Annotated in this window: 51 protein-coding genes and 1 pseudogene (2 of these 52 only partly in view); 29 read left to right on the top strand and 23 right to left on the bottom strand. The window is 70.6% G+C overall.

Translation table 11 applies throughout. The features are described from left to right. Both ABZX10_RS10700 and ABZX10_RS10695 read right to left on the bottom strand, forming a co-directional pair. On the bottom strand, positions 1-15 hold the 5' portion of the coding sequence (locus tag ABZX10_RS10700) for a hypothetical protein (protein ID WP_355538546.1). 231 nt of this gene lie to the left of the window's left edge; 15 of the gene's 246 nt are visible here — the first part of the coding sequence; the start codon lies at positions 13-15; its stop codon lies beyond the left edge, outside the window. After that, on the bottom strand, positions 12-443 hold the full coding sequence (locus ABZX10_RS10695) for a hypothetical protein (RefSeq protein WP_355538543.1): 432 nt from the start codon (positions 441-443) through the stop codon (positions 12-14). Before ABZX10_RS10695 ends, ABZX10_RS10700 begins: the two co-directional genes overlap by 4 nt. Positions 444-655: 212 nt before the next feature. Between ABZX10_RS10695 and ABZX10_RS10690 the strand changes: the two genes are divergently transcribed. Further along, positions 656-847 (top strand): hypothetical protein, encoded by a 192-nt coding sequence (locus tag ABZX10_RS10690; RefSeq protein WP_355538540.1) that lies wholly within the window; start codon positions 656-658, stop codon positions 845-847. A 345-nt stretch (positions 848-1,192) separates the two neighbouring features. On the opposite strand, the gene ABZX10_RS10685 is transcribed toward ABZX10_RS10690, so the two are convergent. Further along, complete coding sequence (locus ABZX10_RS10685) at positions 1,193-2,389, bottom strand: TetR/AcrR family transcriptional regulator (RefSeq protein WP_355538537.1); 1,197 nt, start codon at positions 2,387-2,389, stop codon at positions 1,193-1,195. A gap of 156 nt (positions 2,390-2,545) precedes the next feature. Here ABZX10_RS10685 and ABZX10_RS10680 point away from each other — a divergent pair, with 156 nt between their 5' ends. Both ABZX10_RS10680 and ABZX10_RS10675 read left to right on the top strand, forming a co-directional pair. Next, the gene (locus ABZX10_RS10680; RefSeq protein ID WP_355538534.1) at positions 2,546-3,757 is read left to right on the top strand and encodes an acetyl-CoA C-acetyltransferase; all 1,212 of its coding nucleotides are present in this window, start codon (positions 2,546-2,548) and stop codon (positions 3,755-3,757) included. A gap of 34 nt (positions 3,758-3,791) precedes the next feature. Next, complete coding sequence (locus ABZX10_RS10675; protein WP_355538531.1) at positions 3,792-5,984, top strand: 3-hydroxyacyl-CoA dehydrogenase NAD-binding domain-containing protein; 2,193 nt, start codon at positions 3,792-3,794, stop codon at positions 5,982-5,984. Between the two features lie 353 nt (positions 5,985-6,337). Here the strand turns inward: ABZX10_RS10675 and ABZX10_RS10670 are convergent, their stop codons facing one another. Next, complete coding sequence (locus tag ABZX10_RS10670) at positions 6,338-7,102, bottom strand: GAF and ANTAR domain-containing protein (protein WP_355538528.1); 765 nt, start codon at positions 7,100-7,102, stop codon at positions 6,338-6,340. A 98-nt stretch (positions 7,103-7,200) separates the two neighbouring features. Further along, entirely contained in the window at positions 7,201-9,234 is a 2,034-nt protein-coding gene (locus ABZX10_RS10665) for a M13-type metalloendopeptidase (RefSeq protein ID WP_355538525.1), read from the bottom strand. Between the two features lie 158 nt (positions 9,235-9,392). Between ABZX10_RS10665 and ABZX10_RS10660 the strand changes: the two genes are divergently transcribed. Continuing rightward, a complete protein-coding gene (locus ABZX10_RS10660) occupies positions 9,393-11,465 on the top strand; it encodes a CocE/NonD family hydrolase (protein WP_355538522.1) in 2,073 nt (690 codons plus the stop codon). 46 nt (positions 11,466-11,511) lie between these two features. Here the strand turns inward: ABZX10_RS10660 and ABZX10_RS10655 are convergent, their stop codons facing one another. Further along, positions 11,512-12,234, bottom strand: a complete 723-nt coding sequence (locus tag ABZX10_RS10655; RefSeq protein WP_355538519.1) for a pirin family protein — start codon at positions 12,232-12,234, stop codon at positions 11,512-11,514. A 79-nt stretch (positions 12,235-12,313) separates the two neighbouring features. Here ABZX10_RS10655 and ABZX10_RS10650 point away from each other — a divergent pair, with 79 nt between their 5' ends. Then, positions 12,314-13,945 (top strand): NTF2-like N-terminal transpeptidase domain-containing protein, encoded by a 1,632-nt coding sequence (locus ABZX10_RS10650; protein ID WP_355538516.1) that lies wholly within the window; start codon positions 12,314-12,316, stop codon positions 13,943-13,945. Position 13,946: 1 nt separating this feature from the next. Here ABZX10_RS10650 and ABZX10_RS10645 read toward each other — a convergent pair whose 3' ends face one another. The 4 genes from ABZX10_RS10645 to ABZX10_RS10630 form a co-directional block, all read right to left on the bottom strand. Then, entirely contained in the window at positions 13,947-14,270 is a 324-nt protein-coding gene (locus tag ABZX10_RS10645) for a helix-turn-helix domain-containing protein (RefSeq protein WP_355538513.1), read from the bottom strand. Further along, a complete protein-coding gene (locus tag ABZX10_RS10640) occupies positions 14,267-14,677 on the bottom strand; it encodes a type II toxin-antitoxin system RelE/ParE family toxin (protein WP_355538510.1) in 411 nt (136 codons plus the stop codon). Before ABZX10_RS10640 ends, ABZX10_RS10645 begins: the two co-directional genes overlap by 4 nt. Before the next feature lie 57 nt (positions 14,678-14,734). Further along, complete coding sequence (locus ABZX10_RS10635; RefSeq protein WP_355538507.1) at positions 14,735-15,139, bottom strand: DUF3054 domain-containing protein; 405 nt, start codon at positions 15,137-15,139, stop codon at positions 14,735-14,737. A gap of 192 nt (positions 15,140-15,331) precedes the next feature. Then, the gene (locus ABZX10_RS10630; RefSeq protein ID WP_355538504.1) at positions 15,332-16,594 is read right to left on the bottom strand and encodes a YbhN family protein; all 1,263 of its coding nucleotides are present in this window, start codon (positions 16,592-16,594) and stop codon (positions 15,332-15,334) included. A 34-nt stretch (positions 16,595-16,628) separates the two neighbouring features. Here ABZX10_RS10630 and ABZX10_RS10625 point away from each other — a divergent pair, with 34 nt between their 5' ends. Then, complete coding sequence (locus ABZX10_RS10625) at positions 16,629-17,831, top strand: DUF5931 domain-containing protein (RefSeq protein ID WP_355538501.1); 1,203 nt, start codon at positions 16,629-16,631, stop codon at positions 17,829-17,831. Continuing rightward, positions 17,804-18,478: a response regulator transcription factor gene (locus tag ABZX10_RS10620; RefSeq protein WP_355538498.1), complete on the top strand. Its 675-nt coding sequence runs from the start codon at positions 17,804-17,806 to the stop codon at positions 18,476-18,478. The genes ABZX10_RS10625 and ABZX10_RS10620 overlap by 28 nt, the downstream gene beginning before the upstream one ends. A 183-nt stretch (positions 18,479-18,661) precedes the next feature. On the opposite strand, the pseudogene ABZX10_RS10615 reads toward ABZX10_RS10620, so the two are convergent. The 4 genes and pseudogenes from ABZX10_RS10615 to ABZX10_RS10600 form a co-directional block, all read right to left on the bottom strand. Beyond that, positions 18,662-20,097 (bottom strand): annotated as a pseudogene (locus ABZX10_RS10615) (aspartate ammonia-lyase). Positions 20,098-20,150: 53 nt separating this feature from the next. Next, positions 20,151-20,429, bottom strand: a complete 279-nt coding sequence (locus tag ABZX10_RS10610; protein ID WP_355538495.1) for a barstar family protein — start codon at positions 20,427-20,429, stop codon at positions 20,151-20,153. Between the two features lie 2 nt (positions 20,430-20,431). Beyond that, entirely contained in the window at positions 20,432-20,812 is a 381-nt protein-coding gene (locus ABZX10_RS10605; RefSeq protein ID WP_355538492.1) for a ribonuclease domain-containing protein, read from the bottom strand. Between the two features lie 71 nt (positions 20,813-20,883). Further along, a complete protein-coding gene (locus ABZX10_RS10600; protein WP_355538489.1) occupies positions 20,884-21,543 on the bottom strand; it encodes a TetR family transcriptional regulator in 660 nt (219 codons plus the stop codon). 141 nt (positions 21,544-21,684) lie between these two features. Here ABZX10_RS10600 and ABZX10_RS10595 point away from each other — a divergent pair, with 141 nt between their 5' ends. The 8 genes from ABZX10_RS10595 to ABZX10_RS10560 all read left to right on the top strand — a co-directional run bounded on the left by ABZX10_RS10595 (position 21,685) and on the right by ABZX10_RS10560 (position 30,292). Continuing rightward, positions 21,685-22,746, top strand: a complete 1,062-nt coding sequence (locus ABZX10_RS10595) for a flavin reductase family protein (RefSeq protein ID WP_355538486.1) — start codon at positions 21,685-21,687, stop codon at positions 22,744-22,746. Between the two features lie 27 nt (positions 22,747-22,773). Then, positions 22,774-23,946 (top strand): acyl-CoA desaturase, encoded by a 1,173-nt coding sequence (locus ABZX10_RS10590; RefSeq protein WP_355538483.1) that lies wholly within the window; start codon positions 22,774-22,776, stop codon positions 23,944-23,946. Positions 23,947-23,980: 34 nt separating this feature from the next. After that, positions 23,981-24,256 (top strand): hypothetical protein, encoded by a 276-nt coding sequence (locus ABZX10_RS10585; RefSeq protein ID WP_355538480.1) that lies wholly within the window; start codon positions 23,981-23,983, stop codon positions 24,254-24,256. Positions 24,257-24,291: 35 nt separating this feature from the next. Continuing rightward, positions 24,292-25,278, top strand: a complete 987-nt coding sequence (locus ABZX10_RS10580) for an AsnC family transcriptional regulator (RefSeq protein ID WP_355538477.1) — start codon at positions 24,292-24,294, stop codon at positions 25,276-25,278. A gap of 158 nt (positions 25,279-25,436) precedes the next feature. Further along, a complete protein-coding gene (locus ABZX10_RS10575; RefSeq protein ID WP_355538474.1) occupies positions 25,437-26,405 on the top strand; it encodes an MBL fold metallo-hydrolase in 969 nt (322 codons plus the stop codon). Beyond that, on the top strand, positions 26,402-27,976 hold the full coding sequence (locus tag ABZX10_RS10570) for an AMP-binding protein (protein WP_355538471.1): 1,575 nt from the start codon (positions 26,402-26,404) through the stop codon (positions 27,974-27,976). The genes ABZX10_RS10575 and ABZX10_RS10570 overlap by 4 nt, the downstream gene beginning before the upstream one ends. A 91-nt stretch (positions 27,977-28,067) precedes the next feature. Continuing rightward, a complete protein-coding gene (locus ABZX10_RS10565; RefSeq protein WP_355538468.1) occupies positions 28,068-29,369 on the top strand; it encodes an MFS transporter in 1,302 nt (433 codons plus the stop codon). After that, positions 29,366-30,292, top strand: coding sequence for a fumarylacetoacetate hydrolase family protein (locus ABZX10_RS10560; protein ID WP_355538465.1), 927 nt, complete (start codon positions 29,366-29,368; stop codon positions 30,290-30,292). Before ABZX10_RS10565 ends, ABZX10_RS10560 begins: the two co-directional genes overlap by 4 nt. A gap of 43 nt (positions 30,293-30,335) precedes the next feature. Here the strand turns inward: ABZX10_RS10560 and ABZX10_RS10555 are convergent, their stop codons facing one another. From ABZX10_RS10555 to trmB, 4 genes are all read right to left on the bottom strand, one after another. Beyond that, positions 30,336-31,874: a protein kinase gene (locus tag ABZX10_RS10555; protein WP_355538462.1), complete on the bottom strand. Its 1,539-nt coding sequence runs from the start codon at positions 31,872-31,874 to the stop codon at positions 30,336-30,338. 124 nt (positions 31,875-31,998) lie between these two features. Beyond that, the gene (locus ABZX10_RS10550) at positions 31,999-34,950 is read right to left on the bottom strand and encodes an MMPL family transporter (RefSeq protein WP_355538459.1); all 2,952 of its coding nucleotides are present in this window, start codon (positions 34,948-34,950) and stop codon (positions 31,999-32,001) included. Positions 34,951-34,983: 33 nt separating this feature from the next. Continuing rightward, the gene (locus ABZX10_RS10545; RefSeq protein WP_068573768.1) at positions 34,984-35,670 is read right to left on the bottom strand and encodes an NYN domain-containing protein; all 687 of its coding nucleotides are present in this window, start codon (positions 35,668-35,670) and stop codon (positions 34,984-34,986) included. Further along, positions 35,667-36,479, bottom strand: a complete 813-nt coding sequence (gene trmB, locus ABZX10_RS10540; RefSeq protein ID WP_355538455.1) for a tRNA (guanosine(46)-N7)-methyltransferase TrmB — start codon at positions 36,477-36,479, stop codon at positions 35,667-35,669. Before trmB ends, ABZX10_RS10545 begins: the two co-directional genes overlap by 4 nt. 37 nt (positions 36,480-36,516) lie before the next feature. On the opposite strand from trmB, the gene ABZX10_RS10535 reads away from it, so the two are divergent. The 6 genes from ABZX10_RS10535 to ABZX10_RS10510 all read left to right on the top strand — a co-directional run bounded on the left by ABZX10_RS10535 (position 36,517) and on the right by ABZX10_RS10510 (position 42,996). Then, positions 36,517-37,245 (top strand): LppX_LprAFG lipoprotein, encoded by a 729-nt coding sequence (locus ABZX10_RS10535; protein WP_355538452.1) that lies wholly within the window; start codon positions 36,517-36,519, stop codon positions 37,243-37,245. Then, a complete protein-coding gene (locus ABZX10_RS10530; RefSeq protein WP_355538449.1) occupies positions 37,242-38,822 on the top strand; it encodes an MFS transporter in 1,581 nt (526 codons plus the stop codon). Before ABZX10_RS10535 ends, ABZX10_RS10530 begins: the two co-directional genes overlap by 4 nt. Positions 38,823-38,861: 39 nt before the next feature. Then, positions 38,862-39,605 (top strand): hypothetical protein, encoded by a 744-nt coding sequence (locus tag ABZX10_RS10525; protein ID WP_355538446.1) that lies wholly within the window; start codon positions 38,862-38,864, stop codon positions 39,603-39,605. Next, a complete protein-coding gene (locus ABZX10_RS10520) occupies positions 39,602-40,693 on the top strand; it encodes a hypothetical protein (protein WP_355538443.1) in 1,092 nt (363 codons plus the stop codon). The genes ABZX10_RS10525 and ABZX10_RS10520 overlap by 4 nt, the downstream gene beginning before the upstream one ends. Beyond that, positions 40,683-41,018 carry a DUF6802 family protein gene (locus ABZX10_RS10515; RefSeq protein ID WP_355538440.1) on the top strand — a complete coding sequence of 112 codons (336 nt, stop codon included), beginning with the start codon at positions 40,683-40,685 and terminating at the stop codon, positions 41,016-41,018. The genes ABZX10_RS10520 and ABZX10_RS10515 overlap by 11 nt, the downstream gene beginning before the upstream one ends. 136 nt (positions 41,019-41,154) lie before the next feature. Next, complete coding sequence (locus tag ABZX10_RS10510; protein ID WP_355538437.1) at positions 41,155-42,996, top strand: phosphoenolpyruvate carboxykinase (GTP); 1,842 nt, start codon at positions 41,155-41,157, stop codon at positions 42,994-42,996. Between the two features lie 79 nt (positions 42,997-43,075). Here the strand turns inward: ABZX10_RS10510 and ABZX10_RS10505 are convergent, their stop codons facing one another. Continuing rightward, the gene (locus tag ABZX10_RS10505) at positions 43,076-44,608 is read right to left on the bottom strand and encodes a long-chain-fatty-acid--CoA ligase (RefSeq protein WP_355538434.1); all 1,533 of its coding nucleotides are present in this window, start codon (positions 44,606-44,608) and stop codon (positions 43,076-43,078) included. Between the two features lie 119 nt (positions 44,609-44,727). Between ABZX10_RS10505 and ABZX10_RS10500 the strand changes: the two genes are divergently transcribed. Both ABZX10_RS10500 and ABZX10_RS10495 read left to right on the top strand, forming a co-directional pair. Further along, entirely contained in the window at positions 44,728-45,909 is a 1,182-nt protein-coding gene (locus tag ABZX10_RS10500) for a lipid-transfer protein (RefSeq protein ID WP_355538431.1), read from the top strand. Next, the gene (locus ABZX10_RS10495; RefSeq protein WP_355538428.1) at positions 45,906-46,364 is read left to right on the top strand and encodes a MaoC family dehydratase N-terminal domain-containing protein; all 459 of its coding nucleotides are present in this window, start codon (positions 45,906-45,908) and stop codon (positions 46,362-46,364) included. Before ABZX10_RS10500 ends, ABZX10_RS10495 begins: the two co-directional genes overlap by 4 nt. 17 nt (positions 46,365-46,381) lie before the next feature. On the opposite strand, the gene ABZX10_RS10490 is transcribed toward ABZX10_RS10495, so the two are convergent. Next, entirely contained in the window at positions 46,382-47,581 is a 1,200-nt protein-coding gene (locus ABZX10_RS10490; protein WP_355538425.1) for an IS110 family transposase, read from the bottom strand. A 236-nt stretch (positions 47,582-47,817) separates the two neighbouring features. On the opposite strand from ABZX10_RS10490, the gene ABZX10_RS10485 reads away from it, so the two are divergent. The 4 genes from ABZX10_RS10485 (at position 47,818) to ABZX10_RS10470 (ending at position 51,767) form a co-directional block, all read left to right on the top strand. Then, positions 47,818-48,216, top strand: a complete 399-nt coding sequence (locus ABZX10_RS10485; protein WP_355538422.1) for a MaoC/PaaZ C-terminal domain-containing protein — start codon at positions 47,818-47,820, stop codon at positions 48,214-48,216. 25 nt (positions 48,217-48,241) lie between these two features. Then, positions 48,242-49,072 (top strand): SDR family oxidoreductase, encoded by an 831-nt coding sequence (locus tag ABZX10_RS10480; RefSeq protein WP_355538419.1) that lies wholly within the window; start codon positions 48,242-48,244, stop codon positions 49,070-49,072. Between the two features lie 20 nt (positions 49,073-49,092). Then, the gene (locus ABZX10_RS10475) at positions 49,093-50,250 is read left to right on the top strand and encodes a TetR/AcrR family transcriptional regulator (protein WP_355538416.1); all 1,158 of its coding nucleotides are present in this window, start codon (positions 49,093-49,095) and stop codon (positions 50,248-50,250) included. A 506-nt stretch (positions 50,251-50,756) separates the two neighbouring features. Continuing rightward, a complete protein-coding gene (locus tag ABZX10_RS10470; protein ID WP_355538413.1) occupies positions 50,757-51,767 on the top strand; it encodes a hypothetical protein in 1,011 nt (336 codons plus the stop codon). Positions 51,768-51,789: 22 nt separating this feature from the next. On the opposite strand, the gene ABZX10_RS10465 is transcribed toward ABZX10_RS10470, so the two are convergent. After that, positions 51,790-52,713: a LysR family transcriptional regulator gene (locus tag ABZX10_RS10465; RefSeq protein ID WP_355538410.1), complete on the bottom strand. Its 924-nt coding sequence runs from the start codon at positions 52,711-52,713 to the stop codon at positions 51,790-51,792. 73 nt (positions 52,714-52,786) lie between these two features. On the opposite strand from ABZX10_RS10465, the gene tdh reads away from it, so the two are divergent. Together tdh and ABZX10_RS10455 are read left to right on the top strand one after the other, a co-directional pair. Further along, positions 52,787-53,833, top strand: a complete 1,047-nt coding sequence (gene tdh / locus ABZX10_RS10460) for an L-threonine 3-dehydrogenase (RefSeq protein ID WP_355538407.1) — start codon at positions 52,787-52,789, stop codon at positions 53,831-53,833. A 74-nt stretch (positions 53,834-53,907) separates the two neighbouring features. Then, a complete protein-coding gene (locus tag ABZX10_RS10455) occupies positions 53,908-55,098 on the top strand; it encodes a glycine C-acetyltransferase (RefSeq protein WP_355538404.1) in 1,191 nt (396 codons plus the stop codon). 12 nt (positions 55,099-55,110) lie between these two features. Here the strand turns inward: ABZX10_RS10455 and ABZX10_RS10450 are convergent, their stop codons facing one another. Further along, complete coding sequence (locus ABZX10_RS10450; protein WP_355538401.1) at positions 55,111-56,112, bottom strand: phosphatidylglycerol lysyltransferase domain-containing protein; 1,002 nt, start codon at positions 56,110-56,112, stop codon at positions 55,111-55,113. Between the two features lie 88 nt (positions 56,113-56,200). After that, positions 56,201-57,198: the 3' portion of an FAD-dependent monooxygenase gene (locus ABZX10_RS10445; protein WP_355538398.1), read on the bottom strand. 154 nt of this gene lie beyond the right edge of the window; 998 of the gene's 1,152 nt are visible here — the last part of the coding sequence; the start codon falls outside the window, past its right edge; the stop codon is at positions 56,201-56,203.

The raw sequence follows: 57,198 nt of genomic DNA, 5'->3' as shown, positions 1-57,198 counted from the left end.
ATCGTCGTCGGTCACTCGAACCATCCGCCGACCATCTTGCCCAAGCTCTTACCCACTTCGCTACCGATCACCGCGCCGATCCCTGCGCCGACCGCCGTGCCCACGGGGCCGGCGAAGGAGCCGACCGCGGCGCCAGCGAGTGCGCCCCCGGCGATACCGCCACCCAGCGAGCCCACAGTTTGGGTAATCGCTTGCGACCCAGAGGTTTTGCCGTTCTGGTAGTCGTTGACCCCGCCGTACACCGTTGCCGCGGCACCGGTCACGAAATTCGCCCGGGCGAGGAATTTTCCCGCGGCGGCCACGCTCGGGGCCGACGCTCCGCCCAAGGGGATGCCGTGCCGGCCTGGGGTCGCATGCTCGACGATCTTCGTCGCACCTGCTTCGCCGCCCCCGGTCGCCGCCGTCACCGCGGCGCTCGCCCAGTCGTAGGGCGTCTCCGGCACGGTGGTCGTGCCTGGGGGGACGCTCGTGCGGCCCGGCGCAGGTGTGCGGATCGCGCCGGGCGGGATCGGGCCGACGAACCACGAGGGGTAGACCTGGAGTCCGCCCGGTTGGGATTGGAGGGCGAGGAGTTGCGCGACGGCGTTGCGTGCCTGTTCGATGGGCCAGCCCTGCGGCGCCGTAGAGCCCCATGTAGTCGTCCTCGACGAGGGTCATGGCGGTGCCGTTGAAGAGTTCGACCGCGGAGGTGACGGCGTTGCGGGCGAGGACCGTCAGCGTCGCCGACTTCCCGACGGTGACCGCCATCGCCTGCGTCGCGGCGTCGTGCGTGGTCTTGATCGCGTCGTTGACGACCTTGGTCTCGCCGTACGCGGGGATGCCCAGATTCCCGTTGGGGATGGCGTAGGGCGTCTCGGCCGCCTGGGCAGTGCCGGCGTACCGCGTCCGAGGGTCGCCCGCAGTCCGCTGAACACGCCGCTGATGTAGTCGCGCGCGCCGCGTTCCACCCAGGCCCGGGAAGCTGGGGGCGACCTCGGGCTCGAGCAGTACCAAACCGCCCATACGCCCTACCTTTGCCCGTCGTCGTCGCGGCACGCCCGCCGCCACGCGAACCGCGGCCTTCCGTGTGTCTCCACGGAAGGCGCGAAACTCGGACAAATCGTATCAGGCGTCGACTGATCGACCGTGCGATGACCGGAACCTCGGCGCTCGTCGTCGGTTCGCCGACAGGGTGAACCGGACGGGTGGCCGATCAGAGGCCGAGGGCTGCGTCGACGAGGAAGACCAGCTCGTCGTAGAACCTCGGTCGGCGGCGCAGACGGCGGGTGCGGGCGAAGTCGTTGGCGATGGTCATCGCGGCGCCCACGGCGATCCGAGCCCCCGCCGCGTCGAGCGCACCGTCGGTCCCTGCGGGCCGGTCGCGGTCCGCCGCGGCCGCGAGGAGCGCCACCCAGCGCGCCACGTACGCCTTCTGCGCGGCGAGCAGCGCCTCGCCGCCCGACTCGATGACCACCTCGCGCCCGACGGTGAACGCGACGGCGAGGTCGGTGGAGGTCACGAGGTTCGCGGCGTACGACCGGACCAGCGAGCGCAACTCGACGGCGGGGTCACCGTCGGACACCCCGGCTGCACCGATGACGCCGATCTCGAGCGCGGCGCGTGCGCGGCCGACGACGCCCACCAGGATGGACCCCTTCGAGGGGAAGTGACCGTACACGCTGGGACCCGAAATGCCCACGGCCGCACCGATGTCGTCCATGCTCACCGTGCTGTATCCGCGGGAGAAGAAGAGCTCGGACGCGGCGTCGAGGATCTCGTCGCTGCGCAGTACGGGGGCGCGACGCGCGGGCGGAGCGGGCAGGACCGGGGCCTTCGACGGTGCCGCGCGCAGCACCCGCTGTGCGATCGTCTCGAGATCGGCGCGGTAGCGGCGGATGCCGATGCGGCCCCGGCTCGGCGGCACGGATCCGCCGACGGCGAGGACGGCCCAGGTCAGGACGCGGGCGTCGTCGTCGGTGATCTCGGGATGGTCGCGGCGCAATACCTCGGTCCAGGAACCGAGGACGGACTCGCTCGCGGCGATCATCTCCCCCGCCTGCTCCGCGGTGAGGTGGCGCCGGTTCCAGCGCCACAGGGCGAGTGGCCCCGGGGTCGAGACGGCCATGGCGAAGACCGCCGAGGAGAGGTCGTCGAACGTGGCGCCGGGCCGGGCCAGGACCCGCTCGGTGGTGGCCGACATCTCGTCCACCGCCGAGCGCATGGCGGCGGCGAGGATCGACTCCTTGTCCGGGAAGTGCCGGTACACGCTGGGGCCGCTGATCCCCGCGGCGCGCGCGATGTCCGACACCGACACGTTCCCGTACCCGCGGTCGAGGAACAGGCCGGTGGCGACGTCGACGAGTTGTCGACGCCGCTCGGCGGGACGCAGGCGCGTGGTCGGAGTAGCCATGGTTAACGTCACGATAGCCCACGATCCTGGTGTGATGTAGCCATCTACATGCATCTCTTTCCAATTAAGCTACAGACGGTTAGCCTGTAGGGGTGACGGGCTCCGTGGTATCCACGGGGGCCGGGAACACCTTCTTCGAAAGGACGGGAAGACCAAGTGTCTGACGCATTCATCTACGAGGCGATCCGCACGCCCCGTGGCAAGCTCAAGAACGGCTCGCTGACCGCGATCAAGCCCACCGACCTGGTGGTCGGCCTGATCGACGAGATCAAGAACCGCAACGAGAACCTGGACCCGGCGTCGATCGACGACATCGTGCTCGGCGTGGTCTCGCCCGTGGGCGAGCAGGGCGCCGACATCGCCCGCACCGCCTCCATCGTGGCCGGCCTGCCGGACACCGTCGCGGGCGTGCAGATCAACCGCTTCTGCGCCTCGGGCCTCGAGGCCACGAACATGGCGGCGCAGAAGGTCGGCTCGGCCCTCGGTGACGACCTCGTCCTCGCCGGCGGCGTGGAGTCGATGTCGCGCGTCCCCATGGGCTCCGACTTCGGCGCGCTGTTCTACGACCCGCAGTACAGCTACGACAACTACATCGCGCCCCAGGGCATCGGTGCCGACCTGATCGCCACCATCGAGGGCTTCTCCCGCGAGGACGTCGACCAGTACTCCGCGCAGTCGCAGGACCTCGCCGCCAAGGCGTGGGACGAGGGCCGCTTCGCCAAGTCCGTCGTGCCGGTCAAGGATCAGAACGGCCTCGTCGTGCTCGACAACGACGAGCACCGTCGCCCCGGCACCACCGCGGCCGACCTGGGCAAGCTGCGCCCCGCGTTCACCGTGATCGGCGAGATGGGCGGCTTCGACGCCGTCGCGCTGCAGAAGTACAACACGGTCGAGAAGATCAACCACGTCCACACCGGTGGCAACAGCTCGGGCATCGTCGACGGTGCCGCGCTGGTCCTGGTGGGCAACGAGGCCGGCGGCAAGAAGGCGGGCCTGACCCCGCGCGGCCGCATCGTCGCCACCGCGTCGACGGGCGCCGACCCCACGATCATGCTGACCGGCCCCACGCCGGCCACCGAAAAGGTGCTCGCCAAGGCCGGCCTGACCCCCGGCGACATCGACGTCTGGGAGCTCAACGAGGCCTTCGCGTCGGTCGTGCTCAAGTGGATGAAGGACTTCAAGCTCGATCGCGAGCAGGTCAACGTCAACGGCGGCGCCATCGCGCTGGGCCACCCCCTCGGCGCCACCGGCGCCATGCTGGTGGGCACCGTGCTCGACGAGCTGGAGCGCACCGGGGGCCGCTACGGCCTCATCACGCTGTGCATCGCCGGCGGCATGGGCTCGGCCACCATCATCGAGCGCGTCTGATCGCCCGCCGGAACAACAGGAGACTGAAGAAAACATGTCTGACAACATGATCCGCTGGGAGCAGGACGCCGACGGCATCGTCACGCTGACGATGGACGACCCGACCAGCTCCGCGAACACCATGAACGAGCTGTACGGCACGTCCATGCGCGCCACCGTCGACCGCCTCGAGGCCGAGGTCGAGTCCATCACCGGTGTCGTCATCACCTCCGCGAAGAAGACCTTCTTCGCCGGCGGCAACCTGACCGAGATCCGCAAGGCCACCAAGGCCGACGCGCAGCAGGTCTTCGACGAGGTGCAGGGCGTCAAGCGCGACCTGCGCCGCCTGGAGAAGCTGCCCAAGCCCGTCGTGGCCGCCATCAACGGCGCCGCGCTCGGCGGCGGCCTCGAGATCGCCCTCGCCACCAACCACCGCATCGCGGCGGACGTGCGCGGCAGCAAGATCGGCCTCCCCGAGGTCAGCCTCGGCCTCCTCCCCGGCGGCGGCGGCGTGACCCGCACCGTCCGGATGCTGGGCCTGCAGGGTGCCCTGATGGGCGTGCTGCTCCAGGGCCAGCAGATGGCTCCGGCCAAGGCACAGGCCGCCGGCCTCGTGAACGACCTGGTCGGCACCGTCGACGAACTGATCCCGGCCGCGAAGGCGTGGATCAAGGCCAATCCCGAGGCCTCGGCGCAGCCGTGGGACGTCAAGGGGCACCGCATCCCCGGCGGCTCGCCGATCGACAAGACGCTGGCCCCGAACGCCCCGGCGTTCCCGGCCAACCTGCGCAAGCAGCTCAAGGGTGCGCCCATGCCGGCGCCGGAGGCCATCATGGCCGCCGCGTTCGAGGGCACCTACGTCGACTTCGACACCGCCCTCGAGATCGAGTCGCGCTACTTCACCAAGCTGGCCACCGGCAGCGTCTCGAAGAACATGATCAAGGCGTTCTTCTTCGACCTGCAGCACATCAACGGCGGCGGCTCGCGTCCCGACGGCTTCGAGAAGTACCAGGCCAAGAAGGTCGGCGTCATCGGCGCCGGCATGATGGGCGCGGCCATCGCGTACGTCTCGGCGAAGGCCGGCATCGAGGTCGTCCTCAAGGACATCGACCTCGACGCCGCCAAGCGGGGCAAGGCGTACTCGGAGCAGCTCGAGGCGAAGGCGCTGGCCAAGGGCCGCACCACGCAGGAGAAGTCCGACGAGCTGCTCGGCCGCATCACGCCGACCATCGACCCGCAGGACTTCGCGGGCGTCGACCTCGTCATCGAGGCCGCGTTCGAGTCCGTCGAGGTGAAGAACAAGGTCTTCCAGGAGATCGAGGACATCGTCGAGCCCGACGCCATCCTCGGCTCCAACACGTCGACCCTGCCGATCACCATCCTCGCCGAGGGCGTCAAGCGGTCCGAGGACTTCATCGGCATCCACTTCTTCAGCCCCGTCGACAAGATGCCGCTGGTGGAGATCATCAAGGGCGAGGAGACCTCCGACGCCGTGCTGGCGAAGGTGATCGACTACACCCTGCAGATCAAGAAGACCCCGATCGTCGTCCACGACAGTCGCGGCTTCTTCACCTCCCGCGTCATCGGCACGTTCATCAACGAGGCCCTCGCGGCCATCGGTGAGGGCGTCGACCCGGTGTATCTGGAGCAGGCGGGCCAGCAGGCCGGCTACCCGGCCGCGCCGCTGCAGCTGACGGACGAGCTCACGCTCACCCTGATGCAGAAGATCCGCCTCGCCACCGAGACCGCGCTCAAGGCGGAGGGCAAGGACGTGCCGCAGCACGGCGCCTTCGCCGTGGTCGACTGGATGGTCGAGAACGGCCGCACCTCCAAGAAGGACGGCGCGGGCTTCTACGACTACGCCGACGGCAAGCGCACCGGCCTGTGGCCGGGCTTCCAGGAGCACTTCAAGTCGGGCTCCGTGAAGCCGGACTTCGCCGAGCTCCAGGAGCGCATGCTCTTCATCGAGTCGATCGAGACCGTGCGCTGCTTCGACGAGGGCGTGCTCACGTCCGTCGCCGACGCCAACATCGGCTCGATCTTCGGCATCGGCTTCCCGGCCTGGACCGGCGGCGTGCTGCAGTACATCAACACTTACGAGGGCCGGCCGGGCACGCCCGCCGAGGGCCTCGCGGGTCCGAAGGCGTTCATCGCGCAGGCGAACTTCCTTGCCGGCAAGTACGGCGAGCAGTTCACCCCGCCCGCCTCGCTGGTCGCCAAGGCCGAGGCCGGCGAGACCTACGAGTAGGTCAGCGTCGAGCACTCGCTCCGGCTGAGAGGTCCGGCATCACCCACGGGGCGGTGCCGGACCTTTCGTTTCCGGGTCCGACGGTGCGCCAACCCGTTCCGTTTCGGTACGCGATCCGTGGTGGTCGGGGAACGGTGGTGTCGTTCGCGGGGGCCATACAGAAACTGAATTTGCCCGGTGGCCGCTCCGGGCGGCCATCCTGCGTCGGCGCTGTCCGTTGGCGTTGAGTGGGGGACCGGCCGTCGCGCGGGGGACAACCGAGCCCCCGTCGGTGGAACGGCGTCTGGTCGGGGAGCGACTGCCGGGTAGGGGATTCGGTGCCGCGCCCGCGCCCGCGGGCACCGTCGGGCCCGCTACTCCGGACCGGCCTCGATGACCTGCTCCGCGACCTCCGCGAGCCGGACGTTGCTGTCCTGCGAGAGCCGGGCCAACAACCTGAAGGCGGCGTCGGAGTCGAGCTTGTAGCGTTCCATGATCATGCCCTTGGCCTGGCCGATCACGTCGCGAGTGGTGAGGGCGGCGCGGATCTGCTCCTTCTCGCGCACGGCGGAGAAGGCGACCGCCGCGTGCACCGCGAACAGGGAACCGATGGACACGGACTCGGCGTCGAACGCGTGCGGCTCGCGCGCCATCAGATCGAGCGTGCCGTAGGCGTCGTTCTGGACGTACAGGCAGAAGGAGAGGATCGAGCCCACACCCGCGGCCTGCGCCGCGAGTGCGAACCGGGGCCAGCGGTCCTCGGCTGAGGTGTCCTCGATGAGGATCGTCGTCGATTCGAAGGTGGCCCCCACGCTGGGCCCCTCCTGCAGGTCGCGCTGGACATCGGCGACCCGGTGCGCCTCGTCGCCGATCACCACCGGATGGGAGATCCCGCCCTTGGGGTCGACGAGGGTCACGCTCGCGAAATCCGCTCCCGGCACCTGCTCCACGGCGAACTGGGTGGCCGCGGTGAGAAGGGACTCCGAATCACCGGACTGTTCGCGCAGCAGCCTCGCGATCTCGCCCATCCGCTCGCTGAGGCTCAGTTCCTCGAGGACCACCTCCTCGGCCGGGGGCGTCTCGTGCACGATGCCGAGGATCGAGGGGAGCTGTTCAGTGGTCTGTTTGCGTGAAGGCACGGCCACCCGTTCTCCGCGCCGGTGCGGCACGGGATTCACAACGTGGGTATCCGCCGGTTGCTGGACGGGACAACGGTAGGACTATTACTGATCGACAGTTACCATATCGAGACCCGGCGCTCGGGGTCCAGAAACAGGCGATCCCCGGCGGAAACGCCGAACGCCGTGTAGAAGTCGTCGAGGTTGGACACGATGGCATTGCAACGGAATTCGGGCGGCGAGTGCGGGTCGATGGCCAGCCGCCGGACGGCCTCCTCGGGCCGGGACTTGCCCCGCCAGATCTCGCCCCAGCTGTAGAAGACGCGCTGCAGACCGTTCAGTCCGTCAATCTCCGTACCGGCGTCGTCGACGGTGCCGCCGGCCCGTTCCCGAGCGATCCGGTATGCGACGAGCGCGATGCCCAGCCCGCCGAGATCGCCGATGTTCTCGCCGACCGTGAAGCCGCCGTTGACGTGATGCTCGGATCCGTCCGGTTCGCCGGCCAGTTCCCTCGGCACCAGAGAGTCGTACTGCTCGATCAGCGCCCTCGTGCGCTTGCCGAACTCCTCGCGGTCGGAGTCGGTCCACCAGTCCTCGAGGTTGCCGTCACCGTCGTACTTGGCCCCCTGATCGTCGAAGCCGTGGCCGATCTCGTGCCCGATCACCGCGCCGATGCCGCCGTAGTTGACGGCGTCGTCGGCGTCCGGGGCGAAGAACGGCGGCTGCAGAATCGCTGCCGGGAAGACGATCTCGTTCATGCCGGGGTTGTAGTAGGCGTTCACCGTCTGCGGGGTCATGAACCACTCGTCGCGATCCACGGGCGCGCCGATCTTCGCGAACTCCCGGTCGTGCTCGAAGGCCTCGCCGCGGCACAGGTTGCCGATGAGGTCGTCGCGGCGGATCTCCAGGGCCGCGTAGTCGCGCGGCGCGTCCGGGTAGCCGATCTTCGGGGTGAACTTGCCCAGCTTCTCCAGGGCCCGCTCGCGCGTGGCGGGAGTCATCCACGGCAGCTCGGAGATCCGGCGACGGTACGCCTCGACCAGGTCCGCCACGAGCGCCTGCATCCGCTCCTTGGAATCTGCGGGGAAGTGCTGCGCGGTGTACAGCTCGCCGACCGCGAAGCCCAGGTACTGCTCGACCAGCGTGACGCCGCGCTTCCAGCGCTCGCGGATCTCGGGCGTGCCGGTGAGCGCGGTGCCGTAGAAGGCGAAGTGTTCGTCGACCAGGTCGTCCGTGAGGAACGGGCTGCGCGCGTGCAGCAGGCTCCACGCCAGCCAGACGCGCCACTGCTCGATGGGCCGGTCGGTGATCAGGTCGGCCACGTGCGCGGCGTACGAGGGCTGGCGCACGTTCACCTCCGCGAACACCGAGGCGGAGGAATCGGCGGAGCCCGTGACCGCGCCGGCCCAGTCCGTGAGACGCAGGCCGGGCGCCTCGGCGTCCAGCTCGGCGAAGGTCCGCAGGTTGTAGCCCTTGTCGGCGTCCCGGCGGTCCACGACGTTCCGGTGGCCGGCGGCGATCGCGGTCTCCAGGTCGAGCACCTGCGCCGCGGCCGCTTCCTCCTCGCCCGCGGTGACGACGCCGTCCAGCGCGCCCGCCGCCAGCCGGAAGGTCGCGGCGACGTGGGCGACGAACTTCTCCCGCACCGGCGCGTACTGCTCCTCGCGGTAGTACGCCTCGTCGGGCAGCGAGATGCCGGACTGCACCAGGTTGACCAGGTAGCGATCGGAGCGCTTGGCATCGGTGTCCACGTAGTAGCCGAGCACGCCGCGCAGGCCGGTGCGTTGGAGGCGCCCGAGCACCGTGACCAGGTCCTTTCGCGACTGCACCCAGCGGATCTCGGTCAGCTCGTCGGTCAGCGGCGTCAGCCCGGCCGCGGCGATGGCGGCGGTGTCCATGAAGCTCGAGTAGAGGTCGCCGATCTTGCGGGCGTCGCCGCCCGCGTCGGCCGGGTGGGCGGCGCATTCCTCGACGATGTCGCGCACGTGCTGCTCCGCGGCGTCGCGGAGGGCGTAGAAGGCACCGTCGGTCGAGCGGTCCGCGGGGATCTCGTGGCTGTCCAGCCACGTGCCGTTGACGTGGCCGAACAGATCGTCCTGCACGCGGACGGCGGGGTCGACGTGGCTGAGGTCCAGAGCGGGAGTAGAGGTCACCTTCCCATCCTGCCAGCTCCCCTTTAGCGATCTCACATGATGGGAGAACTTACTCGTCAGTATTCCATGTGACGCCGCACGGCGATAGCGTGCCGTGTGATGCATACCGCAAATGGGGTTGGCCTGTGCGGTGGAGCTAAGTTCAAGGAGATTCTCGTATGAGGCTGACGCGTCCGCGCCTGCGGCTGGTCCTCGCCGCCCTTCTCACCGCGTTCGTCCTCGTGGCGACCGTGGTGACCGTCCCCGGGTTGACCGCGAAGGCGAGTGCGGAGCCGTGGAAGCCCGGCCCGGGCGTCGCCGGGATGATCAATCCCGAGTGGATCGCCGACCACGACGGCCCCACGAAGTACCCGAAGATGGCCATCGAGTGGGACGTGCCGGTCACGATGTCCGACGGAACGGTGCTCAAGGCGAACGTCTTCCGCCCCGCCGACGCCTCGGGTCGGGCGATCGACACGAAGACGCCGACGATCGTCAACATGACGCCCTACACCAAGTTCGTCAGCGCCATCGCGACGCTCGCGATGAACGTCCCGGTGCTCTCTCCCGCGCTGATCCAGCTGCTGAACCTGTTCAACTTCGCCGGCACCCCGATCGCCGGCGTCAACGACCTGCGCGACGTGCTCAACGGCGGCATGGTCAGCTCCTTCACCGGCTTGGACCCCAAGTTGGTGCAGAACGGCTACACCCAGGTGGTCGTCGACGTGCGCGGCACCGGCAACTCCCAGGGCGTGTGGCAGGTGTTCGCCGAGCGCGAGCAGCAGGACACCGTCGAGGTCCTGGACTGGGTGCGGAACCAGAAGTGGGCGAACGGCCGGATGGGGATGACCGGCGTGTCCTACTCGGGTATCAATCAGCTCCAGGTCGCCTCGAAGAACCCCAAGGGCCTGCAGGCGCTCTTCCCGGTGGTCCCGGGCGCGGACCTGACCGCCGACATCATCGCGCCGGGCGGTGGCCTGGGCGTGGGCTTCCTCGGCCCCTGGCTCGCGCTGGTCAACATCCTCAAGTTCATCCCCGACATCCGCTCGCTGCTCAACGGCACGTTCGACTGGAAGTGGCTGCAGCAGCGCATCGAGAACCCCGCGGTGTTCGTGCCGCAGCTGCTCTCGGGCGTCTTCTCGCCGACCGCCGAGGGACTCGACCCGAAGACCAAGGAGCTGATCGACCAGAACTCGCCGCTGCGGCAGGCGTTCCGGACGCCGCTGAACAAGATCACCACGCCCACCTTCGCGTTCGGCGGCTGGCACGACCTGTTCACCAACACCGAATGGCGCCTGCCGTCCGAGCTCAGCAGCCTGCCGCTGTCGAAGAAGAAGGTGATCATCGGCGACGCTTACCACGTCACCGTCACCCACGACCTGGGTGGCGTGAACCAGCCGACCCGTGCGGACGTCCTGCAGAAGGCGTGGTTCGACAAGTGGCTCAAGGACGCCGACAACGGCATCGACAACTACGCGCCGGTCACCGTGCACCGCAAGGGCGGCGGCTGGTGGCAGGGCGACGGCTTCCCGGAGCCCAACCAGCAGTACCAGCGCATGTACCTCTCGAGCCTCACCTCCGGCACCGCGCCGGGCTCGCTGTCCGATAACAGCCTCCAGACCGCGAAGCCGAAGCTCGCGGCACGGCGCACCGTCGGCCCCGGCCTCAGCACGCTGTGCTCGAACGACACCGGGCAGGCGATGTTCGGCCTCCTGGTCTTCCAGGGCTGTACCGCCGACAACCGCGTCGCGGAGATGAACGGGCTGACTTTCACGAGTAAGCCCGTCGGGAAGTCGACCGTGATCTCCGGGCCGATCAACCTGCACCTGACCACCACGCAGGACCAGCGGGACGCGTACTGGTCGGTGAACGTCACCGATGTCTCGCCCGACGGCCGGTCCGAGGTGATCAGCTCCGGGCAGCTCACCACGTCGCTGCGACAGATCGACCAGTCGCGCAGCCTCAAGACCGCCGCCGGCGACTACACCGCGCCCTACTACGAGCTCGACATCAACCAGCGGCAGCTGGTCAAGCCCGGGCAGGTGGTGGAGCTCGACATCGCCACGCACGCGGTCAGCGCGATCCTCAAGCCCGGCCATCGCCTGCGGGTCGACGTGTTCGCGCTGAACCTCATCAAGGCCATCACACTGGGCCCGGTCACCTCGGAGACCAGGTTCTCGCCGCAGCACGTGGTGATCGACCCGAACCGGCCCAGCTACCTCGTGGTGCCCTCGGATCGCCCGCTGCCGTAGGCCCCGGCACGGACCCGGCGGGGCCTGGGCAGCCGCCCGGGCCGGATCAGCCGCCCAGGCGGGTGAGCATGCGCCAGAACAGGAGCTCGGCACCGTCGGGCCCGGCGGTCACGCGCCGTCCGTCCCCGGCGGTGCGCAGCGAGTCACCGTCGGACAGCAGTCCCGGGCCCTCGATCTCAGCGGCGCCGTCGGCCAGGTAGAGGTGACCGAAGGGCGCGTCCGGCAGGTCGACGGTGCCGCCGGGCGCCAGGCGCGCCGCGAACAGCGTGGCGCCGCGGTTCCCGATCCGGACGGCCGCGTCCTGGTCGGGGTCGCCCGAGGCGACCGGGATGAGCGTGCCGGTGGCCAGTTCGGAGGACACGTCCCGTTGCTCGTACGACGGTGCGCCGCCCGGCTCGTCCGGCAGGACCCACATCTGGACGAACCGGACATCGGCGCCCTCGACGGCGCGGTCGTTGCGCTCGGAGTGCAGCACCCCGGTCCCGGCGCTCATGCGCTGCGCCAGACCCGGATGGACCAGCCCGGCGTGTCCCTCACTGTCCTGGTGCACCAGCGACCCGGACAGCACCCAGGTGACGATCTCGACGGCGCGGTGGGGGTGCGTGTCGAAGCCCGTGCCCGCCGCGACCTGCTCCGCGTTGCAGGCCAGCAGGATTCCGTGGTGGGTATTGTCGGGATCGTAGTGGTCTCCGAAGGAGAAGCAGTGACGCGACCGGACGCCGGGCATCGACGACGCGGCCCGGTCCGCTGAACGCACCACCAGATCCATATCCCAAGGATGCCATGGTCGAAAAGGTAAGCTCCGCCGTCAGGGATGGCGCAGGGCCGTTCACCACGAGGGAGGCGACGTGAGACGGAGCGGTCGGGCACGCCACGGCACCGCCGCGCTGGTCTCCGTCCTGCTCCTCGGCGTCGGCGGCGGGCTGTCCGCGTGCGGCGACAGCGCCGTGGAGCAGGTGCAGAAGATGCTCGACAGCTACACCTCGGCGCTCGGGGAGGGCAAGGCCGTCGCCGCGGCGGCCGTCACGTCGTCGCCCGACGCGGCGGGTGGGGTCATCGGCCGTACCCTGCGCGACATGAACGCGCAGTCCGTGAAGGTCACCACGACCAACGTGCAGCGTTACTCGGGCGGCAACGCCACCTTCGACGTCAAGACGCACTGGAACTTCGGTGACGGCCGGGACTGGGACTACACCACCAAGGGCAGTGCCTCGCAGCTGTCCATCGGCTGGCGGATCTCCTGGGATCCCGCGGTGCTCGCGCCCGGGCTCACCCCGGACACCTCGATCCGGCAGATCCGTACCGACGCCAAGGCGCCCAGGGTGTTCGCCGCCGACAAGTCGGACCTGATGTTCGCAGGCACCGTCCATCGCCTCACCGTCGATCCGAACAAGACCAAGAACCTCACCGACAGTCTGACCCGGGTCGCGAAGATCGTCTCGCCCGTCGCGCCGCTCGTCACCCCCGAATCGCTCGCCGCGAAGGCCAAGGCCGACCCGGGGAAGCCGGTCCCCGTCCTCGACCTGCGCGACGACGACTTCGGCGTGCTCGGGGACAAGCTCACCGCCGTGCCCGGCCTGCAGGACAGCCCGGCCCAGGACCTGCTCATCTCGAACCGGCAGCTGTTCTCGCCCCTGTTCGACGGGATCAAGGGCGCCTGGCAGGCGAACCGGGACGCGACCGCGGGCTGGGAGGTGCAGCTGCTCACGAACGGCAAGCCGCCCACCAAGATCGTCGGCTACCAGGGGCCGCCCGGACCGGACCTGCGCACCGCCATGGATCCCAAGGTCCAGCTCGACGTCGAGAACGCGGTCGTGCAGCTGGGTCAGCCCGCCGCGATGGTCGTGGTCTCGGTCTCGACGGGGGCCGTGCTCGCCGCCGCGCAGAACACGCAGGCCAGCGCCGTCTCGCCGGATTGGGCCCTCACCGGCCTGTCGACCACCGGGCCGGTCCTCGAGCCGCTGTACAACGAGGTCAACGCCGCCGCGGGCAAGGACACCGGCAAACAGGGCAAGCTGCTCGCGCCGCTCGGCATGGGCACCGACTTCGCCATGACGGGCGTGAAGACGGTGACCGCGGAACTGCCGGGGGTCGGCGGGCGCGGACCCGCGGAGCTCGGCGCCGACACCGTCAAGGCCACGCCGTTCGGCATGGCGATCTTCGCCGCGGCCATCGCCAAGGGGAAGACCACCGCGCCCTTCGTGGTGCAGGACCAGACCGCCAAGCCCAGCGTCCCCCTCGGCGATGTCGACGAGAAGATCCTCAACGCCGTCCGCGCCAAGATGGACGCCACCGTCGCGCCGTCCGGCGACGGCGGCGACCTCGCCGCGACCAAGGCGAAGGGCCTCGTCGGCACCAACGGGCCGGAGGGCCCCGGCTGGTTCATCGGCTACCGTGGCGACCAGGCCTTCGCGATCATGGTGACGGGCGAGAAGTCCGGCAGCGGATCGCTGCAGGTCGCCGGGGCGTACCTGAAGTAGCTCAGGCCGGCCGGGGGAACGTGATGTCGATCGGGATACGCGTGCCGTCGGGCTGTCGCGCGACGAGCTCCAGATCCAGACCCAGGGCCTCGAGGTAGCGCTGTACCGTTTCGACCTTAACGGTGCTCAGCTCTCCCTTCTCGAGGTTGGAGACCCGTGCCTGGCCGACCCCGATCCGTTCCGCCAGCACGGTCTGTGTGATCCCGAGGGACTCGCGGAGTTCGCGGAGCTTGTGCAGCTGTTCCGCTCGGCGCATCTCGGACTTGATGCGGTCGACGTTGTCGCGGTCGTGTGGCCGGCTCGCGCGGAGTTCATCCAGGTTCATTTCTTCTTCTTTCTTCGTTGTCGGCCCGGTTCCGATGGCGCCACTGGGTCGGTTCGGAGTCCTGCTTGGTGGTCCGTGAACAACGCGTCCGCGATCGGGATGTTCTTCGCGTACCACTTCTCCCAGTTCCCTGCCTTGTCTCCAGCGACGAGGACGATCGCCCGCGATTGCAGATCGAAGGCGAAGAGCAGCCGGAATGCGCTCCTCGAGGAGTCGCCCTGTGTTCGAAGCTCTTTCATATTTGCGTGCTGCGACCCGCGGACTGTGTCGACGAACGGGCGTCCCGTGGTGGGTCCGCGCTCAGCCAAGTACTCGAGCGCTGCCAAGACGCGCTCGAAATCGGCAGTGCTCAGTGAGCGGATCCAGTCATCGACCAGGTCCGTATCGATGTCCCAAGGGCCGCCCACAGCACCAAGGTATCACTTGCAAATAATATGCGCTAGAGGTGATAATTCCTGATGTGCTCAGGCCTTCACGCGGCGGGCGATCACGAGCTGTGCGACGCCGCGCCAGCCCAGCAGGAACAGCCCGAGCGCGATGGTGGCGACGATGACGAAGCTGACCTCGACGCCCTTCGACGTGAGCAGGCCCCGGGCGGTCATGCCGAAGGCCACCGTCGAGATCCAGATGATGACGCCCGCGGGGAAGACGCGCCCCGGGTAGAAGGTCTGCGCCCGCCCGGGCTCGTGGCCGCGCAGGGCGGCCAGCACGTAGGTGAAGGCCCAGCCCACGGCGAGGGCCAGCAGGAAGGGCCACGCGGTCTCGGCGAACCCGGCCGGCGAGAACGCCTCGTCGTGGTTGAACCGCCCGATCACGACGAACAGCAGCACGAAGACGACGTCGAGGACGGCGATGGCCGGAATGCGCATGTGACCACGGTAGACGGTGCCCGGCACGCGGTCGGGGCGCGGTCCTCCCAGACGCGCCCCGACCGGGCCTGACCCCCCGCCCCCCTCCACTCCGGGGCGATGTGAGCGTGCGGGTCGTCCGCTCACAGGGACGACGATGCCCCGTCGCCCTTGAGGACCGGTTGCAGCGCGCTAAAAGGGCAGGTGGGGACGCTAACTCGGGCTGGTCGACGGTCCGCCGTCGTCCTCGGGGGCCGGGGCCGTGCGCTCGGCGTCCTGGGTGGGCTCGGCCGTGCCGGGCTTAGCGCTGGCGGTGGCCGCATCGGGGTCGACGTCCAGGGTGGCGCGGTAGCTGCGGTAACCCACGACGATCACGATCCAGCCGACCACCACGACGAGGACGTAGCTGACCAGCCGGTACAGCAGGGTCGCCGTCAGCGCCGAGCTGGCGGGCATCCCGGCCAGCACGAGCGCGGGGACCAGTGCCGCCTCGACGAGTCCCAGGCCGCCCGGGATGGGGCTGACGGTGTTGACCAGCTTCGACGCGGCGTAGGCGCCGGCGAGCGCGGCGAGACCCGGCGCGTCCCCGACGGCGTAGCAGGCGAACGCGAGGCAGGCCACGTCGGCGACCCAGTTGAACAGCGACCACCCGAAGGCCTCGGCGCCGTAGCGGCGGCTCAGTTTCACGGCCTGCAGCTGGTCGAGGATCTCCTTCCAGCGGGCGAGCCAGGTGTCCTCCGGCTTGTTGCGCAGGTCGTTGATCCACCGGATGAGCCGCGCCCCGACGACGTACAGGCCGTCCGGGTGCGAGGCCACGTACTGCACCAGCACGATGAACACCACGAGCATCGCGACGGAGAACACCACCGAGTAGGGGCTGGTCTTGGCGCCGGCGAGGAGACCACCCGCGAGTCCGAGGACCGCGAGTCCCGCCGACATGAGCAGCCCGCTCATCACGATCTGCCAGGTCGCCACGACCGGTGTGGCGCCCCACATGCGGGTGCGGCGGTACACGAGCGTGGGCGCGAGCACCTGCCCGCCCGGGAGCGACTGCGACACCGAATTGGACGCCATCTGCAGGCTCAGCGCCTGCCGCTGCGTCACGGGCACGCCCGCGGACCGCAGCAAGGTGCGCGTGACCTGGGCGAACGAGTCCATCGAGAAGAACACCGCGATGACGCAGGCGACGACCCACTCCCACCGGATGTGCTTGAGTTCGCGCACCGACTTCGACACCGTCGGCCAGAACAGGTACGCCTCGACCCCGAGGACGACCGCCAGGATCACCAGCAGGGTGCGCCGCGCCCACTTCCAGCGCCGCCGGTTCATCACCGGCCGCTTGCCGCCCTCGGCGTCGGGCGTGCTCGCCGCCGCGTCGTCGGGCGTGTCCGCCCCGGTCGGACCGTCGCCGTCCGCTCCCGGCGTCGCGGCCGGGTCCGGGCGATCCGCCCGGTCGGCCGATTCACCTTCGCTCATCGGCGCCAGCCTACTCACCGGTTAACGTGGGCACATGCAAGGCCTCGCTACCCGCCTGCGGCGCGCCGAGCCCGCCGACGGGGCCACCTCCGACGGCGGGGATCCCCGCGGGCCGCTGTGGCGTGGCGCGCAGTGGTTCCGGGCACTGTCGGTGCTCTACGCCGTCGGTCGGCAGATCGACGAGGCCGACCGGTACCGGCACGTCGGCGGGAGCTGGGTGATGATCGGCGCCGTCGTGGTGGTGAGCCTGGTGGCCGGGTTCGGCTACGTGCGGGGATTCGGGCGGCACCGGTGGTTCGTGCTCGCCGAGTTCGCGGTCGCCGCGGTCCTGGCGCTGGGGACTGTGCAGGTGGCATCGCCGGCGTTCACCGCGCACAACCAGACCCTCCCGACCACGCTGTGGCTCACCAATCCCGTGGTCTCCGCGGCGATCCTGTCTGGGCCGATCGCGGGCGTGATCGGCGGCATCGTCATCGCCGCGATCAACGCGGTCTACCGCGGCACCTTCCCCGAGACGATCCTCCGCGACGCCAACTACCCCGTCTTCATGGCCGTGGGCCTGGGCATCGGCGTGGCCGCGCGGGTGGCCATCCGCTCGCAGGAGCAGCTGCGCGAGGCCGAGCGGGTCGCCGCGGAGGCCCGCGCCCGGGAGCGCCTCGCCCGGGAGGTGCACGACGGGGTGCTGCAGGCCCTCGCCTTCCTGGCCCGACGGTGCGCCGCCCTCGGCGGCCCCGGCACGGAGCTGGGCGCGCTGGGAGAGCTCGCGGCGCAGCAGGAGCGGGCGCTGCGGCGCCTGATCGCCGAGACTCCGGGTGGCACCGTCGAACCCGGAACCGCCGGCGCCGGCGACACGGTGGACCTGCGCGAGTTGCTGCGGCCCCTGGCGTCGTCGGCGGTGACGCTCGCCGAGCCCGGCGGGGCGGTGACGCTGCCCGCCGCGACCGCGGTGGAGGTGGCCGCGGCGGTGCGGAACGCCCTGGAGAACACCCGCCGGCACGCCGGTCCCGGGGCGCGGTCCTTCCTGCTGCTCGAGGACGTGGGCGACGCGGTCCTGATCACCGTGCGCGACGACGGGGCCGGCATCGCCCCGGGACGCCTCGACGCCGCGCGCGCCGAGGGCAGACTGGGGGTGGCGGAGTCGATCGTCGGGCGGATGCGCGAGCTGGGTGGGCGCGCGGAGTTGACGACCGGCGTGGACGAGGGAGTGGAATGGGAGCTATGGATACCCCGGACGTAGCCGCGAACGCGGACATCTCCGTGCTGGTGGTGGACGACCACCCGATGTGGCGCGACGCGGTCGCGCGCGACCTCGAGGCCCGCGGCTTCGTCGTCGCGGGCACGGCGGACTCGGTGGCCGCCGCGGGGCGGATCGCGGGCGCGGTGCAGCCGCGGGTCGTGCTGATGGACATGTCGCTGCCCGACGGCGACGGTGCCGCGGGTACCGCGCTGGTGCTGGCCTCGGCGCCGAAGGCCCAGGTGCTGATCCTGTCGGCGTCGGACGAGCGCGACGACGTGGTCGAGGCCGTCAAGGCAGGGGCCTGTGGATACCTGGTCAAGAGTGCCTCCGCCGAGGAGCTGGTCGCGGCCGTGCACGCCACCGCCGCCGGGCAACCGGTGTTCACGCCCGGTCTCGCGGGACTGGTGCTGGGGGAGTTCCGGCGGATGGCCGCCGCGCCGGAGCCGACGCCCGCCGCGGCGCTCACGCCGCGCGAGACCGAGGTGCTGCGCCTGGTCGCGAAGGGCCTGTCCGCCAAGCAGATAGCCACCCGGTTGCACCTGAGCCACCGCACCGTCGAGAACCACGTGCAGGCCACGCTCCGCAAGCTCCAGCTCGGCAACCGCGTGGAACTGGCCCGCTACGCGTTGGAGAACGGCCTGGACTGAGCGCCCTCGGCCGGGCGGGCAGCGAGGGGCTTCGGCCGCGCGCTGCCGATGTTCGCGGACGCTGCCGACTGCGAGCAGCGCCCACGGGTTTCGGCCGCGCGCTGCCGAAACCTATCGCTGACCGGCCCGCGATGCGCTGACCCGCCCGGCCGGCGGCCCGGGATCGCCGCGGTCCCCGCCTCGCTAGGCACCGTCGGACTGCGGGGAGAGGGCGTGCGGCGGATGGCCCGTGAGGTACTCGGGGGTGAGCAGGGAGTCGAGCACGGCATCGTCGAGCAGGCCGCGCTCGCGGACGATCTCGACGACGCCCCTCCCGGACTCGAGGGCCTCGGCGGCGACGGAGGTCGCGGCGGCGTAGCCGATCGTGGGGCTCAGCGCCGTGACCACACCGATGGACTCGGCGACCATCCGCTCCAGCCGGTCGCGGTTGGCGGTGATGCCGGCGACGCAGCGCTCGCCCAGCACCCGCGCCCCGCGCGTGAGGTGGGAGATCGATTCCACCAGAGACCGGGCGATGATCGGCTCGAAAGCGTTGAGCTGCAGCTGTCCGCCCTCGGCGGCCATGGTGATCGTGACGTCGTGGCCGATCACCTCGTACGCGATCTGGTTGACCACCTCGGGGATCACGGGATTGACCTTGCCGGGCATGATCGACGATCCGGCCTGCACCGCGGGCAGGTGGATCTCGGCGAGGCCGGCGCGCGGACCCGAGGACAGCAGCCGCAGGTCGTTGCAGGTCTTCGACAGCTTCACCGCGATCCGCTTGAGCACGCCGCTCAGCTGGACGAAGACGCCGACATCGGCCGTCGCCTCGATGAGGTCGGTGGCGCCGATCAGCTCGTAGACGCCCGTGACCTCGCGCAACCGCTCGATCACCCGTGCCCGGTAGCCCGGATGGGAGTTCAGCGCGGTGCCGATGGCGGTGCCGCCGATGTTGAGCTCGTGCAGGAGCCGCGTGGCCTCCTGCAGGCGCACGATGTCCTCGCCGAGGGTGGTCGCGAAGGCGCCGAACTCCTGCCCGAGGGTCATCGGGACCGCGTCCTGCAGCTGGGTTCGGCCCATCTTCACGATCCCCGCGAACTCCCCGGACTTGGCGCCGAACGCGCCGCGCAGTTCGGTGAGCGCCGCCTGGAGCTCGCGCAACTGTGTGATCAGGGCGATCTTGACGGCGGTCGGGTAGACGTCGTTGGTGCTCTGGCCCAGGTTCACGTGGTCGAGCGGATGCAGGGTCGCGTACTCGCCCCGGGGCCTGCCCAGGTGCTCGAGGGCGGCGTTGGCGATCACCTCGTTGGCGTTCATGTTGGTCGAGGTGCCCGCGCCGCCCGCGATGGTGTCCACCAGGAACCACTCGTGCAGCTCGCCGCCGCGGATCCGCTCGCACGCCGCGACGATCGCCCGCGCCTTCTCCTCGTCCAGCAGCCCCAGCTCGTGATTCGCCGATGCCGCAGCCTGTTCACCGCGGCCAGCGCGTTCACCAGATGGGTGTGGGTGGCGATGGGAATGCCGGTGATCGGGAAGTTCAGCAGCGCCCGAGCGGTGTGGGCGCCGTAGTACGCGTCGGCCGGTACGTCGATGTCGCCGAGCAGGTCGTGCTCGCTGCGCGTCTGGGGAGAGGTCATGCGTCGATCGTCGCGCACCGTCGGCGATCGAAGGGGCGATTGCCGGATACGGATCAGGACGAGACGTGCAGGGGCACGCCGGAGGTCGAGAACACGTCGACGACCTGGGAGTACAGCTCGGGGCCGAGGGCAGCGCGCACCCCGTCGGCGTGCGTGATCGTGAAGCCGAAGGGCTCGTCGTCCGGCGTGCCGAAGCCGCCGCGTAGGCAGTCGACGAGGGCGTCCAGATTGCCGCCGAAGTAGCCGTCCGGGCCGTTCACGGCGCGGCCGAGCTCGGCGTAGAAGCCCTCGACATCGGCGACCCTACGGCCGTCCACGGTGTAGGTCTTCACGGTCAGGCTCCCGTCACGGTGCAGAAGGAGGCGTAGTGGTCGCCCGTGTAGTACCAGTGGGGCGGCGAGGTCAGCGGGGTGCCACCGGTGATGATCCGCCGGGTGCCGCGGGTCGACGCGCCGGGTGTGATCACCGTGTACTCGTGGTAGTAGCCCGACGCCTGCGCGGGCAGGATGCCCTCGCGGTTCTGGAACACGACCCCGTCGTTCTTCGGGTACGGGAACGGGCCGCCCCGGTGGATGAGGTCGGCGGTGTCGGCCGCCTGCGCGGGCAACGACGACAACGCGCAGGTGGGGAGAGAAGCGGAGGCGGGGGACACGGTCGCGACGGTGACGCCCAGCGTCACGACGATCGATCCCAGGAGGTGGGTGGCGGCACGCATGGGCATTAAGTTAGCCGAAGTAGGTAATCACGGGGTGGCGGCCGGGTGAACGCCCTCCGCGCGACGGTGCGTCACCGCTCGACCGGGTGGTACGAGGTCAGTCCCAGGGCGACGACGGTGAGCTGTCGGGACGTCCGGTCGATGAGCTCGGCCTCGTCGCGATTGTTGCGCGCGTCGATGCGCACGAGCTCGGCGACGAAGCCCAGCATGATCGTCACGTAGAGGTCCGCCACCATGTCGAGGTCCTCGACGCTCCAGTCGCGCAGTGGTGGGATCCGCGACAGGTCGTGCGTGAGCTCCTTGGCGAACAGTCGCAACTCGACGTCGATCGCCCGCTGCAGCTCCGGGGAGCCGCCGTACCGCTCGCGCACCAGGAACTGGAACTCCGCGTCGTTGGCGCGGGCCTGCTTCGCGACGATCCGGACGGCCTCGCCGCCGCTCGGCGCGACGCCCTCGCGCCGGCCCTCGCGGAGCATGCGACGCAACACGCGCATGGCGTCCTCGACCAGGGTCACGCCGAGATCGTCCATGGAGGCGAAGTGGCGGTAGAAGGCCGTGGGCACCACGCCCGCGGCCTTCGCCACCTCGCGCAGCGACAGACTCGCGAACGAGCGTTCACCGGCCAGGGCCAGCGCCTCGTCGAGAAGGGCCTGTCGCGTGCGTTCCTTGGCCTCCGCCCGCGACGGCCCCGGGGTGTGCCGTTCGACGGCGCGCGGGGTCGGTCTGGGCATGGGTTCGAGTCTATCGCCCCTGCGTCGGGACGGTGTCGCGGAGGCTGTGGCCGAGGTCACGGAACAACTCCTTGACGGGGAACGGACATCTGCGTGCATACTGTGAGTGTACAAGCGTGCACTGAACGGAGAAACACAGCCATGAGCCGCTTCACCCGATTCGCCGGCAACCTCGTCGAGGCCGTGCTGACCCCGCACGCCGTGGACCGCTACCTCGAGCTCGTCGACCCGATGGTCACCTGGACCGAGATCCGCGGTCGCGTCACGGCCGTCAGCCGCCGCACCGACCGCACCGTCACCTTCAGCGTGACCCCGACGCGCCAGTTCGAGGGCTTCCAGGCCGGCCAGTTCATCCAGGTCAGCGTCGTGATCGACGGCGTCCGCCAGACCCGTTGCTTCTCGCCCGCGAGCTCGCAGCACCACGAGGGCGACCTCGAATTCACCGTGACCGCCGACGCCGACGGGCACGTCAGCAAGCACCTCCGCGAGACCCTCGCCGTGGGCGACGTGCTCGGCCTCACGCCGGCCGGCGGTACCTTCGTGCTGCCCGGAACGCCCGGTGACCGCCCCGCGAACATCCGCCTCATCAGCGGCGGCAGCGGCATCACACCCGTACTCTCGATCCTGCGCACGCTCATCGACGAGAACTACGACGGCGAGGTCGCGCTCCTGCACTTCTGCCGCGACTCGGCGGACAACCCGTACCGCGCGGAGCTGGAGCGGCTCGCCCGGTTCGGCAACGTGTCGGTGACCTACGTGTATACCCGGGCGGGCGGCCGGCACCTCGGCGCCGAGCACATCGGGCAGCTCGAGGGCTACGGCGACATCGGCCTCGCGTGCGGTCCCGCGTCGCTACTGGACGCCGCGAAACAGCTGTACACCGACGCGGGCGTCGAGCTCCGCGTCGAGGAGTTCACCCCGCCGGTGGTGGCCGCACCGTCGGGCGAGGCGACCGGCACCCTGCGCTTCACCGAGGCCGGCACCGAGGTCGACAACGACGGCCGCAGCATCCTCGACCAGGCCGAGTCCTCCGGCCTGTTCCCCGAGAGCGGCTGTCGCATGGGCATCTGCTTCTCCTGCACCGCGGTCCGCAAGTCCGGCTGCACCACCAACATCCTCACGGGCGAGACGAACGACGAGCCCGACCAGCACATCCAACTCTGCGTCAGCGCGCCCGTCGGCGACGTCGAGATCGCGCTCTAGCCACCATCTTCGAAGGGGAGAGAAATCATGACCGAGCACATCACCCTCACCGCCGAGCAGGTCGAGATCATCGGCGAGCGCTTCGACGCCATCCGCACCCGCGTCCTGAACGACCTCGGTGAGAAGGATCGCGAGTACATCTACAAGATCGTGCGCGCACAGCGCGGTTTCGAGATCGCCGGCCGCGCCATGATGTACCTGCCGCCGCTGTGGCCGCTGGCCGTCGGCTCGCTGGGCGTGTCGAAGATCCTCGACAACATGGAGATCGGCCACAACGTCATGCACGGCCAGTACGACTGGATGCGTGAGCCCGGCCTGAACTCCCGCGAATTCGAGTGGGACACCGTGTGCCCCGCCGACCAGTGGAAGCACAGCCACAACTACCTGCACCACACGTTCACCAACGTCCTCGACATGGACCGCGACATCGGCTACGGCATCCTGCGCATGGCGCCGGAGCAGAAGTGGCACCCCTACTACCTGGGCAACCTCGCCTACGCCGGCGCGCTCATGGTGCTCTTCCAGTGGGGCGTCATGCTGCACGACCTCGAGGCAGAGCGGATCGTCAAGGGCGAGCGCAAGTGGGGCGACATCAAGGAGCTCGTCGCCGGCATGCGGCGCAAGGCCGGCAAGCAGGTCCTCAAGGACTACGTGATCTTCCCGGCGCTCACCGGTCCGCTGTTCCCGCTGACCTTCTTGGGCAACATGTCCGCGAACCTGATCCGCAACCTGTGGACCTTCTCGATCATCTTCTGCGGCCACTTCCCGTCGGGCGTGCAGACCTTCACCAAGGAAGAGACGGCCGACGAGACGCGCGGCGAGTGGTACGTCCGCCAGATGCTGGGCTCCGCCAACATCGACGGCGGCCGCCTGTTCCACATCATGAGCGGCAACCTGAGCTTCCAGATCGAGCACCACCTGTTCCCCGACATCCCCGCCAACCGCTACCCGGAGATCGCCGCCGAGGTCCGCGCGACGTGCGAGGAATTCGGCCTGCCCTACAACACGGGTTCGCTCCGGGGCCAGCTCGGCTCGACGTGGAAGAAGATCGCCAAGCTCTCCCTGCCGAACCGCTGGACCAAGCAGGAGCCCGAGCTGGCCGTGACCATCGAGCGCGCCCGGCACGAGGACGCCGCGTCGAAGGCACTGGCCGCCGCGGGCTGGCAGCGTGCCGTCGAGCGTGAGATGGTGTCGGTCTAGGCCGGACGTACCGGACCGCACCAGGAGGACTCCAGTGGGCAAGATCGAGCGGCGCAAGGACGCGGCGCAGGAGGCCGTCGAGTCCACGGCCATCCGCGTCGGCCGCATCGCGACCATCATCACCACCGCCGTCGCGGACGTCGCCCGGGAGATCGGTGACGCCGTCGGCGACGCCCTCGAGATGCGCCAGGCCGCCAAGCGCGCCGCTGCGGACGAGGCTCGCCGCGCCCCGGCTCCCCCCGAGCCCGCCGGCCCCGATGCGGAGTCGGCACCGGGAGCGCCGGAGGACGGACCCGGGCGCGAAGGCTGATGGTGGGTCGGCCGCGGAGGCGGAACCTCGATGAGGTGGACCACGCCCTGCTGGAGTTGTTGCGTGCGGACGGACGCATCTCCAACGTGGAACTCGCTGCGCGCTCCGGTGTTTCGGAGAAGACGGTACGACTCCGGCTGGCGCGTCTCGAATCCGAGCACGGGCTGAGGTATACGGCGGTCCTCCCCGAGCCCGATGCCGCGAGTCGCCTGGTGTGCCTACTGCGGACGAGCCCGTGGAAGCGGGATGAGGTGTCCGCGGTGCTCGCGGGGCTGCCCGGCGTGGAGCGGACGTACCTGGCTTCGGGCGCCGCCGACATCGTGCTGCTGGCGGGCTTTCCCGACGATTCCGCGGCCCTGGGGTTCCTGGTGGAGTCCGTGCAGACCGTCCCCGGCGTCGAATCGGTGCAGTCCTGCCATCTCATCGGCGCTGTCACATCGGGCCGGGACGGCGATGCTGCGCGGTCCCCGATTGTCGACAGAGGCGTGCTGTCCGAGCTCCTCCTGGCGGGTGGAGTCCGCCAGTCCGTGGGTGAGCTGCTGGGTGCGTTGTGCGATGCCGCGGCCGCGGGGTTGGGAGCCGATCGGGTTCTGATCTGCCGTGGCGAGTACGGGCGCGGGGAACCGGGAAGGTCGGTGCTCGAGATCGTGGCGAACCGGGGTGTCCCCCGGGAGTACGTCGACGAGATGTCCGCGCGGCTCGACGGACGCGTCCACGGAGTCCTGAGCCGGGTGGCGGAGTCCCGGATGCACGTGGCGGTGCACAATGCCGCCGCGGATCCCCTGATGTCGGGGCTCGGCGATCTGGTGCGTGACGCCGGCTACACGAGCCTGCTTGCGCTGCCGATGCTCTACGGCGATGCCCTGCTGGCCGTGGTCTGTCTCTACTTCGACGAGCCGACCGTGCTCACCGCCGACTACGTTGCCGCGGCGCAGCAGGTGGTGGATTTCTTTTCGGTGTCGTACGCGCGCAGTCTCGGGCTCGCTCCGAGTGGTCTGCCCTCGAACCCTCCTGCAATTTAGTCCGAAATTCGGAAGATTTGTGGTGAGATGCGGCGGAACTCCGGGTGTTCGTGAAGAATTATTGACCGAACTCTTGCCATAAACGGTGATGCAAGCCACACTTGACCGCACCAACCGAATATTTAAGGACGATATTCGGCATAATAAGGAGTGGTGGCATGGGGCTTTCGTACGACAAGGGACTGACCGCGGTGGCCGACGGGTGCCACGCGTGGATGCAACCCGACGGCAGTTGGGGATGGAGCAACTCCGGCCTGATCCAGGGCGCCGGCACGTCGTTGCTCGTGGACACCCTCTTCGACCTCGAGCACACCCGCGAGATGATCGCCGGGCTGGAGCCGGTGCTCGCGGGGCACCCGATCGAGATCCTGGTCAACACGCACTCCGACGGTGACCACTACTTCGGCAACGAGGTCGTCGCCGCCGGGGGAGACGTCGAGATCATCGCCTCCCGTGCAGCGGCCGAGCTCATGACGCAGGAGAACGTTGACAGTCTCGCGGCGTTGACCAAGGCGGACGGGCTCACCGGAGAGTTCGCTAGGGAGATCTTCGCGCCGTTCACCTTCGAGGGAATCACCTCGACCGGTCCCACCCGGGTGTTCGAGGGTGAGCTGACGCTCGACGTCGGCGGCCGCGCGGTCGAGCTGATCCAGGTCGGGCCGGCACACACCCCCGGCGACACCCTGGTGCACGTACCGGACGCCAAGGTGATCTACACGGGCGACATCGTGTTCGTCGGAGGCACCCCCATCGTCTGGGCCGGCCCGGCGGAGCGGTGGATCGCCGCGTGCGATCGGATCCTCGACATGGATGTCGACATCGTCGTTCCCGGTCACGGCCCCGTGACCGACAAGTCCGGCGTGCAAGGGGTGCGGGACTACCTCACCTACATCATCGACGAGGCCACCAAGCGCTACCACGACGGGATGACCGTCGACGAGGCGATCGGGTCGATCGACCTCGGCCGGTTCAGCAGCCTTCCGGAGCACGGACGCTTGGCGCAGAACGTGATCCGAGTGTACGAGGCCCTCGACCCGGGCTTCACCGGACCGGATCGGACCGTGGTCTTCGCCAAGATCGGCGAGCTCGAGGGCTTCGGTGTGGTGACCGGCGGTGCGGTCCGGTGACGACTGCGCTGCGCGCGGATCGCGCACCGGTCCTGCGCGATCTCTTCGTCGCCGCCAGCACGCGCTATGGAGATGCCACGGCCGTCGAGTGCCGGGGCGAGTCGCTTACGTACCGCGAACTCGGGCGCGCCGCGGACGCCCTGGCCCATGCTCTCCTCGCGTGCGGTGTCGGCCCGGGTACTCCGGTGGCGATCGCGATGTCCACCCGCCTCGAATGGGTGATCGCGGACCAGGCGATCCTGCGTCTGGGCGCGACGAGGGTGGCCGTGACGGACATGCTCTCCGACCCGGAGGTCGCCTACGTCCTCGCCGATTCCGGTGCGGCCGTGGCGATCGTGGACCGGTCTCGGGTGGAACTGGCGCTGGCTGCGGGAGGGCCGCTCGACACGGTCATCGTCGTCGACGGTGTGCGGACGGGCGCTCTGGAGTGGGCCGAGGTGCTCACGCGCCCGGTCCCGGACGGTCCGCCGGACGTCGAGATCGCATCGTCGGACCGGGCGCTGATCGCGTACACAGGCGGAACCACGGGCCGGCAGAAGGGAGTCCAGCACTCGCAGGCCTCCGCATCCCTGTGCATGATGGCGCATCTCATCGAGATGGAGCTGACCGACCGCGAATGCCTTCTGTTGAGCACGCCGCTGCCGCATTCGGCCGGTTACCTGATGCAGGCCGGACTACTCAAGGGCGCACGGATTCTGCTGGAACCGAAGTTCGACGTGGACATGGTGCTCGACCGGATGGCGAACGCCGGTGTGACCTTCACATTCATGGTCCCGACGATGATCTATCGCCTGCTGGATCGGATCGCCGACCTCTCCGATCCGTTCGAGGTCTCCGCACCCGAGCTCCGCACCATCATGTACGGCGCAGCCCCGATGGCGGTCGAGCGACTCCGGCAGGGGCTGGACTTCCTCGGCCCGGTCTTCGTCCAGTTGTACGGCCAGACCGAGGCGCCGAACTTCCTGACCCGGTTGTCGCGCCACGATCATGATCCGGAACGGCCGGAGTTGCTCCGCAGCTGCGGTCGCCCCGCAGCCATGGTCGCGATCGAGGTCCGGGACGATACGGGCGCCACGCTGGCCGACGGCGAGGTCGGAGAGATCTGTGCCCGCGCCCCCTACCTGATGGACGGCTACCTCGGCCTGCCGGAGGCGACGGCGAAGGCGCTGCGCGACGGATGGCTGCACACCGGCGACATCGGGATGCTCCGCGACGGCTACGTCTACCTGCTCGACCGGGCCAACGACATGCTGATCTCCGGCGGAATGAACGTGTACTCGACCGAGGTGGAGAACGTGCTGGCGCGTTCGCCAGAGATCTCCGCTGTCGCGGTCGTCGGTGTGCCGCAACCTGATTGGGGCGAGGCCGTCGTCGCCTTCGTGGTACCGGCGCGCGGCGCTGCGTCCGCTCCCGATTTCGCGTCCGGTCCGGACTCCCCGGCACAACTGTGCGTCCGCGAACTCGCGAATTACAAGCGCCCGAAGGCTTACCGGGTCGTCGAAGAGCTGCCCACCACGGCGTTCGGCAAGGTCGACAAGAAGGCGCTCCGCGCATCCTGGCCCGGCTGGTGAGCCGGTCCCTCTCCTCTGAGTGCTCCGGGCGTGAGCCCGCCGCTCCACACCGTGCGCCGCGAGAACCTCGGCGCCGTCGAAAGGCACGGACATGGAACGAACGTTCCGCGAAGAACTCTCCCAGCACTGGAACGTGCTGTTGGCGTCGATCATCGGGATCGGGTGCGGCGCGATCGCGTTGCCGCTCGCCGCGATATCCACGTTCATGAGGTCCCAGCAACACGACTTCGGCTGGTCACGCACCGGCCTGTCGTTCACCTCGACGATCGTGTTGCTGACACTCGCTCTCGCGGCGCCGGCAGTCGGCTGGCTCGTCGACCGGTTCCGCACGTCGCGAATCGCGGGCATCTCGCTGGCAGCGATGGGCATCTGCTTCCTCGTGCTCAGCAGGGCGGGCCACCAGCTGGGCCTGTACCTGCTGATGTTCGCGGTCACCGCGATCCTGGCCGCCGGTGCCACGACCGTACCGTTCGCTCGCGCGGTCAGCATCGCCTTCCGTGCCAACCGGGGCAAGGCGCTCGGGCTCGCCATGCTCGGCAACGGCATCACTGGAATCCTCCTGCCGCAGTTGCTCGTTCCGCTGGTCGCCGACAGTGGCTGGCGCGCGGGTTTCGTCGCGCTCGCGATCATCGCCCTGATCGTGGCGCCGATCACCGCCGGATTGCTGGCGTTCCGTGAGACGCCGCCCGCCGCTGCGCGCGGCCGGGGAACGCCGGCGGGCTCCGACGACGCGGTCGTCGCCCAGGCCGGAATGACGGTCCGCGAGGCGATGTCCTCCCGCCCGTTCCGGATGCTCGCGCTGGCCTTCCCCGTGATCGCCCTCGCCAGCGCGGGTCTGCAGCTGCACTTCCTGGCGATCCTCGGAGACAAGGGTCTGTCCGCACACTGGATCGCGTGGTACGCCAGCGCCATCGGCATCGCGCTCACAGTGACCCGGGTGGTGACCGGGTACCTCCTGGACGCCTTCCGCGCGCAGTACGTCTCGGCGGTCATCATGCTGGCGGGCGCGGTCGCCACCCTGATCTTCGCTTACGCCGGGTCGTGGGGATCGCTGTTCGGCGCCATCGCGATCGGTGTGACCGTCGGCGCCGAGATCGACATGGTGGGCTACTTCGCCTCCCGCTACTTCGGTTTCAGCTCCTACGGCCGTGTCTACGGAATGCTGTACAGCACGATCCTGCTCGCCACCGCGATCTCTCCGCTGATCTACGGCCAGGTGAAGGATCACCTCGGGACCTACACGCCGGCCCTGATCGGTAGCGCCGCGCTCCTGGTACTCAGCGCCGTCGTCCTGGTGCTGCTCGCGCGCCTGCCCTACCCCGCCCCGGCCGCTGCGGACGATACGACCGCTCCCGGCCACCACTCCGACATCGTCGAGGATACCGTCCGATGAAATGGATCACCTTCACCACCAGTGCCGGCAACGATCGGCGGGTCGGCGTCCTGAGCGGCGACGTCGTCCACGCCCTGGACACCTCGCGCACCCTGACCGAGCTCATCGGTGCAGGTGCGGACGATCTGGCGGCCGCGGGCGCCGATGCGCTCCGCTCGCCGGCCGTCGTCCACGCGTTGGACGAGGTCCGCCTGGAGGCGCCGCTCGCGCCACCCCAGTTGCGGGATGCGATGTGCTTCCACGAGCACATCCGCAATTGCATGGGCGAGGTCGATCCCCGGCACGAGCAGTACCCCGCGTTCTACATCTCCAATTCGGCCGCAGTCCTCGGGCCGGTCGACGATGTTCCGATTCCGCCGGGTTGCGATCGGTTCGACTTCGAGCTCGAGGTCGCCGCGGTGATCGGCAAGGGCGCCTTCAACATCGCTCCGGACGCGGCGTGGTCGCACGTCATCGGCTTCACGACGTACATCGACTGGAGCGCCCGCGATCTGCAGATGGACGAGATGGGGCTGGGCCTCGGCCCGGCGAAGGGCAAGGACACGCACACCACGCTCGGACCGTGCCTGGTGACGGCGGACGAGTTCGCCGACCGGCGCGCAGGCAAGGGTTTCGACATCGACATGTCCGCTGAGCTCAACGGTGAACGGATCGGCGGCGGCAACTGGTCGACGATCGACTGGTCGGTGGAGGACGTGATCTCCTACGTCGGACGCGGAACCGTGCTGCGGCCGGGCGAGGTGGTCGGCTTCGGCACCGTCGGCACCGGCTGCCTCTACGAGCACTTCCACACCGGATCGGGCCGGTTCACGGACTGGCTCCGACCCGGCGACCGGGTGAATCTCGAGATCGAGCTGATCGGCAGGACCGATCAGCTGATCACGGGCCCGATTCCGCGGCACCCGCTGAGCACCGGTCATTGACCGGCGTCGCGCCCGGTCGCCGGACGGGCCGTTCTCCCGGCCGTCAGCCCTCGTCGACCTCGACGCCGTAACTCCGGACGAGAGCGGCCACCCCGTCGGTCCACCCCTGCGCGACCGCGCGCAGCCGCAGCACCCGGGCGCCGGACGGGGTGTCGCGGTGGTACACCTCGAACAGGACCGACGCGCGCAGCCCCGGCTCCCCGGCAGCCGGCACCGTCCACGCCCCGTCGGCGCATCCGACGGTGACGGCCGGCACCGTGGGGCGGGTGGGTTCCGGGGCGTCGGTGGCGACGGCGACCACGATCCGCGCGCCCGGCGGGAGCGCGTGCGGAGCGAGGGCGAGGCCGGGCTCGTCGCCGGGCGCGAGTGCCGCGACGCCGTCGGGATCACGCGGATTGTTGTAGAACACCATGTGCTGCTCGCTGAGGACCCGCTCGTCGCGGCCCAGGACCAGCGCGAACAGGTCGCCGCCGGCCCGCACCCGCGGCGTCTCGACGCGCAGCAACAGTTCCGCGGCGTGCGGCAGGTCCACGGTCTCGCCGCGCCGCAGCTCGACCGGTGCGCGGCCCGACGGTGCCGTCGGTGCGGCCGACGGCGAGATCGTCGTCGGGGCGTCGTCGGCGGCGGGCCCGGCGGGGCGGATCATCGTGGCGGCGTACGTCGAGTCCGCGCCCGGCGCGCCCGGCGCGCCCGGCGCGGCCGGCGCGGCCGGCGCGGCGGCCCGCGCGGTGGGTGACGCGACGGCGACGGCCGCGAGCGCCTCCGCGAACTCGCCGCTGGTCGCGAACCGATCCCCGGGGGCCTTGGCGAGTGCGCGCTCGAAGACGGCGTCCAGCTCCGGCGGCAGGCCCGGGCCGCGCTCGTGCACCGACGGAACGGCCTGGTAGAGGTGGGCGCCCATGACCGCGGCGATCGTGGTGCCCGTGAACGGCGCCGCGCCCGTGAGCAGCTCGAACGCGGCGGTCGCCAGTGAGTACAGGTCGGTGCGGTTGTCCAGGTCGAGGCCGCCGATCGCCTCGGGGGAGAGATAACCGAGCGTCCCGACGGTCGTACCGGTCACCGTCAGGGAGGTGGCCTCGGTGGACGCCTTGGCGATCCCGAAATCCACGAGCTTGACCGCGGCCGCGCGGCCCGCCCGCAGCCGCACCAGGACGTTGGCGGGCTTGACGTCGCGGTGGGTGATGGCGAAGTCCTGGTAGGCGTAGTCGAGCGCGGCCGCGACGCCGCTCACGATCTCCGCGACCAGGCCGAGCGCCAGCGGGCCCTGCTCGCGCAGCAGCTGCTTGGCGTCGGTGCCCTGGAGGTACTCCATGGTCAGCCACAGCCGGCCGTCGTCGAGCTGTCCGCGGTCGTAGAGGTGCACGATGTTCGGGTGCGACAGCGGCGCCAGCAGGTCCGCCTCGTGGATGAACCGCGCCTGGAATTCCGGGCTTGCGGAGACGGCACCGTCGAGCAGCTTGAGTGCGTCGCTGCGGGGGAGACGCGGGTGCGCCACCAGGTACACCTCGCCCATGCCGCCGGCGCCCAGCCGCTCGATCACCCGGTACCCGGCGATCTCCAGGTCCTGGTCGCTCCCCGCCATGGACACGGAGCCTACTCGCGCGCGGTGCTCCACCACCACGCCGTTCTCGGACCGCCGGCCACCAGGGAACGACGGTGCCCCGCAGGATCGAGTCCTGCGGGGCACCGTCGAACCAGGGGCGGGTCTAGCGCTCCTGGTCCCGGCCGGGCTGGGGCCCGGTGTCACGGGGGCCGCCGGGGCGCGGGCCCTGCGGCCCACCCGGCCCCTGCGGGCGAGGCGGGTACGGCGGGCGTTGGCCCTGCGGGCCACCCGGGGGCGGACCGCCCGGGCGCTGGCCCTGCGGTCGCGGCATCTGGCCGCTGGGCCGCGGGCCACCGGGGCCGTACTGTCCGGGCGGCGGGCCCTGACGGCGCCCGGGCAGCGGCTGCTGGTAGCTGCGCGGGTCCTGCGGCGGCCGCTGCGTGGGCGCCGAGGGGCGCGGCGGCAGCTCGATCCGGCCGGAGAAACCGGGCGGCGGTCCGGGACGCCGGGGGCCGGGGCCCATCGGGGTCGGGCGGGCCGGCCGGTCGGTCGGCGGCATGCCCGCGCCGGGCGGGATCGCGTGCTCGGCCGGGCTCGATGCGGAGCCCGCCACGACCGGCACACCCGCCGCCACGACCTGCGGTGCGGCCTTACCGGGCCCCGCGGTCGCGGGCCGGACCGACGACAGCGGACGGCCGTCGCGAGTCTCGGCGGGCAGGGAGGTCTCGCCCAGGCCGACGGCCTCCTGGATCTTGCGCATCCAGTTCGGCGCCCACCAGGAGTCGTCGCCGAGCAGCTTCATCACGGCCGGGACGAGCACCATGCGGACCACGGTCGCGTCGACGAGCAGCGCGAACATCAGGCCGAACGACACGTACTTGAGCATCACCAGGTCGGACGTGGCGAACGCCGCGGCGACGCAGGCGAGGAGGATGGCCGCCGCCGTGATGATCCGGCCGGTGTTCGCGGTGCCGGCGCGGATCGCCTGCTTCGTCGTGGCGCCGGCCGCGCGTTCCTCGATCATCCGGGAGATCACGAAGACCTCGTAGTCGGTACTGAGGCCGAAGACCACCGCGATCACCAGCACCAGCACGGGCGCCATCATGGGCCCGCCGGTGAAGTTGAAGATGTCGCCGCCGTGTCCGTCCACGAACATCCAGGTCAGGAAGCCGAGCGTGGAGCCCAGCGACAGCAGCGACATGAGCACGGCCTTGATCGGCAGCGTCAGCGAGCCGAAGGCCAGGAACATCGCGATCGTGGTGACCAGGACCAGCAGCAGCATCAGGGCCGGCAGCAGGTCCAACATCGAGTTGATCGAGTCCTGCTGCAGGATCGGCATGCCGCCCACCAGGAACCCGACGCCCTTGCTCGCGTCGGCCCCGTCCATCGTGATGCCGCGCAACGCGGTCAGGGCCTCGCCGACCGCTGCGGTGTCGTTGGGGTCCTGCATGCTGCCGCTCGAGGTCCGGATCGAGACCTCGTGGCCGCGGACGACCAGCTTGTTCGAGGTGCCCTTGGCGGTGGACACGGCATCTCCGGCGGCGCCGAACCGCGCGGAGTTCGGGTCCGCGGGGTTCGAGCGGGTGAAGCCCGGGATCTTGTTCGCCTCGTCGAGGACCTGCTTGATCTGGGCGTCGCTGGCGTTGGTGAAGACGATCTTGACGGGCTGACCGGTGTTGTCCGGGAACAGCTCCTGGAACTGATCCTGGGCCATGCGGGTCTTGTTGTCCGGCGGCAGGTAGGTCTGCGAGATGCCGCCGAACTGGAGGCCGACGATCGGGATGCAGATCGCGAGCAGCAGCGTGACGACCCCGACGATGGCGGTCTTCGGGCGCTTCATGACCGCATCGGTCACCTTGCCCCACATGCCGGCCTCGATGTTCGCCTTCGTCTTCGCGCGGCCCGTCTTCTCGGCGGCCCAATGGATGACGCCGCCGATGAGCGGCAGGTTCCACTTGTCGAAGATGGTGAGGAACCAGTGGAAGCTGAGCGCGAAGACCTTCGGGCCGAGCACCGCGAGCATCGCGGGGAGTAGCGTCAGCGAGAGCAGCGCGGCGATGAACACGCCGAGCAGCGCGCCGGTGGCCATCGAGGTGAGCAGGCCCAGCGGCGAGATGTACAGACAGGCGAGCGCGGCCACGATGAGCAGCGACGACATGATGACCGTTCTGCCGGCCGTCATCACCGTGCGTTTGACCGCCGTCGGTGTGTCGTAGCCTTCGTCCAGTTCCTCTCTGAATCTGGACACCATGAACAGGCCGTAGTCGTGGGCGATGCCCAGGCCGATCAGCGAGATGATGGGCCCGACGAACAGGTTGACGTCGGTGAAGTCCGCCATCACCGAGGCGACGGCCATCGCCGCGCCGATGGTCAGCACGCCGATGATCATCGGCAGCACCGCCGCGACGACGCCGCCGTAGACGAAGAACAGCACGATCGCGACCAGCGGCAGGGCGATGATCTCGGCCTTCTTCTGGTCTTTCTGGACGCCCTCCGTGACCTCCGAGGTCACCGGGACCAGGCCGCCGACCTGCGCGGTGAAGACCGCCTTGTTCGCGTCGGACTGCAGCATCCGCATCAACGGCTGCTGGATCGCCACCCAGTCCTTGCCGCGCTGCGTGTCGTCCGCCGAGCGCATGGGCAGCGTGAAGAAGCCCCACGTGCCGCCCTTGGCGTCGGTGCGGCTGAACTTCTTGAAAAGCGCGTCGTTCGCCTGCGGCGCTCCGGGGGCGAACATCGTGTAGCTCAGCGAGCTCGCCTGCGGTTCCTTCTCGTTCGTCGGGTTCAGCTTCGAGTCGTCACCGGTGGCGTACTTCGCGAGGATGTCCTGGCGGGTCTGCTCGACGGCCTTCTCGACGTCCGGGTCGGTGATCTTCTTGCCCTCGGCGGGCTTGATCAGCACCAGGATGTCGGGCTGCATCTCGCGACCGTTGGCCAGGTCGGTGACCTGTGCCGCCGCCACCGAGTCGCTGTTCTCGTCGTAGAGACCGTTCATCTTGGTCTTCGCCCCGAGTCCGAGGAAGCCCCAGACGCCGGTGGTGGCGATGGTCACGAACAGGACCGCGATGATCGTGTATCGGAACGCGTAACTGAAGCGTCCTATCGCTGCGAACAAGCGAAAAATCCTTTCCGGTGGCCGGTTCTAGGGCTAGGCCCGGCTCGAAAGTAGCGAAGACAGGGGGCGGAACGGCTGCAGCCACGCACCCTCGTCGGGCAGCGCGTCGAGGCTCACGCGTGGCAGCGGCTCCCGGAACACCCCGGCGATGTCTTCGAGATCAACGAAGTCCAGAGTAGGGGAAGCCAACGCCCAGGCGGCGTGCTCGCGGAACCCGAGTACCTTGACCGGGACCCCGGTTGCGGCGATCTCCTCGAGCGGCTCGCGGAAGGCCTGGCCGTCCGCGGAGGCGACGACGAGCCCACCGAGTCCCGGCGAGTACCGCCGGACGTCGATGTGATCGAGCATGTCGTCGTCGACATCGCTGTCGTCATCGACCTTCGGCTTGGCGAACACCGCGTAGCCGACGTTCCGCAGGGCCTCGACCCATGGGCGGACCACGTCGGCGGTGCCGGGTGCGATGTTGGTGAAGACGGTGGCCTCGGGCTCGAGCCGGAGTGCGGTGCCGGATTCGCGGCTCGCCGCGCCGTCCGACTCCAGGGTGGCCGTGAACTCCAGCAACCAGCGCCCGAGCGCGTCGAAGCGCGGGCGGTGCGCCGCGGTGGGCCGGCCGCCCAGGATGGAGCCGAGCCCCATGTCCAGGTTGGGCGCGTCCCACACCAGCAGGACGCGCCGGGCCGGATCGGCGGTCACGACGGACTCGTCGGTCGGACTCGTCACGACACCTCTCCTTCCTCCACGCGCTCCCAGACGAACTCGTGGATCTCGCGGCCCACCTGCGCGGCCTTGTCCTGGAACTTGGTCACCGGGCGGTCGACGGAGATCGGCAGGCCGGCGTCGGCGAGGCGCGGGGGCAGTGCCACAGGCCGCAGGAGCGGCTCCGAGGGTGCGGTCTCCGCAATCGCCTCTGCATAGTCTGCATGATCAGTGGCCACGTGCAGAATCCCTCCGACCCGCAGGCGATCGGCGATGAGCCCGAACATGCGCTCCGAGAGCAGCCGGCGCTTATGGTGGCGCGCCTTGGGCCACGGGTCCGGGAAGTACACGCGCACGCCCGTGAGCGAGCCCGGGGCCACCATGTCCTCGAGCATCGCGACACCGTCGCCCCGCACGACCCGCACGTTCGTCAAGCCCGCGCGCTGCACGGCTCCCACCAGCTGGGCGATGCCGGGCAGGTAGACCTCCACCGCGACCACGTCCAGATCGGGCTCGGCCTGTGCCATGGCCCAGGTCGACGTTCCGGTGCCCGACCCGATCTCGACGACGAGCGGGGCCTCGCGGCCGAACCACGCCGCCGCGTCCAGGGGGTGCGGCGGTACCGGGAAGGCCCCGTCGGGGAGCTCGGGGGCACCGTCGGCGGAGAGGGGAGAGGCGGGCGGGATGTCCCGGCCCAGGGTGTCCCAGCCGGTGTCCATCGCCAGCTGCTGAGCGGGGGTGAGGGAGGCGCGGCGGGAACGGAAACTGGTTACTCGCGGGTACAGCCGACGGTGCTCGGCACGGGGATCCTGGGACTGTGGCACGCTCTCCATCGTCCCAGCTTTGCGGATGTGACCTAGCATTGGCCGCATGATCGTGCGTAACAGTCGCCACACGGCGCTCCGCCTGGCCACCCTGATGGTGGCCCTGCTCGCCGCGTTCGGCCTCGTCGCCGCGTGCTCGAAGAGCAGCGACGCGAAGCAGTCCGACGCCCCGTTGCCCGACGCGAAGACCGTCATCGACGCCTCGGCGGCGTCCGCCCGCGCCCTGCACGACGTGCAGTTGGACCTCTCGGTCGACGGCACGGTGCCGAACCTGCCCGTCAAGAGCGTCACCGCCTACCTCACCAACCAGCCGAAGGTCTCCGGACAGGGCGACGCGGAGGTCACCTTCAACGGCACCCAGGTCAAGGCCAAGTTCGTCGTGGTCGACGCGCATCTGTGGGCGCAGTTCGGTTCGGGGCAGGCCTACCAGGACATGGGCCTGGCCGCCGACATCTACGACGCCTCGGCCATCCTGGACCCCGAGAAGGGCATCGCCAAGCTCCTCTCGTCGGTCCATGAGCCCAAGGTCGAGGGCCGCGAGCAGATCGGCGGTACCGACGCGATCCGGATCTCCGGCATCATCCCGGGCACCGCGCTCGCCGGCATCGTCCCGAAGGCCGCCCTCGGCGACCGGCCGCTGACCTTCTGGGTCCAGGAGGCCGCGCCGAACAACCTCGTGCGCGCCAACGTGGGCTTCGACAACGGGACGCTGATCGTGACGCTCTCGGACTGGGGCAAGAAGGTCACCCTGCTGGACCCGAAGACCGCGAAGTGACGCTCACGGCTCCGTCGGAGGCGTCCGGCGCGGTCCGGGGGCGCGGCGTGGCCATCGGCGCCGCGGGCCTGGCGGTGCTCCTCGGCGCGCTGGACACCTATGTGGTGGTCTCGGTGCTCGAGGACATCATGCGCAGCGTCGAGATCCCGATCAACAAGATCCAGCTCGCCACGCCGATCATCACCTGGTACCTCCTGGGGTACATCGCGGCCATGCCGCTGCTCGGCCGCCTGTCCGACCGGTTCGGGCGCCGCCTGGTGCTGCAGGCCAGCCTCGCGCTGTTCATCGTCGGGTCGATCGTGACCGCGTTCGCGGACACCGTCCCCGAGGTCCTCGCGGGCCGGGTGGTGCAGGGCGTCGCGAGCGGCGCGCTGCTGCCCGTGACCCTCGCCCTGGCGGCCGACCTCTGGTCCGCGCGCCGACGGGCCGCCGTGCTCGGCTGGGTGGGCGCCGCGCAGGAGCTGGGCAGCGTCCTCGGCCCCGTGGTCGGCGTGGGCGTGGTGACGCTGGTGCACGACCACGTCGCGTCGGTGGCCCGCGAGGACGCCTGGCGGGTGGTGTTCTGGGTCAACGTGCCGCTGGCGCTCATCGCGATGCTGCTCCTGCAGGTCACGGTGCCCAAGCGCGCCGTGACGAAGGAGAAGGTCGACGTGGTCGGCGGGCTGCTGCTCGCCGTCGCGCTGGGCCTGTCGGTGATCGGCCTCTACAACCCCGAGCCCGACGGCGAGCACGTCCTGCCGCCGAACGGGCTGTGGCTGCTCCTGGGGGCCGCGGTCGCCTTCGTGCTGTTCGGCGTGTGGGAGCGGTTCGCGCGCACCAAGCTGATCGCGGCCGCCGGCATGCGGGTGCGCCCGTTCCTGGCCTCGTGCGCCGCGTCGGTGTGCGCGGGCGCGGCGCTCATGGTCACGTTGGTCGACGTCGAGATCTACGCCCGCGCGGTCCTCGAGCGCGACGGGGTGGCCGCCGTGCTCACCCTCGTGCGGTTCCTGTTGGCGCTGCCCGTGGGCGCCGTGCTCGGCGGGTTCCTGGCGACGCGCGTGGGCGACCGCCTCGTGTCGGTGGTCGGGCTGCTCGTCGCGACGGGCGGCTACCTGCTCATCGCGACCTGGCCCACCGACGTGCTCTCCGCCCACTACCTGGGTTTCCTGCCCGCGCTGGACACCTCGCTCGCGATCGCCGGCTTCGGCCTCGGCCTGGTGATCGGCCCCCTGTCGTCGGCCGCGCTGCGCGCGGTGCCGCTCTCGCAGGCCGGGATCGCGTCCGCGCTGCTCGTGGTCGCCCGGATGAGCGGCATGCTCATCGGCGTCGCCGCGCTGACCACCTTCGGCTTCTACCGCCTGAACTCGATCGTCAACGCCATGCCGCCGGTCGTCCCGCAGGGCGACTTCACGCAGACGGTGCGGGCGGTCGCCCGGCAGACGCAGGAGGCCTATGCCCACATGTTCGGCGAGGTCTTCCTGGTGACCGCGGGGATCTGTGTGGTGGGCGCCGTACTCGCGGCGTTCGTGGCCGGCGGGCGGCACCAATCGGAGGATTCGCCCGCCGCGGACGACGACGCGCTCGTACGCTCCCGGTAGCGGCCGGCGCGGGGGCGCCGGCCGGGAGTGGGGGCTCTCATGGGGGATTCAGCTGTCCGGAGTGTGACCGGGGATCCGACGGTGCGCACGGGGCCGCCGTGCGTCCGCGTGCTCGGCCGCGAGGGCGTCGGTAAGACGGTGCTCGGCGCGGCCCTGCGCGCCCGCTCGGTCGCACTGTCCGACGGTGCCGCCGACGCGGTGCTGTACTGCTTCGCGGGTGGCCTGCGCGCCACCGACCGGGCCGCGCTCGACGATCTCGCCGCGGGATCGTCCGGCCCGCCGCCGGTCGTGGCCTGGACCCGGGCCGACGCGGCGGGTTCGTGGCGCGCCGCCGACGCCTACGCCGAACGCCTCGGCGAGGTGCTGGGCGGCCCGGTGATCCCGGTGATGGCACTGCTCGACGATGTCGACCCCGTCGACCTGCCCGCGGTGCGCCGCCTCGCGCAGTCCGACCTGGCGCTGCCGGAGTCCGCGGTCGCGGCCCGGGCGGCGCTCGGCGCGGACGCCGGGCTGCTCTCCCGGCTCGGTGGCTACGGCCTGGCCTGCGCGATCGGTGCGCTGCGCGGGTCACCGTCGATGTCCGACGACGAGCTCCTCGCCGGCCTGCGCGACCTGAGCGGCGTCGACGCCCTGCTGGCGCCGCTCGCCGCCGCGATCGACGGCCACGAGGAGCGCCGGGAGGCCGAGTTCGAGGACCTGCTGCGCACCGTCGCCGTGACGGACTGCGCTCGACGGGACGCGGCGGAGCGTATCCTGCTCGACCGGCTCGGGCGCGTGTCGTGACGATCCTGGTGGCCGGGCAGGACCCGGCGGGCGCGGTCGCGGTCGCGTCCCGGCTGGGCGGCGACGCGGCGGCGGTCGGTGCCGACGGTGTGCTCACCCCGCTCGGCGAGCACCGTGACCAGCACGACGTGGGCGTGTACGTGCTCGACGCCTGCGTCCCGGCCGACGCCGTCGACCTCGCCGCGCTCGGACGGCTGCGGGCCGGCCTGCCGACGGTGCTCGTCGCGACCGGGGCCGAGGTCTACCCGGACGCGGCGGAGACGACGGACGTCTCGGCGCGTCGCCTCGGCGCCGACGTGCTCGCCGTCCAACCGGACTCGGGCGCCGGCTTCGAGGCGCTGCAGGCGGCGCTGGAGCACCCCGCGCCGCCGGTGCCCCGCCCGCCCCGGCCCGCACCGTCGAACCCGGCGCTGGAACGTGCGGACCGCTCCGCGTACCTGCGCGCGACGGTCGCCCGGCTGCGGGCGAGCCTGCTCGCGGCGTCGGCGGAGGGCTTCCGCCGGCCGGAGGACGGCGACGAGCGTCTCGACGACCACGACGACGTCTGCGCGCGTCTCGACGGCGTGGTCGTGGAGTTGGAGCGGTCGCTGCGCGCGCAGCTGCGCGCCGTCTACCGGGGGACCTTCGCGGGCTGGCCCGCGGTGCCGGAACCCGCGGCCCCGTCGTTGCCCCGCGCCGATCCGCCGGCCGCGCCCGCGCGCCGCCGCGGCCCCGAGGACGCAGCGGTCCTCGTGCTGGGGGCGTCGGCGGGGCTGGGGATCGGCCGGGCCGTGGCCGCACCCCTGGACGTGTTGGGCGGGGCGCGCTGGCTGGCTCTGCCGATCAGCCTCGCGGTCGGGCTGGCGGCGGCGGTGTGGCTGCTGCGGGTCCGTCGCCGGACCGCCGCGCGGTCGGAGCGCCGGAACCGGGCGGACGCGGCGTCGGCGGTCTTCCGGCAGCGGGTCGAGGTGGAGCTGACGGCCGCCCTGGTGGCGGCGGAGGCCGATGCCGCTCTGCGGATCGCGCGCGGTCCGGCGACCGACCCCGGTGCGGGGCGCGCATCGGGAACCGGTCCCGGGGCCGGTGCGTCTAATTCATATGGACCATGATTTCGGTCTGTTCGCGCCCTCCGGCGGGGGAGCGTTCGGGCCCGAGCTGTTCGACGGTGCCGTCCCCGCCGAGGGACCCACGCCCGGCGGGCTGTGGGTGCAGGCCGAGGGCGGGTGGTTCGACGTGCACGCCCTCGATACCGACGGTGACGGGCTGGTCGACACGGGCACGCTGACGGACGCGTCCGGAACAGCGGTCTTCACCGATCTCGACGCGGACGGTGTCGCGGACGTCTACCACCGGGTTCGGACGGACGGCACCTTCGAGACGTGGCGGTTCTCCGGCGGCGCCTGGCGTCTGATGGACCGCGGCGACGTGGGGTGAAGCGGGAGGGGGTGGCCGGCGGAGTAACGCCGGCCGTGTGATGTGAGATGACGCACGTCACCCTCGGTGCTGTGACCTTGCCCGATGTGTGACACTGGTCCAAAGGTTCGGATTGCGACTCTCGGAGATGACACATATGACGTCAGCCACCATTCCCGGTCTCGAGGGGGATCTCCCCACGAAGCACGCGCAGCTCATCGAGTGGGTGCGCGAGGTCGCCGAGCTCACGCAGCCCGACCGCGTCGTGTGGGCCGACGGCTCCGACGAGGAGTGGGACCGCCTCACGTCCGAGATGGTGGCGGCCGGCACGTTCACCAAGCTGAACGAGGATCGCAAGCCCAACTCCTTCCTCGCGCTCTCGGATCCGGCGGACGTGGCGCGCGTGGAGTCGCGCACCTACATCTGTTCGGAGACCAAGGAGGCCGCCGGCCCCACGAACAACTGGATGCGCCCCGCCGAGATGCGCGCCACGATGACCGATCTCTACCGCGGCTGCATGCAGGGCCGCACCATGTACGTGGTGCCCTTCTGCATGGGCCCGCTGGGTGCCGACGATCCGAAGCTCGGCGTCGAGCTCACCGACAGCCCGTACGTCGTCGTCTCGATGAAGATCATGACCCGTATGGGCCAGGCCGTGCTGGACAAGCTCGGTGACGAGGGCTTCTTCGTCAAGGGCATCCACTCCGTGGGCAAGCCGCTCGCGCCGGGCGAGGCCGACGTGCCGTGGCCGTGCAGCGAGACCAAGTACATCACCCACTTTCCGGAGACCCGCGAGATCTGGTCCTACGGCTCCGGTTACGGCGGCAACGCCCTGCTGGGCAAGAAGTGCTACGCGCTGCGCATCGCCTCGGCCATGGCGCACGACGAGGGCTGGCTCGCCGAGCACATGCTCATCCTCAAGTTGATCTCGCCGGAGGACAAGGTCTACTTCGTCGCCGCTGCGTTCCCGTCGGCCTGCGGCAAGACCAACCTGGCGATGATCCAGCCGACCCTGCCGGGCTGGCGCGCGGAGACCGTCGGTGACGACATCGCCTGGATGCGCTTCGGCAAGGACGGCCGCCTTTACGCCGTGAACCCGGAGTTCGGCTTCTTCGGCGTCGCCCCCGGTACGTCGATGGACTCGAACCCGAACGCCATGAAGACGATCGAGGCCGGCAACACCATCTTCACCAATGTCGCCAAGACCGACGGTGGCGATGTGTGGTGGGAGGGCATGTCCGCCGCCCCGCAGCACCTCACGGACTGGAAGGGCCAGGACTGGGAGTCCAGCTCGGCCGAGAACGAGGACGGTGTGGTCACCGTCGCGGCGCACCCGAACTCGCGCTACACCACCCCGATGTCGCAGTGCCCGTCGATCGCCCCCGAGTGGGACGACCCGCAGGGCGTGCCGATCTCGGCCATCCTCTTCGGCGGCCGCCGCAAGACGACGGTGCCGCTGGTCACGCAGGCGCGCGACTGGAAGCACGGCGTCTTCATGGGCGCGACCGTCGGCTCGGAGCAGACCGCCGCCGCCGAGGGCAAGGTCGGCACCGTTCGCCGCGACCCGATGGCGATGCTGCCCTTCCTGGGCTACAACGTGGGCGACTACTTCGACCACTGGCTCAACATCGGTAAGCAGGCCGACGAGTCGAAGCTGCCGGCCGTGTTCTACGTGAACTGGTTCCGCCGCGGCGAGGACAAGCGTTTCCTGTGGCCCGGATTCGGCGAGAACAGCCGCGTGCTCAAGTGGATCGTCGATCGCATCGAGGGCAACGCCGCGGGCAAGGAGACCCCGATCGGCATCGTCGCCACCCCGGAGGAGCTGGATCTCACCGGTCTGGACACGCCGGTCGAGGACGTCGCCGAGGCGCTCGCGGTCAACGTCGACGAGTGGAAGGGCGAGCTGCCGTCGATCGACGAGTGGTTCGACTTCGTGGGCGATAAGCTGCCCACCGGCCTCAAGGACGAGCTGGACGCGCTCAAGCAGCGCCTGGGCTGATCCCCTGATACGTGCTGCGCCCCCGCCGTTCTCGGCGGGGGCGCAGTGCTGTCCGGGCTACCGCAGACGGCGCTCCGCGTCAGGCGCGTGACCAGTCCCGCTGCCGCAGGTCGAGCTTGAGGATCTTGCCGGCGCCGGAGACGGGGAGCGCGTCGACGAACGCGACGGACCGCGGCAGCTTGTAGTTCGCGATGTGCGTGCGCGCGAAGGCGCGCAGCTCGTCGGAGGTGAGGGAGGCACCGTCGGCGAGCACGACGACGGCGTGCACCCGCTCGCCCCACTCCTCGTCGGGCACGCCGATCACGGCGACCTGCGCGACCGCGGGGTGCTTGGCGAGCGCGTTCTCCACCTCCACCGAGTAGACGTTCTCGCCGCCGGTGATCACCATGTCCTTGATCCGGTCGGCGATGAAGACGTACCCGTCGGTGTTCATGTATCCGGCGTCGCCGGTGTGCATCCAGCCGCCGCGCAGCGCCTCGGCGGTCTCGGCCTCCTTGTTCCAGTAACCCGTCATCAGGTGGTCGCCGCGCACCACGATCTCGCCGACCTCGCCGCGTGGCACCTCCGCGTCGTCGAAGTCCACGATCCGCACCTCGGAGTGCGCGGCGGGGCGGCCGCAGCTGCGCCGCAGCGAGAGATCGTCGTGGTCCTCGGCGGTGAGGAGCGTGGCGACGGGAGCCACCTCGGTCATCCCGTAGGCCTGCGTGAGACGCGCCTGCGGGACCAGGGCGTGCGTCCGCTCGAGCACCGCTTCGGAGATCGGGGACGCGCCGTACATGATCCGGGTCAGGCTCGACAGGTCCGCCGCGCGTCCCTCGGGCGAGTCGATGAGCATCTGGATCATCGTGGGGACGAGGAGGGCGTCGGTGACGCGGTGCTCCTCGATCGCCGCGGCAACCCCCGCCGGGGTGAACGACGGGACCATGACGTGCGTGGCCCGCGTCAGGCAGGCGATGTTCCACGCGGCGAGGTCCGCCAGATGGAACATCGGTGCCGCGTGCAGGAGGACGCCGCCGCGGTTCAGCATGCCGGTGGTCACCAGCGAGCCCATCGCCGAGGTCAGGCACGCGCGGTGGGAGAGCATGACGCCCTTCGGCGCACCTGTCGTGCCGCCGGTGTAGAAGATCCCGTACAGGTCGTCGCCGCGGCGCCGCGCGTCCTCGACCGGGGCGGACTCGGCGATGAGCGCCTCGTAGCCGAGCATGCCGTCGGGCACCGCGCCCTCGCCCGCGAAGATCACGGAGTGCAGGTTCGGCGCGAGCGTGCGGAGCTCGGGCACCAGCGGCGCGAAGGCGTCGTCGACCACCAGGATGTCCGTCGCGCAGTCGACGAGGGAGTACGCGATCTCCGCGGCGCTCCAGCGCACGTTGACGGGGTTGACCACGCACCCCGCCCACGGGGTCGCGAGCAGGAACTCGTGATAGCGGTCGCTGTTGAGCGACAGGATGCCGATCCGGTCGCCCTCCCGCGCCCCGAGCCCGCGGAACGCGCCGGCGAGCCGGGGCACTCGGTCGGCTGTTTCGGCGGCCGTGCGGCGGCGATCGCGGTACACGGTCACGACGTGCTGCGGCACGGCCTGAGCGGTCTGGGACAGCGATTGGGTGATCTGCACGTCAATCCTCCGAGGAGTGAACGGATACAAGTGTGATGTCGGCTACATCGAGATCGACTATTGCATGTCAGGGCCGGACTGTGCAATAAATGTGAATATTCAATCGTATGGAGGTAGAAATGATTCGGACATACGTCGCCGGCGTCGGGATGGTTCCCTTCGCCACCCCGCGCACGGCCGAGCCCTACGACGTGATGGCACCCGCCGCGATCCGGGCCGCCCTCGCCGACGCGGGCGTCGAGCTCGCGGACGTGCAGCAGGCCTACGCCGGGTACGTCTACGGCGATTCCACGAGCGGCCAGCGCGCGCTGTACCGGGTCGGCACGACGGGGATCCCGGTGGTCAACGTCAACAACAACTGCTCGACGGGGTCGTCCGCGCTCTTCCTCGCGCGGCAGGCGGTCGCATCCGGCGCCGCGGACTGCGTGTTGGCCTTCGGCTTCGAGCAGATGGAACGCGGGGCGCTCGCCATCAAGTGGCCCGACCGGCCGAGCCCGTTCGTCGACTTCATGGCGATCGCCGAGGGGCGGAACGGTGCAAGTGAAGCACCGTTCGCCGCTCAGCTCTTCGGCGGCGCCGGCTCCGAGTACGCCGAGCGGTACGGCGTCGCGCCGGAGACCTTCGCCAAGGTCGCGGTCAAGGCCCGCACGCACGCCGCGAACAACCCGTTCGCGGTCTTCCGGGAGCCCGTCACCGTCGAGGAGGTGATGGCGTCGCCGCAGATCTTCGGCCCGCTCACGCGGCTCCAGTGCTGCCCGCCCACCTGCGGGGCCGCCGCCGCGCTCCTCGTCAGCGAGGACTTCGCCCGCGCCCGCGGCCTGCGTACGACGGTCGCGATCGCCGCGCAGGCGATGACCACCGACGGCCCGGCCTCCTTCGACGGCTCGCTGGTGAACCTCGTCGGGGCGGACATGAGCCGCCGTGCCGCGGACCAGGTGTACGAGGCCGCGGGCGTGGACCCGAAGGACGTGCGCGTGGTGGAGCTGCACGACTGCTTCACCGCGAACGAGATCCTCTCTTACGAGTCGCTGCGGCTCACCCCGGACGGCACGGCGGAGAAGTTCATCGAGGACGGCGACAACACCTACGGCGGCGCGGTGGTCACCAACCCGTCGGGCGGCCTGCTGTCCAAGGGGCATCCGCTGGGTGCCACGGGCCTCGCGCAGTGCGCGGAGCTGTCCTGGCAGCTGCGCGGCGAGGCGGGGGCCCGCCAGGTCGACGGTGCCTCCCTGGCCCTGCAGCACAACATCGGGCTCGGCGGCGCGGCCGTGGTGACGCTCTACGAGCGGGGCGAGCGGTGATCGACCGCGACCAGGCCCTGGCCCTGGCCCTGCCCGAGTTCGCCGTCGACGTCGAGCGCGGCCGGCTGCGCTTCTTCGCGCAGGCGATCGGCGAGACCGATCCCGTGTTCACCCATCTCGACGCGGCCCGCGCCGCGGGCCACCGCGACCTACCCGCGCCACCGACCTTCGTCTTCGGCCTGGCCCTCGAGGCGCCGGAGCCCTTCGGCTACCTCGGCGCGCTCGGGATCGACCTGCGCCACATCCTGCACGGCGAGCAGCGCTTCGACCATCACGCCGTCGTCTGCGCCGGAGACCGGATCACCGTGCGGGAGAGCATCGTCGACGTCTACGCCAAGAGTGGTGGCGCCCTCGAGTTCCTCGTCAAACGCTCCGAATTCCTCCGCGACGGCGAGTCCGTCGCCACGGCCACCTCGACGATCGTCGTCCGCCGCCCGCAGGAGGCCGCCGCATGAGATTCCTGAGTCAACCCCTACGCGGCATTCGGGAGGTTTCTGGCGGTTCGGTGCTGCGGGTTGTAGGGGGTTTGGGTGCGCCAGCAGGCCCAGATGATGCGGAGCCAGGATCGGCCGAGGGTGCGCAGGGCGTGGGGGTGCCGCTGCCCGCGGGCGCGGGCGTCGACGTAGCGTTGCTGGGCCCAGGGGTCGCCGCGGCGGCTGTTGTCGATCCAGGTGTGCAGGGCCTGCCGTGCGCGTCTGTTGGTGGCGTGCCGGAAACCCACGACGTGGCTCTTGCCGGACGCGCGGGTCACCGGCGCGATGCCGGTTTCAGCGGCGAACTGCTCGAAACTGGTGGCGCGTTCGAGGATCGGTCCGACCTCGCCGATGATCTGGGCAAGGTTGAGGGTGCCGATCCGCGGCAGATCCTTGAGCAGCGGCGCGTAGGGATGCGTCGTGACCTTGTCGGCGATGACCTTGTCCAGGCCGTCGACAGCGGTCTGCAGTGCGCGGACGACACCGACCTGGGCGGTGATGACATGCGTGATGATCTCGTCGCCGATGCTGCTGTCCGGGATGGGGGCCGCCCGGAGTCGTTCGAGCAGTTCGGAGCCGGAACGCCGGCCGCTGTAGCCGTGCTTGCGGCAGAACGACTCCAACTGCTTGGCGGTGAGCTTGGCCGCGGATTCGGCCGTCGGGTAGCGGGTGAGGAAGGCGATCGCGATCGCCGAATGGAGCGCGGCGAACACCGCTTTACCGCCCGGCCAGTACTGATCGAGCAGGGCAGCGAGCTGGTTGACCGCGGCGATCCGCAGCTCCAGCTGATCTCCCCGCGCCCGGGTCAGGGCCTGCAACTCGCGCGTCGCGGCAGTCACCGGCTGCAAGCGCGGGAGGCGATGACCGTCGGTGCGGGCGTAGTCGGCGAGCTTGAACGAATCCCCCGGGTCGGTCTTGGCCCGCGCAGCACCCCACCGCGGCCTTGCGGCATGGAAGGCATTGGGATGCACCGGGATCACCGGATGTCCTGCAACGGTCAGCCGATCCACCACCAGTCCGCGGGTCGTCTCGATCGCCACCGGCAACTCGCTCGGGTCGCCGAACTCCGCAAGTCGGTTGATCGCCGCAGTGATACCGGCCTCGGTATGTGGGACCGCCGATCGATGCACTTTGCCGCCGTTGTCATCGATGATGGTCATGTCATGGGTACTGTTGCCCCAATCCCAGCCGACGAACATGCAACTCCTCCTCGCAGGTCAACACTCGATCTGCTCGGAGTGGGGAGACGCTGCCGGAAGCTCACTAATCGGCCCTCTGCGGGGCGTGTTCCTGACGCCGGTCGGCGGCTCCCGGCCCGGCGGAGCCGGCAGAACTCATGCTGGCCCTCACGGGGCATGCGCACAGGGCCGTGCACCCGCCGGTACCGAGAGATCACAACCCTAACCGATCGGGCTGCAGAAAGGATGGTGCCCTAGTGAGCGCGACCGTCGAGGTGGGCACCGAGCTGCCCCCGCTCGCCGTCGGCGAGATCACCCGCACCACCCTGGCCCTGTTCGCGGGTGCGAGCGGTGACCACAACCCCATGCACATCGACCTCGACGTCGCCCGCTCGGCGGGCCTCGACGATGTCTTCGCCCACGGCATGCTCGGCATGGCGCACCTGGGTCGACTGCTCACGGGATGGGCCGGCGTGCAACGCATCCGAAGCTTCGCGGTGCGGTTCGTCGCCATCACCCCCGTGCACGCCGAGCCCGTCTGCCGGGGCACGGTCGTGGCGGTCGACGGTGCCGCACGCACCGCCACCGTCGACCTCACCGTCTCCCTCGCCGACGGCACCACGACCCTCACGGGCACCGCCGTCGTCGACCTCTGATCCCTACCCCGAAGGAGTACCACCCATGTCCGCACTGAGCGGCAAGGTCGCCGTGATCACCGGATCCGGCCGCGGCATCGGCCGTGAGATCGCCCTCAAGCTCGCCGCCGACGGCGCGGCCGTCGTGGTGAACGACCTCGACGCGGCGCCCGCGGCGCAGACCGTCGCCGATATCGAGGCGGCCGGCGGCCGCGCCGTGGCCTGCGCCGGGAGCGTCACCGACGAGGGCTTCGCGGAGCGCTTCATCGGCACCGCGATCGATGAACTCGGCGGGCTCGACATCATCGTCAACAATGCCGGCTACACGTGGGACTCGGTCGTGCAGAAGATGACCGACGAGCAGTGGGACGCGATCCTCGACGTGCACCTCAAGGCCCCGTTCCGGATTCTGCGCGCCGCGCAGCCGGTGATCTCCGGTCTCGTCAAGGCCGCCCGCGCGGAGGGCCGCGAGGTGCCGTGCCGCAAGGTGGTCAACATCTCCTCGATCGCCGGGCTCGGCGGCAACGCGGGGCAGGCCAACTACGCCGCGGCCAAGGCGGGCGTGACGGGCCTGACGAAGACCATCGCCAAGGAGTGGGGCCGGTACAACGTCACCGTCAACACCGTCGCCTTCGGCCTCATCACCACCCGCCTCACGGAGGCGCCCGCCGGTGGCGGCGGCAGCATCGACGTAGCCGGCCGGGAGATCAAGGTGGGGGTGAACCCGCAGCTGCTCGACGCGATGGCCGCGCAGATCCCGTTGGGCCGCGCGGGGACGCCCCAGGAGGCCGCGGGCGCCGTCTACCTGCTGTGCCGGCCCGAGTCCGACTACGTCAGCGCGCAGACCCTGGTCTGCGGGGGCGGCTACATGATCTAGGCGCCATAGTCTTGTCACTCATGGAGACGACACCGGTGCGCGCACGACCGGCAAACCGGCGCGAGCTCATCATCGAGGCCGCCACCGCGGCGTTCGCGACGCGCGGATACGAGAACGTCGCGATGAGCGCGGTGGCCGACGCCGTGGGGGTGCGCCCTTCGGCCCTGTACCGCCACTTCGCGAACAAGGAGGCGATGCTCGCGGCGGCCTTCGAGGCTTACGTGCGGGGCCTGCGCGAGGCGCTGGCGGCGGGATCCGCGGCGGACCGGTTCGGGCCGCTGATCGACCGGATCCTCGCGCACCGGGCCGCGGGCCGGCTGTGGATCCGGGAGGCCCGGTACCTGTCGGCGGACGCGGCCGCGGAGATCCGCGAGACGCTCCTGGCGGAGCTCGACGCGGCGGTCGCGGCGCCGGGCGACGGTGCCGGGGGGCGCGTCCGTTCGATCGCGGTACTCGGCGTCCTGCTGAGTACCGCGATGCACGCCACGGAGTCGGCCGCGCCGCCGATGCGCGTCGTCCTGTCCGGGTTGGTCTCCCGGGCGGTGACCGGTCCGCTCGGGAACGACGCCGTGCCCGCCGCGCTTCGTGGGCTGGCGCGGGTCGCCAAGCGCGAGCAGATCCTCGCCGCCGCGGTCGAGTTGTTCGCGGCCCGGACCTACGACGGGGTGGCGATGGAGGACATCGCCGCCGCGGTCGACCTCGCGTCGTCGAGCATCTACAACCACTTCGCCAGCAAGGAGGAGATCCTCTCGTCGGCGCTCAACCGCGCCAACGGGTTCGTCCAGGTGGACCTCGACGAGGTGCTCGCCGGCACCGACGATCCGGTCACCGCGCTCCGGGCCGTCGTGGCCAGGTACGCGAGCTTCGTCGTCCATCACCCCGGCATGATGCAGCTGATCGTCTCCGAGCTCGGCGAGCTCAGCTATCGCGAGAGCGCGGTCCTGATCGACGCGCAGCGCGCGTACGTGGGCGAGTGGGCCGAGCTGTACCGCGCAGTCGACGATGCCGAACCCGCCGCCCGCCGCGTGATCGTGATGGGGGCCATCACTGCCATCAATCAGCTCGCCGGCAGCGGGAGCGTGCCGCCCGGGGTCGACGGCACCGATCTCGTGATCGCATACGGCAGAGCGATTCTGGGCCTCGATGGGGAGCATGAGGGCGGACGGGCCACCCGATAGGGCCGGCGGCGGCGCACGAGGCGATGGCAAAGTGCGATGCGCCCGGATTGCGCCGCGGAGGTGGCGGCATCTGCGGCAGGACGTCCGAGGCGGTCCGTTGAGGACGCGGTTTGTCCGGTGTGATCCAAAAAATTACCAGAGCGAAAGAATCGCGATTCACGGTGTGGAACAACGTTGTGCAACGCGACTCCCCCGGGTTGTGGTCGCGTTCACATCGTGTCGTTATCGTTACCCGGGTTTCCTGGATAACCTCGCGTGACTCGTGTTGGCTCGGGGGTGGGTCGAGTCGGTAGGTAGAGAAACCACCTCCGAGTTCCGTTCGTCTTCAAGGCATCTCAAGCATGCGCCGCGCTCCGCACGGAGTAGCGGCGATCGGTCGTGTCCGCCTTCCGATACTCGCCCGCCCGAAGGAATGGTCGTTGCGTGAATGGAGAACGGGAGAGTTCATGTCCAGGTATCAGGGGCGGCATCGTAGGAACAATCGGACCGGTGTCTCGGTGACGCGGATGACCGCGTCGGCGGCAGCCGCTGTGGCGGTGGGGTCGATCTGGTTCGGTGCGGGCGCCGCGCAGGCCGGTGGCGACCCGTCGAAGCCGCCCGCCCCGGTGCAGCCCGGCGTACCCGGTGCGGCGTCCGGCGCGGGAACCACGAACGGCGGCACCGTCGCCGGGACCACGAACGGCGGCGCGGGGCGCACGACGGGCGGTGCCGGCGCGACCGGGACGGGAGGCGCAGGTCGCGGAGGTGGCGCCGGCGCGGGCGGTACCGCCGGTGGCGCAGGCAACGCCGGTGGGACGAACGCCGCAGGCGGGGCGAATGCCGCAGGTCGCTCAGGCGGCGCGAACGCCGCGGGCGGCGCGAATGCCGCGGGTCGTGCGGGCGGTGGGACCGCTGCCGCGCAGGGCGGTGCCGGTGGTTCGAGCGCGAGCGCGCCGGGTGGATCCGGGGGGCGGGTCGCCCCGGCCCAGGCGGCTCCGGCCGCACCCGCACAGTCCGCACCCGCACAGGCCGCTCCCGCCCGGGCGGGTGGCCCCGGAGGGCCCAGCGGTTCCGCGGCGAGCCGCGTCGGGGGCGCAACCGGGAGCGGATCCGCGACCGGTACCGGCGGCGCGAACAGTGCGGCACCCGCCGGCGCGGGCCGAGCGGCGCCGTCGGTCGGGGCCAACGCCGCAGCCCCGGCCCCTGCCGCGGACACGGCGGCCGAGACGACCTCGGGGTCGGACGCGGCGGGTGGGGCTGCGTCCTCGTCGGCCGCCGACCGGGGCTCCTCGGTCGCCCCCATCGGTGCTCGGTCCGTCGGCGGGGCCGCTGAGAGCGGTTCGGGGGCGGCGGGCGGAGGCGCGTCCTCGTCGGGCTCGACCGCGGCAGGTGGTGCATCCACCGCCGGTACCGGCTCGCCCGCGACCGGGTCGGGCGAGGTGTCGACGTCACTCCCCGGTGCATCGGCGGCCGGTGGGCAGCCGGAGAGTCCGTCGGGCGGCGGGCTCATCGGCTCGATCGTCGACAAGGTCCTCTGATCCGCCGCGCGCCCCGGGCCCGTCAGGACGCCCGGGGCGCGCTGAGCTCGGAGAGGATGTCGCGCAGCGTGTCCGCCACCGTCATCACCGAGCGGCGGCGCAGCGCCTCCGGGCGGGCGAGCACGTCGATCGTGCGGACGGCGGCGACGCCCCGCAGCGGACGCAGCACCAGGCCGGGCGGCACGGCGGGCCGGGCGGTGTACCGCGGCAGCAGCCCGATCACGCCGCCGGCCGCCACCAGGGCGGCGACGGCGGAGTAGTCGTTGATCCGGTGCAGCACCCGCGCCGGACGGCCGGTGACGGCGACCACCGCGGCCAACACGTCGGCAGGGGAGTAGCCGGCGCGGCTGGTGACCCACGGCTCGTCCGCGACCTCCTCCGGTAACAGGGCGGCGCGGGCGGCGAGCGGGTGGCCGGCGGGGAGCGCCACGTCGAGCGCCTCCTCGATCATCGGGAGCACCGATACGCGATCCTGCGGCCACGCGGGACCGTTCGCCATCCGGTGCGCGAGCACCAGGTCGTACCGGGCGGTGAGCGCGGGGAACTCCTGCTGGGAGACGTCCTCGTCGGACAGGCGTAGGCGCGGCACCCCGTCGGCGCCGGGCGGCAGGCGGTCGACGAGGCGGGAGAACACCGCGTGGCCGGCGCTGTGGAAGGCGCTGAGCGCGACCGTGCCCGCCGGGTCGTCGTGGAAGGCGCCGATGGCCGCGCGGGCGTCCGCCATCGCACGGATCACGGACGCGCCCGCGTCGGCGAGGACCCGCCCGGCGTCGGTGAGCACCAGGTTGCGTCCCTCGCGGCGCGTCAGCGGCACGTCCACGCTGCGCTGCAGCAGCGCCAGCTGCTGCGACACCGCCGACGGGGTGATCAGCATGGCATCGGCCACCGCGCGCACACTTCCGAGGTCGCCCAGCTCGCGCAGCACCCGCAGCTGCCGAATGTCCATGAAGTGAATCCTTAACCATCGGATCAGTAGATGGCCATTGTTCTTCATCCTCGGGGACTGTGCAATGGAACCCATGAAGGCACTGTTCAAGTCCACGCGCGGCCCCGGACTGGAATTCGTCGACCGCCCGGAGCCGGAGGCCGGCCCGGACGAGGTGAAGATCCGCGTCATGGCGACGGGGATCTGCGGGACCGACCTGCACATCCTCGGCTGGGATGCCTGGGCCGACGGTGCCGTCGCCGCGCCGCTCATCCCGGGGCACGAGTTCTACGGCGAGGTCGTCGCCGTCGGCGGCGGTGTTCGGGAGGTCGCCGTCGGGGACCGGGTGTCCGGGGAGGGGCACGTCGTGTGCGGCGTCTGCCGCAACTGCCGCGCCGGCCGGCGGCAGATGTGCATCCGCACCCGGTCCGTCGGCGTGCAGCGCGACGGTGCCTTCGCGGAGTACGTGGTGATCCCCGAGACCAATGTGTGGGTGCACCGCGATCCCGCGATCACGCCCGAGCTCGGCGCGGTCTTCGACCCGCTCGGCAACGCCGTGCACACCGCGCTGAGCTACCCGCTCGTGGGCGAGGACGTGCTCATCACCGGCGCCGGGCCGATCGGGCTCATGGCGATCGGTGTGGCCCGGCACGCAGGCGCGAACCGGATCGCGATCACCGATGTCTCCGAACCCCGCCTGGCGCTGGCCCGTTCGCTGGGCGCCGACCTGGCGGTGGACGTCTCGCAGCAGCGCATCGCCGACGCGCAGCGGGAGCTCGGGCTCACCGAGGGCTTCGACGTGGGTTTCGAGATGTCCGGGCATCCCACGGCGTTGCCGGAGATGATCGACAACATGAACCACGGCGGGCGGATCGCGATGCTGGGGTTGCCCAGCGGCGCGATCGACATCGACTGGGGCAAGGTGGTCACCCACATGCTCACGTTGAAGGGGATCTACGGCCGCGAGATGTACGAGACCTGGTACGCGATGAGCGCGATGCTCTCGTCGAATCACGCGCTCCGCGCCGGGATCGAAGCACTGGTCACCGATGTGCTGCCCGCCGCACAGTGGGAACGCGCCTTCGAGACCGCCCGCGCCGGCACCGGCGGCAAGGTGGTGCTCGACTGGACCGCGGCCTGACCGGCTCGATCTCCGAGCAGTACCGACCACCTCCACCACGATCCGATCCGGAAGGACCCCACATGTATTCGACGATGCGTGATCAGCTCCGCGCCGAGCTCGAGGCGATCCGCGCCGCAGGCACCTTCAAGAACGAGCGACACATCGACTCGCCGCAGTCGGGCCGCATCGCGGCGGGCCGCCTCGGTGAGCCCGCTGTGGACGTGCTCAACTTCTGCGCCAACAACTACCTCGGACTCGCCGACCACCCGGACGTGATCGCCGCCGCCAAGCGGGCCATGGACGAGCGTGGCTTCGGCATGGCCTCCGTGCGGTTCATCTGCGGCACCCAGGATCTGCACCTCGAGCTGGAGGCGGCGGTGTCCGCCTTCCTCGGCACCGAGGACACGATCCTGTTCTCCAGCTGCTTCGACGCCAACGGCGGCGTCTTCGAGTCGCTGTTCGGCCCCGAGGACGCGATCGTCTCGGACGCGCTGAACCACGCGTCGATCATCGACGGCATCCGGCTGTCCAAGGCGCGGCGCTATCGCTACGCCAACCGCGACATGGCGGATCTCGAGGCCACGTTGACCGAGGCCACCACCGGCGACGCGCCCGCGCGGAGGATCATCGTGGTCACCGACGGTGTCTTCTCCATGGACGGCTACCTCGCGCCGCTGCGTGAGATCTGCGACCTGGCGGAGCGTTTCGGCGCGCTCGTGATGGTGGACGACTCGCACGCCGTCGGGTTCATGGGCGGCACCGGTGCGGGCACTCCGGAGCACGCCGGCGTGAGCGACCGCATCGACGTCTACACCGGCACCTTCGGCAAGGCGCTCGGCGGCGCGTCCGGTGGCTACGTCTCCGGCCGTTCCGAGATCGTGGCGATGCTGCGGCAGAAGGCCCGGCCGTACCTGTTCTCGAACTCGCTCGCGCCGGCGATCGTCGCTGCCACGCTGCGTGCGCTGGAGCTGGTCCGGGACTCGGCGGAGCTGCGGAACCGGCTCGCCGACAACGCGGCTCTGTTCCGTCGTCGCATGTCGGAGGAGGGTTTCGAGCTGCTCGACGGCGAACACGCCATCATCCCCGTCATGTTCGGCGACGCCGCGCTCGCGGCGCGGGTGGCGGACGCGATGCTCGGACACGGCGTGTACGTCACGGCGTTCAGCTACCCGGTGGTGCCGCAGGGCGCCGCCCGGATCCGCGTGCAGCTCTCGGCGGCCCACACCGCCGACGACATCGAGCGCTGCGTGCAGGCCTTCGTCGCGGGACGCGCCGCGGCCTGATCGGCCCGCGACTCAGAGCCGGGCGTCGCGGCCGTAACGGCCGAATTCGAGCAGGATCAGGGCCGCGGCCACCCGCCCCACCTGGTGCGGCCGCAGCAGGACGGCCCGCTCCTGATCGAACGAACGGTACTTGCGCAGATAGCGGTACAGCCGCTCCACGTGCAGCAGCGGATCGAAGGCGTGCACCGCGCGTCGTGCGGCCGCTCTGACCCGCGGGTGGTTCCGGAGCGTCGCCGAGTCGTCGGCGAACAGGTCGGGGAACGGCGCGAAGGCGAGCGAGACCCGCTTGTAGCCGTGGTCCCGTGCCCACGCGACGGTCTCCAGCGTGAGCCGCTCGTCCACGCCGTTCGGTGAATGCCGGGCTCGCAGCGGCAGATCCAGCGAGAGGTCCTCCGGCCCGGCGGGCAGGTACCGGTGCGCGGCGCAGACGGTGCCGTCTGGCCTCCGCGCGAGCGCGAACACGCCGTCGGGCCGGGCACCGTCGAGCATGCGCCCGAGGATCATCGAGAAGCCCCGGCTCGGGTCGTGCCCGGCGAGGGTCTCCATCCGGCGGACCGCCTGCCGGTCCAGGTCGGACACCTCGCCCTCCCGCACGATCTCGACGGTGACCCCCGCGTTGCGGGTACGCGAGACCGCCTGGCGCAGGTTGCGGAACCGTCGGCCGACGAGGTCGAAGGAGCACGCGTCGATCACGACGTCCCGCCCGATGGGCACGGCCCGCAGGCCGTGCGCCTCCCAGCGGGGGCGGTAGGCCTCGCCCGCGCCCAGCACCGCGATCGGGCGGCTCCCGGCGCGGCGCACGAACTCGTCGATCGCCGCCGCGCGGGCCTCCGCCGTCAGCCCGACGGGGTCGCCGCTGGCGACGACCACGCCGAGCCGGATCGCGTACGCCACGAAGGCATCTCCGCCCGGAGAGAACACGTGGTGCTTCTCGGGCCGCAGGGCGAAGGGCGCGAGCGGATCGCCGACCGCGCTGCCGACCAGTGATTCGACACTTCGATCATCGAATGACATACGGACAGTATGCGCCTCGACGGCGAAACGTACCGATCGAGGTGTGCGGCGTCACGCCGTCCGGCGGATGCGGAAAGGGTCGGCTCGCTCAGTCCGGCGGCGACCAGCGCTGGGGCCGACGGAAGGCGCGGTCGAGGAGGCGGTCGGGGGCAAGGCGCAGGGCCAGGTCCCGCGCGAGAGCCACTCCGGGGGAGTCCCATTGGCCGGCAGCGCCCAGTAGATGGGCCTGCCGCGCGATGCGCTGGGTGCGGGGCCGCCGCGCCTTGTCGTAGGCGCTGAGCCGCGCGGGCACCTCCCGCGGATCGGGGTCGTGCGCGAGGGGGCGCAGGAGCGAGACCAGGACGGCGGCGTCCTCGAGTGCCAGGTTCGCGCCCTGCCCGAGCGTGGGCGGCATGGCGTGCGCGGCGTCGCCGACCAGTGTCGCCTGGCCGCGCGAGTAGGTGCGTAGCGGGTGCGCGAGCCGCTCGATGGGCTGGTACCCGGCCCGCGTGGGATCCGTGGCGGCGAGGATCTCGGGAATCGGATCGTGCCACGCGCCGTAGCGTTCGAGCAGCTCGCCGGGTTCGGGCAGGTCGTCGGCCGGCGAGGGCCGCACGGCGAACCAGTAGACCCTGCCGTCGCGCAGGGGCATGTACCCGAATCGTTCGCCCCGCCCGAAGGTCTCGCCACCGTCGGGCAACACGACGGGGGTGTCGGTGATTCCGCGCCACGCGCCGTACCCGCAGTAGGCCGCTCCGGGGTCGCCCGCGTGGCTGCCCCGGACGCGGCTGCGGATGCCGTCCGCGCCGACGATGACGTGCGCGTCCTCCAGGAGTCCGCTCGGTCCGAGGTCGAGGGTGGCGGAGCTGAGCCCCTCCACGCGGATGCCGGGCCGCACGGTGTCGGGGGCCAGGCCGCTGAGCAGGGCCCGGTGCAGGTCCGTGCGGTCGATCACGCGGAGGTCGGCGACGGTGGCGGGCGCGAACGCGGCCAGCATGGTCCCGTCCGCGCGCATCGTGCCGATCGGGACGGACGGCGGACCGTCGGCCAGGACGGCCCGCACGGGCTCCTCCAGGCCGAGCGAGCGCAGCGCTGCGAAACCGTTCG

The sequence above is a fragment of the Tsukamurella sp. NPDC003166 genome (assembly GCF_040611135.1).
GTDB lineage: Bacteria > Actinomycetota > Actinomycetes > Mycobacteriales > Mycobacteriaceae > Tsukamurella.
The sequence above is the reverse complement of the archived record's forward strand: the minus strand, read 5'-3'. Positions and strand labels throughout refer to the sequence as shown.

Excerpts from the sequence above, each read along its gene's own strand:
- ABZX10_RS10500 (WP_355538431.1), top strand. The coding sequence starts at position 44,728 with ATGATTCGGACATACGTCGCCGGCGTCGGGATGGTTCCCTTCGCCACC.
- ABZX10_RS10635 (WP_355538507.1), bottom strand. The coding sequence starts at position 15,139 with ATGCGCATTCCGGCCATCGCCGTCCTCGACGTCGTCTTCGTGCTGCTG.
- ABZX10_RS10675 (WP_355538531.1), top strand. The coding sequence starts at position 3,792 with ATGTCTGACAACATGATCCGCTGGGAGCAGGACGCCGACGGCATCGTC.
- ABZX10_RS10655 (WP_355538519.1), bottom strand. The coding sequence starts at position 12,234 with ATGGATCTGGTGGTGCGTTCAGCGGACCGGGCCGCGTCGTCGATGCCC.
- ABZX10_RS10575 (WP_355538474.1), top strand. The coding sequence starts at position 25,437 with ATGGGGCTTTCGTACGACAAGGGACTGACCGCGGTGGCCGACGGGTGC.
- ABZX10_RS10565 (WP_355538468.1), top strand. The coding sequence starts at position 28,068 with ATGGAACGAACGTTCCGCGAAGAACTCTCCCAGCACTGGAACGTGCTG.
- ABZX10_RS10450 (WP_355538401.1), bottom strand. The coding sequence starts at position 56,112 with ATGTCATTCGATGATCGAAGTGTCGAATCACTGGTCGGCAGCGCGGTC.
- ABZX10_RS10465 (WP_355538410.1), bottom strand. The coding sequence starts at position 52,713 with ATGGACATTCGGCAGCTGCGGGTGCTGCGCGAGCTGGGCGACCTCGGA.
- ABZX10_RS10475 (WP_355538416.1), top strand. The coding sequence starts at position 49,093 with ATGGAGACGACACCGGTGCGCGCACGACCGGCAAACCGGCGCGAGCTC.
- ABZX10_RS10660 (WP_355538522.1), top strand. The coding sequence starts at position 9,393 with ATGAGGCTGACGCGTCCGCGCCTGCGGCTGGTCCTCGCCGCCCTTCTC.
- ABZX10_RS10560 (WP_355538465.1), top strand. The coding sequence starts at position 29,366 with ATGAAATGGATCACCTTCACCACCAGTGCCGGCAACGATCGGCGGGTC.
- ABZX10_RS10600 (WP_355538489.1), bottom strand. The coding sequence starts at position 21,543 with ATGCCCAGACCGACCCCGCGCGCCGTCGAACGGCACACCCCGGGGCCG.
- ABZX10_RS10625 (WP_355538501.1), top strand. The coding sequence starts at position 16,629 with ATGCAAGGCCTCGCTACCCGCCTGCGGCGCGCCGAGCCCGCCGACGGG.
- ABZX10_RS10620 (WP_355538498.1), top strand. The coding sequence starts at position 17,804 with ATGGGAGCTATGGATACCCCGGACGTAGCCGCGAACGCGGACATCTCC.
- ABZX10_RS10605 (WP_355538492.1), bottom strand. The coding sequence starts at position 20,812 with ATGCGTGCCGCCACCCACCTCCTGGGATCGATCGTCGTGACGCTGGGC.
- ABZX10_RS10470 (WP_355538413.1), top strand. The coding sequence starts at position 50,757 with ATGACCGCGTCGGCGGCAGCCGCTGTGGCGGTGGGGTCGATCTGGTTC.
- ABZX10_RS10480 (WP_355538419.1), top strand. The coding sequence starts at position 48,242 with ATGTCCGCACTGAGCGGCAAGGTCGCCGTGATCACCGGATCCGGCCGC.
- ABZX10_RS10690 (WP_355538540.1), top strand. The coding sequence starts at position 656 with ATGGCGGTGCCGTTGAAGAGTTCGACCGCGGAGGTGACGGCGTTGCGG.
- ABZX10_RS10630 (WP_355538504.1), bottom strand. The coding sequence starts at position 16,594 with ATGAGCGAAGGTGAATCGGCCGACCGGGCGGATCGCCCGGACCCGGCC.
- ABZX10_RS10595 (WP_355538486.1), top strand. The coding sequence starts at position 21,685 with ATGAGCCGCTTCACCCGATTCGCCGGCAACCTCGTCGAGGCCGTGCTG.
- ABZX10_RS10525 (WP_355538446.1), top strand. The coding sequence starts at position 38,862 with ATGGGGGATTCAGCTGTCCGGAGTGTGACCGGGGATCCGACGGTGCGC.
- trmB (WP_355538455.1), bottom strand. The coding sequence starts at position 36,479 with ATGGAGAGCGTGCCACAGTCCCAGGATCCCCGTGCCGAGCACCGTCGG.
- ABZX10_RS10590 (WP_355538483.1), top strand. The coding sequence starts at position 22,774 with ATGACCGAGCACATCACCCTCACCGCCGAGCAGGTCGAGATCATCGGC.
- ABZX10_RS10645 (WP_355538513.1), bottom strand. The coding sequence starts at position 14,270 with ATGAACCTGGATGAACTCCGCGCGAGCCGGCCACACGACCGCGACAAC.
- ABZX10_RS10455 (WP_355538404.1), top strand. The coding sequence starts at position 53,908 with ATGCGTGATCAGCTCCGCGCCGAGCTCGAGGCGATCCGCGCCGCAGGC.
- tdh (WP_355538407.1), top strand. The coding sequence starts at position 52,787 with ATGAAGGCACTGTTCAAGTCCACGCGCGGCCCCGGACTGGAATTCGTC.
- ABZX10_RS10535 (WP_355538452.1), top strand. The coding sequence starts at position 36,517 with ATGATCGTGCGTAACAGTCGCCACACGGCGCTCCGCCTGGCCACCCTG.
- ABZX10_RS10515 (WP_355538440.1), top strand. The coding sequence starts at position 40,683 with ATGGACCATGATTTCGGTCTGTTCGCGCCCTCCGGCGGGGGAGCGTTC.
- ABZX10_RS10490 (WP_355538425.1), bottom strand. The coding sequence starts at position 47,581 with ATGTTCGTCGGCTGGGATTGGGGCAACAGTACCCATGACATGACCATC.
- ABZX10_RS10555 (WP_355538462.1), bottom strand. The coding sequence starts at position 31,874 with ATGGCGGGGAGCGACCAGGACCTGGAGATCGCCGGGTACCGGGTGATC.
- ABZX10_RS10685 (WP_355538537.1), bottom strand. The coding sequence starts at position 2,389 with ATGGCTACTCCGACCACGCGCCTGCGTCCCGCCGAGCGGCGTCGACAA.
- ABZX10_RS10510 (WP_355538437.1), top strand. The coding sequence starts at position 41,155 with ATGACGTCAGCCACCATTCCCGGTCTCGAGGGGGATCTCCCCACGAAG.